Annotated in this window: 38 protein-coding genes; 20 read left to right on the forward strand and 18 right to left on the reverse strand. The window is 59.6% G+C overall.

Going from position 1 to position 42,039, the window contains the following annotated elements; genetic code table 11:
* Positions 1-118: 118 nt before the first annotated feature.
* Positions 119-553, reverse strand: coding sequence for a YqaA family protein (locus AC07XF_RS10165; protein ID WP_495026360.1), 435 nt, complete (start codon positions 551-553; stop codon positions 119-121).
* A complete protein-coding gene (locus AC07XF_RS10170; RefSeq protein ID WP_495026361.1) occupies positions 553-999 on the reverse strand; it encodes a DUF411 domain-containing protein in 447 nt (148 codons plus the stop codon). Before AC07XF_RS10170 ends, AC07XF_RS10165 begins: the two co-directional genes overlap by 1 nt.
* Before the next feature lie 384 nt (positions 1,000-1,383).
* On the opposite strand from AC07XF_RS10170, the gene AC07XF_RS10175 reads away from it, so the two are divergent.
* On the forward strand, positions 1,384-1,914 hold the full coding sequence (locus AC07XF_RS10175; RefSeq protein ID WP_495026362.1) for a hypothetical protein: 531 nt from the start codon (positions 1,384-1,386) through the stop codon (positions 1,912-1,914).
* Positions 1,915-1,961: 47 nt separating this feature from the next.
* Here AC07XF_RS10175 and AC07XF_RS10180 read toward each other — a convergent pair whose 3' ends face one another.
* Positions 1,962-2,957 (reverse strand): aldo/keto reductase, encoded by a 996-nt coding sequence (locus AC07XF_RS10180; protein WP_495026363.1) that lies wholly within the window; start codon positions 2,955-2,957, stop codon positions 1,962-1,964.
* 117 nt (positions 2,958-3,074) lie between these two features.
* On the opposite strand from AC07XF_RS10180, the gene AC07XF_RS10185 reads away from it, so the two are divergent.
* Positions 3,075-4,001 (forward strand): LysR family transcriptional regulator, encoded by a 927-nt coding sequence (locus AC07XF_RS10185; RefSeq protein WP_495026364.1) that lies wholly within the window; start codon positions 3,075-3,077, stop codon positions 3,999-4,001.
* 7 nt (positions 4,002-4,008) lie between these two features.
* Here AC07XF_RS10185 and AC07XF_RS10190 read toward each other — a convergent pair whose 3' ends face one another.
* Positions 4,009-4,146 (reverse strand): hypothetical protein, encoded by a 138-nt coding sequence (locus tag AC07XF_RS10190; RefSeq protein ID WP_007983577.1) that lies wholly within the window; start codon positions 4,144-4,146, stop codon positions 4,009-4,011.
* A 156-nt stretch (positions 4,147-4,302) separates the two neighbouring features.
* Here AC07XF_RS10190 and AC07XF_RS10195 point away from each other — a divergent pair, with 156 nt between their 5' ends.
* Positions 4,303-4,491 (forward strand): hypothetical protein, encoded by a 189-nt coding sequence (locus AC07XF_RS10195; RefSeq protein WP_007983579.1) that lies wholly within the window; start codon positions 4,303-4,305, stop codon positions 4,489-4,491.
* An 8-nt stretch (positions 4,492-4,499) separates the two neighbouring features.
* On the opposite strand, the gene AC07XF_RS10200 is transcribed toward AC07XF_RS10195, so the two are convergent.
* The gene (locus AC07XF_RS10200) at positions 4,500-4,871 is read right to left on the reverse strand and encodes a fe2+ zn2+ uptake regulation protein (protein WP_495026365.1); all 372 of its coding nucleotides are present in this window, start codon (positions 4,869-4,871) and stop codon (positions 4,500-4,502) included.
* A gap of 248 nt (positions 4,872-5,119) precedes the next feature.
* Here AC07XF_RS10200 and pvdQ point away from each other — a divergent pair, with 248 nt between their 5' ends.
* On the forward strand, positions 5,120-7,477 hold the full coding sequence (gene pvdQ, locus AC07XF_RS10205) for a bifunctional acylase PvdQ (RefSeq protein WP_495026366.1): 2,358 nt from the start codon (positions 5,120-5,122) through the stop codon (positions 7,475-7,477).
* A gap of 57 nt (positions 7,478-7,534) precedes the next feature.
* On the opposite strand, the gene AC07XF_RS10210 is transcribed toward pvdQ, so the two are convergent.
* Positions 7,535-8,536: a FecR family protein gene (locus tag AC07XF_RS10210; RefSeq protein ID WP_495026367.1), complete on the reverse strand. Its 1,002-nt coding sequence runs from the start codon at positions 8,534-8,536 to the stop codon at positions 7,535-7,537.
* Between the two features lie 215 nt (positions 8,537-8,751).
* Positions 8,752-13,593 carry a dermonecrotic toxin domain-containing protein gene (locus AC07XF_RS10215; RefSeq protein WP_495026368.1) on the reverse strand — a complete coding sequence of 1,614 codons (4,842 nt, stop codon included), beginning with the start codon at positions 13,591-13,593 and terminating at the stop codon, positions 8,752-8,754.
* 234 nt (positions 13,594-13,827) lie between these two features.
* On the opposite strand from AC07XF_RS10215, the gene AC07XF_RS10220 reads away from it, so the two are divergent.
* Complete coding sequence (locus AC07XF_RS10220; RefSeq protein ID WP_495026369.1) at positions 13,828-14,868, forward strand: Ldh family oxidoreductase; 1,041 nt, start codon at positions 13,828-13,830, stop codon at positions 14,866-14,868.
* 127 nt (positions 14,869-14,995) lie between these two features.
* Here AC07XF_RS10220 and AC07XF_RS10225 read toward each other — a convergent pair whose 3' ends face one another.
* The gene (locus tag AC07XF_RS10225; protein ID WP_495026370.1) at positions 14,996-15,301 is read right to left on the reverse strand and encodes an ElaB/YgaM/YqjD family protein; all 306 of its coding nucleotides are present in this window, start codon (positions 15,299-15,301) and stop codon (positions 14,996-14,998) included.
* Between the two features lie 164 nt (positions 15,302-15,465).
* On the opposite strand from AC07XF_RS10225, the gene AC07XF_RS10230 reads away from it, so the two are divergent.
* Entirely contained in the window at positions 15,466-15,717 is a 252-nt protein-coding gene (locus AC07XF_RS10230; protein ID WP_204928763.1) for a hypothetical protein, read from the forward strand.
* On the opposite strand, the gene AC07XF_RS10235 is transcribed toward AC07XF_RS10230, so the two are convergent.
* Positions 15,692-16,645, reverse strand: a complete 954-nt coding sequence (locus AC07XF_RS10235; RefSeq protein WP_495026371.1) for a LysR family transcriptional regulator — start codon at positions 16,643-16,645, stop codon at positions 15,692-15,694. The two genes, AC07XF_RS10230 and AC07XF_RS10235, sit on opposite strands and share 26 nt — an antisense overlap.
* 84 nt (positions 16,646-16,729) lie before the next feature.
* Between AC07XF_RS10235 and AC07XF_RS10240 the strand changes: the two genes are divergently transcribed.
* The 6 genes from AC07XF_RS10240 to AC07XF_RS10265 all read left to right on the forward strand — a co-directional run bounded on the left by AC07XF_RS10240 (position 16,730) and on the right by AC07XF_RS10265 (position 23,507).
* The gene (locus AC07XF_RS10240; RefSeq protein WP_495026372.1) at positions 16,730-17,653 is read left to right on the forward strand and encodes a carbon-nitrogen hydrolase family protein; all 924 of its coding nucleotides are present in this window, start codon (positions 16,730-16,732) and stop codon (positions 17,651-17,653) included.
* Between the two features lie 134 nt (positions 17,654-17,787).
* On the forward strand, positions 17,788-19,452 hold the full coding sequence (locus AC07XF_RS10245; protein WP_495026373.1) for an AMP-binding protein: 1,665 nt from the start codon (positions 17,788-17,790) through the stop codon (positions 19,450-19,452).
* 16 nt (positions 19,453-19,468) lie between these two features.
* Positions 19,469-20,230: an SDR family NAD(P)-dependent oxidoreductase gene (locus AC07XF_RS10250; RefSeq protein WP_495026374.1), complete on the forward strand. Its 762-nt coding sequence runs from the start codon at positions 19,469-19,471 to the stop codon at positions 20,228-20,230.
* Positions 20,231-20,242: 12 nt separating this feature from the next.
* Positions 20,243-21,436 carry an acetyl-CoA C-acyltransferase gene (locus AC07XF_RS10255; protein ID WP_495026375.1) on the forward strand — a complete coding sequence of 398 codons (1,194 nt, stop codon included), beginning with the start codon at positions 20,243-20,245 and terminating at the stop codon, positions 21,434-21,436.
* 141 nt (positions 21,437-21,577) lie between these two features.
* Positions 21,578-22,705 carry an acyl-CoA dehydrogenase gene (locus tag AC07XF_RS10260; protein ID WP_495026376.1) on the forward strand — a complete coding sequence of 376 codons (1,128 nt, stop codon included), beginning with the start codon at positions 21,578-21,580 and terminating at the stop codon, positions 22,703-22,705.
* A gap of 28 nt (positions 22,706-22,733) precedes the next feature.
* Positions 22,734-23,507 carry an enoyl-CoA hydratase gene (locus tag AC07XF_RS10265; protein ID WP_495026452.1) on the forward strand — a complete coding sequence of 258 codons (774 nt, stop codon included), beginning with the start codon at positions 22,734-22,736 and terminating at the stop codon, positions 23,505-23,507.
* 97 nt (positions 23,508-23,604) lie between these two features.
* On the opposite strand, the gene AC07XF_RS10270 is transcribed toward AC07XF_RS10265, so the two are convergent.
* The 3 genes from AC07XF_RS10270 to AC07XF_RS10280 all read right to left on the reverse strand — a co-directional run bounded on the left by AC07XF_RS10270 (position 23,605) and on the right by AC07XF_RS10280 (position 26,924).
* Positions 23,605-24,756, reverse strand: coding sequence for an acyl-CoA dehydrogenase family protein (locus AC07XF_RS10270; protein WP_495026377.1), 1,152 nt, complete (start codon positions 24,754-24,756; stop codon positions 23,605-23,607).
* 3 nt (positions 24,757-24,759) lie between these two features.
* Entirely contained in the window at positions 24,760-25,866 is a 1,107-nt protein-coding gene (locus AC07XF_RS10275) for an enoyl-CoA hydratase/isomerase family protein (protein WP_495026378.1), read from the reverse strand.
* 164 nt (positions 25,867-26,030) lie between these two features.
* Positions 26,031-26,924 (reverse strand): LysR family transcriptional regulator, encoded by an 894-nt coding sequence (locus AC07XF_RS10280; protein WP_495026379.1) that lies wholly within the window; start codon positions 26,922-26,924, stop codon positions 26,031-26,033.
* 101 nt (positions 26,925-27,025) lie between these two features.
* On the opposite strand from AC07XF_RS10280, the gene AC07XF_RS10285 reads away from it, so the two are divergent.
* Positions 27,026-28,117 carry a polyamine ABC transporter substrate-binding protein gene (locus tag AC07XF_RS10285; protein ID WP_495026380.1) on the forward strand — a complete coding sequence of 364 codons (1,092 nt, stop codon included), beginning with the start codon at positions 27,026-27,028 and terminating at the stop codon, positions 28,115-28,117.
* 16 nt (positions 28,118-28,133) lie between these two features.
* Positions 28,134-29,093: an agmatinase gene (speB, locus tag AC07XF_RS10290; RefSeq protein WP_057714722.1), complete on the forward strand. Its 960-nt coding sequence runs from the start codon at positions 28,134-28,136 to the stop codon at positions 29,091-29,093.
* Between the two features lie 115 nt (positions 29,094-29,208).
* Here speB and AC07XF_RS10295 read toward each other — a convergent pair whose 3' ends face one another.
* A complete protein-coding gene (locus AC07XF_RS10295) occupies positions 29,209-30,261 on the reverse strand; it encodes an aldo/keto reductase (protein WP_495026381.1) in 1,053 nt (350 codons plus the stop codon).
* Positions 30,262-30,421: 160 nt separating this feature from the next.
* Here AC07XF_RS10295 and zapE point away from each other — a divergent pair, with 160 nt between their 5' ends.
* From zapE to AC07XF_RS10310, 3 genes are all read left to right on the forward strand, one after another.
* Positions 30,422-31,540 (forward strand): cell division protein ZapE, encoded by a 1,119-nt coding sequence (gene zapE, locus AC07XF_RS10300; protein WP_495026382.1) that lies wholly within the window; start codon positions 30,422-30,424, stop codon positions 31,538-31,540.
* A 26-nt stretch (positions 31,541-31,566) separates the two neighbouring features.
* Complete coding sequence (locus tag AC07XF_RS10305; protein ID WP_495026383.1) at positions 31,567-32,148, forward strand: DinB family protein; 582 nt, start codon at positions 31,567-31,569, stop codon at positions 32,146-32,148.
* A gap of 117 nt (positions 32,149-32,265) precedes the next feature.
* Entirely contained in the window at positions 32,266-32,757 is a 492-nt protein-coding gene (locus AC07XF_RS10310; RefSeq protein WP_495026384.1) for a GNAT family N-acetyltransferase, read from the forward strand.
* Positions 32,758-33,001: 244 nt separating this feature from the next.
* On the opposite strand, the gene AC07XF_RS10315 is transcribed toward AC07XF_RS10310, so the two are convergent.
* Both AC07XF_RS10315 and AC07XF_RS10320 read right to left on the reverse strand, forming a co-directional pair.
* Complete coding sequence (locus AC07XF_RS10315; RefSeq protein WP_495026385.1) at positions 33,002-33,211, reverse strand: hypothetical protein; 210 nt, start codon at positions 33,209-33,211, stop codon at positions 33,002-33,004.
* 469 nt (positions 33,212-33,680) lie between these two features.
* A complete protein-coding gene (locus AC07XF_RS10320) occupies positions 33,681-33,863 on the reverse strand; it encodes a DUF6026 family protein (RefSeq protein ID WP_495026386.1) in 183 nt (60 codons plus the stop codon).
* Positions 33,864-34,112: 249 nt separating this feature from the next.
* On the opposite strand from AC07XF_RS10320, the gene gnd reads away from it, so the two are divergent.
* Positions 34,113-35,117, forward strand: a complete 1,005-nt coding sequence (gnd, locus tag AC07XF_RS10325) for a phosphogluconate dehydrogenase (NAD(+)-dependent, decarboxylating) (protein ID WP_495026453.1) — start codon at positions 34,113-34,115, stop codon at positions 35,115-35,117.
* Positions 35,114-36,637: a glucose-6-phosphate dehydrogenase gene (gene zwf / locus AC07XF_RS10330; RefSeq protein WP_495026387.1), complete on the forward strand. Its 1,524-nt coding sequence runs from the start codon at positions 35,114-35,116 to the stop codon at positions 36,635-36,637. The genes gnd and zwf overlap by 4 nt, the downstream gene beginning before the upstream one ends.
* 115 nt (positions 36,638-36,752) lie before the next feature.
* Here the strand turns inward: zwf and nhaB are convergent, their stop codons facing one another.
* From nhaB to AC07XF_RS10345, 3 genes are all read right to left on the reverse strand, one after another.
* The gene (nhaB, locus tag AC07XF_RS10335) at positions 36,753-38,255 is read right to left on the reverse strand and encodes a sodium/proton antiporter NhaB (RefSeq protein ID WP_495026388.1); all 1,503 of its coding nucleotides are present in this window, start codon (positions 38,253-38,255) and stop codon (positions 36,753-36,755) included.
* A gap of 77 nt (positions 38,256-38,332) precedes the next feature.
* The gene (locus tag AC07XF_RS10340) at positions 38,333-39,622 is read right to left on the reverse strand and encodes an NHL repeat-containing protein (RefSeq protein WP_495026389.1); all 1,290 of its coding nucleotides are present in this window, start codon (positions 39,620-39,622) and stop codon (positions 38,333-38,335) included.
* 285 nt (positions 39,623-39,907) lie between these two features.
* Complete coding sequence (locus AC07XF_RS10345; protein WP_277528823.1) at positions 39,908-40,174, reverse strand: hypothetical protein; 267 nt, start codon at positions 40,172-40,174, stop codon at positions 39,908-39,910.
* Positions 40,175-40,516: 342 nt separating this feature from the next.
* Here AC07XF_RS10345 and AC07XF_RS10350 point away from each other — a divergent pair, with 342 nt between their 5' ends.
* Positions 40,517-41,842, forward strand: a complete 1,326-nt coding sequence (locus AC07XF_RS10350) for a sigma-54 dependent transcriptional regulator (protein WP_495026390.1) — start codon at positions 40,517-40,519, stop codon at positions 41,840-41,842.
* Positions 41,843-42,039: the final 197 nt, after the last annotated feature.

A 42,039-nucleotide genomic window follows, 5' to 3' on the forward strand; every position in this document is an offset into this window, starting at 1 on the left:
GACGTAGCGCAATGACTGATTTTACGACTGCTTCGCAGCCGAACGCAGCCTCGCGGGCTCGGCAGCTGCTACAAAGGGTGTCGCGGCTGGAATTGCTTAACTGACTGCCCTCGATGGTTTAACTCATCCAGCCCAGTGTCGCCACGGCCAGCACCGCGTAGCGGGCGCCTTTGGCCAGGGTGACGATCAGCAGGAAGCGACCCAGCGGCTCACGCATGACACCGGCGACCAGCGTCAGCGGATCGCCGATCACCGGTAGCCAACTGAGCAGCAAAGACCAATGGCCAAAGCGTTGGTAATGAAGCCGGGCTTTTTCCAGATGTCGGGGGCTCACCGGAAACCAGCGCCGGTCGCGGAACCGCTCGATCCCGCGCCCCAGCCACCAGTTAAGCAGCGAACCCAGAACGTTGCCGAGTGTCGCCACCGCCAGCAGCGCCCACAGCCAGTACCGGTCGCTGAGCAGCAGTCCCACCAGCACCGCTTCGGATTGCAATGGCAGCAGCGTGGCGGCACCGAATGCAGCGAAAAACAGCCCGAAATACGCGCCGGACATCAATGGGCGGGATAGTCCGCGACCACCACGTCAGTGCCGTCTTTTTTCAGGCCGATGACCTGATATGCATCGCTCATGCCGTCCATTTCCATGCCGGGCGAACCCATGGGCATGCCGGGCGCAGCGACGCCCAGCAGATCGTCGCGCTTGCTCAAGGCCAGGACCTGGTCGGCCGGGACATGACCTTCGACGAATTTGCCATTGATCAACGCGGTGTGGCACGACGCCAGGCGCGGTGGCACGCCGTGCTGCTGCTTGAACTCACTCATGTTGGCTTCGACGTGGTCTTCGACCTTGAAGCCATTGGTCTCCAGATGAGTGATCCATTTTTTGCAGCAACCACAATTGGCGTCGCGATGAACCTCGATCGGGATGAGGTCGGCGGCCTGGGCCAGGGAGGAAATGAACAGGGCGCTCAGGGCGATCAGGCGCAGAGGGGTTCGCATGGGATTCGTCTCGGCTAACGGGCAAAAAAACGCATTCTGACCATTTTTTCCGGTCAGGCATTTAAGGAGTGTTTCGAAGTACTACTAAGATCGGCTGTTCGATGATGGTAGATCAGTGCTGTCAGGCAGATGAGGGGGATATTACAAAATCGTCAGGTTGAATGCCCGGAGTCGGTATCGGTATCGATACAAACCAGCTGATTGTCATGTAAGAAAAGCCTGTAAGACCATTCGTTAAAGTGTCATGGCCCAATAAGCAAGGCACTTTGCGGTGTGTGGCTGAAATGTACAAAATTTGTAAAAGAACTCAATAAACGTTAGGCGGCTCCCATGCTCCCGTTGATACTCGCGACCACTTAGCTTGGTCAAACAAGGAGTTTTTTCATGACTATCGGTTATACCGGCGCATGGACCCCGAAGGCGGGACTATTGGTTCGAGACACCAACAGCAGATCGAAGCCTGTTGCCCAGAATGACAAGGTCAGGCAGATGCTTGACCTGGTGGGCAGCAATCCGGTTGCGCTGGATACTGCCAAGATGGACAAGATGGAAATGCGCAAGCAGATGAAGGGGTTTGATCCCACTGATATTTCCGTCAAGTCCTTGGGCACTCTCAGTGTCTTTCTGAAAGAACGTGGCCTGATCAGTGATGTAACGGCAGTAACGCTGAGCAATGCCGGCGACAAGTTCGATCGGTTTGGCATCAAGGACCCTGACGCGAAGTTCAATGCGCTGGAATATTTCGCGATTCAACTGGACAACATCCAGAGCAACAACTTGAAGGGTAACAAGTACGCCAACTACTTGATTCCCGAGTTCAAAAAAGCGATCTACGTGCTGCAGAACCTGGAAACCTACGGTAAAAGCAACGGCCCGATGGAGAGGCCAGGCACGGGGCTGTCGGCCAAGGCCTGACGCGGTGTTGCCCGGCCCGCCCGGTTCATCGAACGGGCCGGCGACCCTTAGCGGTCGAGCAGTTTCATGACTTCCTCCGGATAACGCAGGCCAGCGGTGGCATTCGGCGCAAAGACCGACTCCAGCGCCTGCAGTTCATCAGCGTTCAGTCTCACCTGCAGAGCGGCCACGTTTTCTTCCAGGTATTTACGTTGCTTGGTGCCTGGAATCGGAATCAGGTAGTCACCCTGGGCCAGTACCCACGCCAGCGCCAGTTGGCCGGCCGTCACGCCTTTTTCTGCCGCCAGTGCCTGTACTTGCTGTACCAGCAGCAGGTTTTTCGCGAAGTTTTCGCCCTGGAAGCGCGGGCTGAAGCGACGGTAATCGTCCGCCGCAAAATCATCCGGACTTTTCAATGCTCCGGTCAGAAACCCTCGACCCAAAGGGCTGTAAGGCACAAAGGCGACGCCCAGGCGCTGGCAGGCAGCCAGGCAACCGTTTTCTTCCTGATCACGACTCCACAACGAATACTCACTTTGCAACGCGCTGATCGGATGAACCTTGTGCGCGCGTTCCAGCGTCGCTACCGAGGCTTCGCTCAATCCCAGGTAACGGACCTTGCCGGCACTGACCAGTTCGGCCATGGCGCCGACGGTTTCTTCGATGGCCACTTGCGGGTCGATACGGTGCTGGTAATACAGGTCCAGGGTGTCCACGCCGAGGCGTTTCAAGCTGCCGTCGATGGACTGGCGAATGTATTCCGGCCGACCGTTGACGCCCCGGGCGCCGGGGTTGGCCGGGTCGCGGACGATGCCGAATTTGCTGGCCAGAAACACCTGGTCGCGCTTGCCGGCAATGGCCTTGCCGATCAGTTCTTCATTGCTGTGCGGGCCGTACATATCGGCGGTATCGAGCAGGTTGACGCCCAACTCCAGGGCGCGATGCAAGGTGGCCGTGGCTTCGCGGGTATCCGTGCCGGTGGTGTAGAAATCGGTCATGCCCATGCAGCCCAAGCCGATGGCCGACACCTGCGGACCGTTTTTTCCCAATTGACGTGTGTGCATGAAATCAGCTCCCTGTGAAGTGAGTCGCCATTGTTCTCCTCGACAGAAACAAGATAAACCGGCTAAAACAGCTATCACTATTCGTTAAATCTAAACAATCAGTCGGTGGAGCCAGCAATGGACCGTTTCAACGCCATGCGCGTCTTTACCCGGATCGTCGAGCTCGGTGGCTTTGCCAGGGCTGCCGACAGCCTGCAATTGCCCCGGGCTTCGGTGACCATTCTGATCAAGCAACTGGAGGCGCATCTGGGGGTGCAACTGCTGCAACGCACCACGCGGCAGATCAGCCTGACGCTCGACGGTGCGGCTTATTACCCGCGTTGCGTGCAATTGCTGGCGGATCTGGAAGAAACCGAGGCGGTGTTCAGCGCAGCCCGCAACAATCCCAAGGGCTTGTTGCGCGTGGACATGCCGGCGGGAGTGGGGCGATTGGTCGTGATTCCGGCACTGCCGCAGTTTTCGGCCCGCTATCCGTTGATCGAGCTGGAAATCGGCTTGAATGACCGGCCGGTCGACCTGATTCGCGAAGGTGTCGATTGTGTGTTGCGCGGTGGCGAGCCGCTGGACGATTCGCTGGTGGCGCGGCCGCTGGTGATGATGGATCAGGTGACCTGTGCCAGTCCCGACTATCTGCAGCGGCATGGAACGCCAACGACCCTGGATGACCTGCGCGGGCATCAGGTGGTCGAGTATTTCTCCAGCAGCAGCGCAAAGCGTTATGGGTTGGAGTTTGTCGTGGATGGTCAGGTGCGCCCGGTCGACCTGCCCAAGCAGGTGGCGGTCAACAGTGCCGATGGCTATCTGGCGGCGTGCGAGGCGGGATATGGTCTGGTGCAGTCGCCGTACTATCACGTCGCCCGGCAACTGGAGGAGGGGCGTCTGTGTGAAGTGCTGAGGGAGGTGCCGCCACCGGGTATGCCGATGACGGCGCTTTATCCGCCGCACCGCCAGTTATCCCGGCGGGTGCGTGTGTTTGTCGATTGGCTGGTGGAGTTGTGTGCCCAGCCTGGCAATGACTTTTACAGAAAGGATTCAGGACGTTGAGCAGCTATCAACGATGTTGGTAGTAACCCGGTCCGCCATGGTTGCCATAGTGATCGTGATGCCAGCCCCCGTGGGGGAAAACAATGCAACCGCTCAGGGTCAGGATGGCAAGCAGGGGAATCAGCAGTGTGATTCGACGCAACATTTGAAAGTCCTCATGGTTATCGCCGCAATGAAGCTAAAACTCTTCATCGGCTGTAACATGAGACCCCGCTTGTAGCGGCTTATCCCAAAAACAGGGTAAGCGCTTGGCATGCGTACCGATACAAACCGGATACATTTTCAGATTCAGGAACCCGCAATGACACAGTCGCAACGTTTGAAATACTCGATTCTGATCTCCCTGGTGGTGCTGGGGATCATGTTTGGCCTTTCCTGGTTGCAGAACACCGGCGTCATCAGCGAAAAAATGTTCCAGTACATCGCTATCGGCGTGGCGGTGATTGTGGTGGTCGTCAATGGCGTGATGCGGCGCAAGGTCAAGCCCTGATCATTCGATCATTGGTTGCGCAGGATGGCGGCAGCCTGAGGATGCAGGCTGTAGCTTTTGTCGGGGTTGAGGACAATCACGCCTTCGCTGCACAAGCGCTTTAGCACTTCACGCACGCTGAGAAAGGACAGGGGAACATCCAGGTCCAGCAATTGGCTGTGGACGCCACGCACACCCAGGCTGCGGTCGCTTTCGGCGGCCGTCAGCAGGGCATCGATGACTTTCAGGCGGATCAGGCTGGTTCGCAGGCCAAAGCTTTTGAGCAGAATTCTGATCCGCTCGTTGCCGTGGCGATCGGTACGTGGCTCGAATACGTCGATTCCCATGGAAGTACCCTTTGGCGCATTGCTACCGTCCGTTGGCAGTTGCGAGTTGTACATTGCGAAACTCCTTTTCAGAGCCTGATCAGGAAAAGTGGGTGCTCTTACGTGACTAGACGTATGAGCAGCACAAATCATGAAGGCTCAAATGTAGAAAATTTGTCGCCGTCGTGTGATCAACCCGTGAGTCCTTGCACAGTCGTGCAGTAAAACCCTAAATTTTTGTGGTGAGCTTCGTCCCTTCAGGGAGGCACAGCGCGCGCAGGTATGCGCGCCTGTGGCCATCGTTTTTTCGATCAGGAGCGAGCGTGATTATTTCCAGCCAGTTAACCAGGTTGAGCCTGGCGGGTGTGACTCTGGGGCTGAGCCTGGGGCTGAGCCTTGCGGCGAGCGCGAGTGGTTCGCCCGCGCAAACGAGCGCCGACATCCGCCGAACCAGTTTCGGCGTGCCACACATCCGTGCCGACAACGAACGCGGGCTTGGCTACGGCATCGGTTATGCCTACGCACAGGACAACCTGTGCCTGCTGGCCAACGAAATCACGACGGTGAACGGCGAACGTTCGCGGTATTTCGCAGCGGATCAGTTCACCGTTGAAGCGCGTGAGAATCTGGTCAGCGATGTGTTTTTCAGCTGGTTGAACACCCCGCAGTCGGTTGCCGGTTTCTGGCAGGCCCAGACCCCGCAAGTGCGTGAGTTGGTTGAAGGCTATGTGGCGGGATATAACCGCTTCTTGAGCGAACGTCGCGCCCAGGGTTTGCCGCAGCAGTGCCAGGGCGATTGGGTGCGGGACATCACAGCAATGGATCTGGTCAAGCTGACCCGGCGGCTGTTGGTCGAAGGTGGCGTCGGCCAGTTTGCCGAAGCCCTGGCCGGTGCCACGCCACCCCAAGCCGTGGCCCGGGCGTCAGGTGCGCAGGCAGCGTTCCAGGTGGCCACCACGCGAATGCAGCGGTTTGCCCTGGAGCGGGGCAGCAACGCCATCGCGGTCGGTAGCGAGCGTTCTTTTAACGGACGCGGCATGTTGCTGGCCAATCCGCACTTTCCGTGGGTGGGCGGCATGCGGTTTTATCAGATGCACCTGAGCATTCCCGGCAAACTGGATGTGATGGGCGCGGCGTTGCCCGGCCTGCCGATGATCAACATCGGCTTCAATCAACATCTGGCCTGGACCCACACCGTGGACTCGTCCAGACATTTCACGCTGTATCGCCTGCAACTCGATCCCAAGGATTCGACCCGCTATCTGCTCGACGGCCAGTCCTTGCCGATGGACAAGCAGACTGTGACCGTCAACGTCAGGCAGGCGGACGGGCAGATCCAGGCGATTTCCCATGTGGTCTACAGCTCGAAATTCGGTCCGGTGGTGCAATGGCCGGGAAAACTGGATTGGGATCATCAGTACGCCTTTAGCCTGCGTGACGCCAATCTGGATAACGACCGCGTCCTGCAACAGTGGTACGCGATGAACCGCGCTGAAAACCTCAAGGACTTCCAGGCTTCGGTGCACACGATCCAGGGCATTCCGTGGGTCAACACGCTGGCGGCGGACGACCAGGGGCAGACGCTGTACATGAACCTCTCGGTGGTGCCCAACGTCAGCGTCGACAAGCTGGCGCAATGCAGCGACCCGCGAATGGGTTTGCAGATGATCATTCTCGACGGCTCCAACAGCGCCTGTGCCTGGGATATCGACCTGCAGTCGCCACAACAGGGCATCTATGCGTCCGACAAGTTGCCGCAATTGCTGCGCAAGGATTTTGTCCAGCACTCCAACGATTCGGCATGGATGGCCAACCCGGCGCAACCGCTGACCGGTTTTTCGCCGCTGATCAGTCAGGACAACCAGCCATTGGGGCTGCGTTCGCGTTATGCCCTGGACCGGCTGGGTACGCTGACCAGGGCCGGCACCATCGGGGCGACGGATCTGCAACAGATGGTGATGGACGACCAGGTGTATCTGGCGCCTCAAGTGATGACGGACCTGCTGCAATTCTGCGCGGCGGATCTCGGTGTCGATGCAAAAAACCTCACGCCAGTGTGCGCCAGCCTCAAGGCGTGGGACCGCAAGGCCAACCTCGACAGCGGCCTGGGCTTTGTGCACTTCCAGAATGTCATGGAGGCGTTGGAGTCCGTGCCGGACCTGTGGCGTGTCGCCTTCGATCCGCAGGATCCGCAACATACCCCGCGTGGACTCGCAGTCGATCACCCGGAGGTGGCAAAAGCACTGCGGGCCGCGATGCTGGCATCGGTTGAGCAAGTCAACGCTTCGGGACTGAAACCCGGCAGCCGTTGGGGTGATATCCAGGTGGTCAGCAGCGGCGGACAACAGACGCCGATCCACGGCGGGCCGGGCACGCTGGGGATCTATAACGCCATCCAGAGCGTGCCGCGCAGCGATGGCAAGCGCGAAGTGGTCAGCGGCACGAGTTACCTGCAAGTGGTGACCTTTGACGAAAACGGACCGCAGGCCAAAGGGCTTCTGGCGTTCTCATTGTCCAGTGACCCGGCCTCGAAATTTTCACGGGATCAGACGCAGGCCTTTTCGAAAAAACAATGGAGCGTGCTGCCCTTCACCGAGCAACAGATCCTGTCCGACCCGAACTATCAGGTGCAGACGATCCGCCAGCAGGATGCAAAGGCTGCCGAGGTGACTGCGCAGTAAGGTAGTTGAGTTTTGCATGAGCGCTGAAGGTCGCCTCCCGAAAGGGTGGCGGCCTTTTCAGCCTTTCGGGGATTTTTGCGGAATCGCGTTGACCACCAGATTGCCGTTCTGATTGCGGGTCAGGTAGACCGGCAGGACCCGCGGCAGGGACTTCACCAGGCCGTTGATCTCTTTGATGTTGTAGATACCGCCGATGTGGATCGAGCCGGTGCTGTTGTCAGCGACCATCAACGGTTTATCCAGGTAGCGATTGATCAGCGGCAGCGCATCGTTCAGTGCCAGATCGTCGAGCACCAGTTTGCCCTGGCGCCAGGCCAGCGAACTGTCATTGTCATAGGTCTGGCTGATGCGGGGGATGAAGTCGCCGTGGCGATAACTGGCCTGCATTGCCGGGTCAAGGCGCAAACCGTCGCCGGGCAGGTCGTCGTTGCTGCTGACCAGTACCGAACCCTCGATCAGGTTGACTTTGACCTGGTCTTCGTACATCCACACATTGAATTGGGTCCCGGTCACCCGAATCCGGCCTTCGGCGGCCTTGACCACAAACGGGTGACGGGTGTCATGGCTGACACTGAAGAAGGCTTCGCCTTTTTTCAGCGTGACTTGCCGCTGATCCTTGAAGTTGCTGTATGTCAACTCGCTGCCCAGGTTCAGTTCCACCTGGCTGCCGTCGTTCAACGTGACGGTTCGAACATTGTCGGTCGCTTCGAAATGCTGGTAAGCGTTCGGTACCCAGCCCAGGTGCCAGCCGCCATAACCGGCCAAAGGCAATGCCAGGGCACACACCGCCGCTGCAATACCCAGGCGCCGCCACGGGTTTTCGGGTTGGGGGCGAACCAGCGGCACGACTGGCTCGGGACGGGGCAAGTCGCCGGCGACATCCCAGATCTCCAGCATCGCCTCGTACTCGAAGGCGTGGAGCGGATGCGCATCACGCCATTGCTCGAACGCCTGGCGCTCTTGCTCGGTGCAGTCACTGGCGTGCAGACGCATGCACCAATGCGCAGCGGCATCGGTGACGGCGTCGTATTCGGCTTCCGAGAGCGTGTGGTCGGTCATTGGCTCATCCTGATTTCGTGCATTCTAACCTTGGGGGAAGTCTGCGAGAACATCAGTCATGGCATTTAACTATCAATGTGCAGTTCTTTTTCAACGCCTCGCCTCTGGAACACTGGTTGCCGGGTAGCAGTATCCACAGGGCGCGTGAAAAAAAGATCAAAATACGCACCGCTGTGCCGCGCAGATCCGGGGACCTGCGCGGTGTTACGTCGGGATCAGGTTTCAGGGGGCGAAGTGACGGGCACCGGGTCCAGTTGCCGGCCCATTTCGCAGATCAGAAACGCGATCGAGTCGGCATTGTGCAAAATGACATCGGTTCTGAAGTTCGGATTTTGCACGTTTAAAAAAGCTTCCCGTGCCTTATCCATGGTCTTGCTGCCCGTTAGTTTCAGGATGGCCTTGCCGACGTGATAAGAACCCGGAATCGAATCCAGGCTGATCCACGATTGCAGCCCACTGTTCCAGCGTGCGAACAGTTCCTCCTGCGGCGTTTCCATCGACAAGGCTTCTCGCTGGAAGTCCAGCTGGGACTGTTTCATGGCAGCGCCATAGGCGGTGATCGGCGCGACCAGATCGCTGAACGGGCGCCTGGCCTCAAGGGAGGCGATGTCCACGGCCTCGGAAAACAAATGGGCGAATTCGTGTATCAGCGTGGCGGCCTGACTGTGGCCGTCGACGTTGAAGGGCCGGGTTAAACAGGATTTGTACCAGTCGAGTTGCTGATCGAAGAATCTTTCCGTGAAGTGCACATTGCGCTGTTGATCCTTGTCCAGGACAAACGCGATGAGATTGTCATTCGGGTTCCGGCTAGAGCCCACGATAAAGCGTTGCGAGCTCATCCAGTCTTCATCGGGATCGACCAGCGCGTTGCAGATGGGAACGATGGCTTTCTTGATTTTTTCGATCAGCGCCAGGTTGACCTGGCTCACGCCAAAGAAACCCTTGAGGAACGTATCCAGTCGTGTACCCGGGAGAAGTTTGCGTAGCTGCACCATGTTGTGGAGGCTGTTGAACGCGTAATAGCGAGCCATGTCGATGGCCTGCACGATCATCCGGGCTTTTTCAGGATGTTTTGCGCGGATTTCTTCCATCCCCCGGGCCTCAATGTTCAGCACATCCCGGGCAATTTGGGCGTAGGCAAACTGATTGTGCATTTTCGAGAGGGCTTTGCCGAAGTGGACGGTGTGGGTATCCGGGTCGATCAGCAGTTGCTTGTCAGATGCTGCGCGTAACACGGGGCCTTCTTCCTCACCCTTGACCATTCGCCAAACCGCCCCGGTCTTGTTCACGCCGTACACTTTGCCGGCAATGGCGGCGAAAGTTTTCCGGCTGGTCGCTTCGAGGTAGGTGCCATCAGTGCGGCTTTTCGTCAGGCCCTTCAGTTCAATCGTGGTTTCGAATGGTTGCAGCCGCGTACGCAGCGCGGCGGTCGACCGGACCTGCGACCAGGGTTGCGCAATCACAGGGGCGGCAACCGGTTGAGCAACCGCCTCGCCGGTTGCCTGGGCGGTGTCGGCCCATCCATCAAGCGATAACCGGCCCAATGACACGAGTTGCGCGGCACCGGCAATAAACTCGCGCAATGCCGCCCCCCAGTGATGATCCTGCAGGCCTTCGGCCGAATTTCGGGCGTCCTTGAAGGCCTGCCAAAGAAATTGCCCATACGCGAGTTTGCCCGGCAGCAGGGCCGAAATGCGCTCAATGTCCGAGCTGAACAGGTGTTTGACCGGCTCCCAGTCCGCCTGACCGGTAGCGTGTGACTGGCTGCCGAGTAACCGCGCCAGCAGTTGGGTGTTGTCATGGAAAAAGCGGGTGAGCAGGTTGCCGTCGATGGGGTTGGACGCGAGGGTGATTTCGCTCGACTGGCCGACGGTGGACTCGAACAGGTTGCGAAACACCGTTTGCTCACTGTCCGGCAGGCGATGAATCAACATGTCCTGCAATGGCCCCGGCGTGTTGAGCGCCGCGACAACGCTGGCCTCATTGTCGAACTCGACAAACGGTGAGCCGCCGGGGTGGTAAGGGGCGTAGAGGATTTGCGGGCCTGTCTTGCCACTGCCGGGGCCAATCAGGTACAGCCCCAGTGCCTTGACGGCAGCGGCACCGGAGGTCTTGATCAGTTCCAGTGGCCGGGCAATCGCGTGTGCATCCTGCACGGCCGCCCGAGCGATGGCGTCCGGCATGTCCAGCACTTGTCGAAGCAAATCGAAAGCTCCGTCGGACAGCCGTTGCTGCAGCTTCAGTTGGTGGGCGTGTTGCAGCAGTTGCCAGGGCAGTTGCTTGACGAAACGCAACATTCGGCTTTCGCCGCCAGCCGCTTGATTCGACAAGCTGTCCGTGACCTGTTTGGCGTAGTTCCGCGCAATGCCCAGTGACAGTAACAGTTGACGGACCGCCGCCTGGTCCAACCCCGAGGGCAGGGCTTGAGGGGTTGCCGAGCTGACGTTGAACCCGGTGCCTTGCGCAATGTTGTCATGGTTCAGGGCGAACTCAGTGAGGCTCAGGGCGGGGCCAGCCAGGGTCAGGTCGGGGGTGATTTCGATGTCGTCGGGGTCCAGTGCTTTTGCGGGGAAGCGGCTGCCGAGCAACGACGTCAGCGTTTCATGCACATACGATTTAAGGGGTTTGATCCCGTGCAAGTAGTCTTTGTCCTCATCAACGTTGTTGCGGTATTGCTCCAGCAGTTCAAGGTGTAGTCGCTGGTCTTCCAGCGGTGCCATGCCAAGCCAGGCGGGCAGGGTCTGCTGCCGGCTGATCGCCCGGGAAATCGAGATGGCCCTTTGCAGGTTGGTATTGAACGGCATTGTGGTCAGGGCTTTCAGGGCCTTTTTCTGCTTCGTGTCGTTCAGTTCGAAGGTGCGCACGTGTTCGCAGTGAGCCAGGAAATGCTCGATGGACGATTGCGCGACTTGCTCCAATACAGACCCTTCAATCAGCCGCAGCGGACCCAGTGAGTAGCGTGGGTGAAAGATGCGCTGGGCCGGGGTGAGGTTTTCCAGCAGCGCCAGGCGATGTCGTGGGTCGAGCAGACGGCGGTTCAGTTCCAGCCGTGCACGAGTGATGGTGTCAAACACTTCCAGGCCCTCGGCGGGTGTCCACAGGATCGTCCGGCCGGAATGCGAGGGGTCGAGCCCGCCACGCTCGGTCAAGAGCAGGCAATGGGCCAGGGGCAGGACATCCCTCTGGCCGGAGCACTCCAGGGTTAATGAGTAGGCGTCGGGCCGGAAACCCTTGAGTGACTGACGATTTTGCCGGCTGCCCTGATCCGGGTTGAAAACCGTTTCGACAATGGCCCGGTCCGCGTCCCGCAATGTCGCGCCGAGCCCGCGAACACTGGCTTCGCCACGTATGCCGACGGAAAGCGCATGGGCCAGGCGGGGTTTCATGTTTTCCAGATAGATCCGCTGCAAGGCAAGAGAGGCGAGCGGTTGTGCTGCAAAGTCTGCGTTGATCAGTGTTTCGATATCGCTGAAGGTCTTGACGAAAGCTGCCGCCGTATCGGCCAGCACCATGGAAGGATGCTGATTGCCGGACAATACTGGCCGGGTGCTCCAGCGTCCGTCGGTATCCTGTGTCAGCAAGCGTTCGCCGATCATCGTGCGGATATCCATCGCCTTGTCGAACAGGGCGTGGATGTCCACGGCGCCGTCGCTGTGACGGAACACCTGCAGGGCATATTCAATGTTCTGCAGTTGCTTGGTGACGATCGCGTTGAAGAGCTTGTGGAATATCGCACCGGAAATCACTTCCCCGGTCACAGTCGGTCGATCAAAACCGATGAAGCGTTGGCGTTCGTCCAGGCTCAGCAGGCCATAAAGCTCATCCTCGTGACCGGCCGCGCTGAACTTGGCGAGCAAGGTATCGCGCAAGTCCTGATAGTCCATGAGTACCTGCAGGCCTTCGGTGGGTGTGTAGAGAAACGCATGGCTGGCGCTGATCATCAGGGAGCCGGCCAACTCGACATAGTTGGCCTGGTATTCCCACAGACGCACGGTTTCGACCGTCATTGATCGGTTCGTCCGGCTGGTCGGCGAGATCAACGCGTGCAAGTCCTGGCTTTGCTCCGGGCTGATGATTCCGGCTTCGCGCTTGAGTAGCAGTTGCAGCCGCACCTGATCGGCGATGGCGCGGCTGAAGAGCTCGCGACGTGATGCACCATTGGCACTCGCCGCCTCCCAGAAACCTTCGAGCTTCCCGACCAATAAACTGATCAGTGTGCGCGAGAGCGTCGTGACCGCGGCTTCCCAGCGTGGCTGGTCGGCGTTGGCCGGGGACTTTTTCGGATGGGAAAATTCATGGGACTGTCCGGACGGCCAACGCTGATGGCGATAGTGAAGGAGTACGGCGTCACTCAGGGACAACGAGTTGACCCAGCGCCGCGTCGGACGGCTTTCATCATCGTCCTCTTGCGTTGTTGCCAGATTTGCCAGATAGAAATTCACCCGGGTCTGGCGCTGATCCAGACCGGGGAAAGACGAAGCCAGATGTTCACCGAGCCATGCATCGAGCAGCGACTTCAGGGACGGTAGTGCTTTGAGTTCGTCGAGCAGGGCCTGGTCGTCGATCTGCTGTTGGGTGGAGAGGGTGTTGCGCTGATCCTCGAACACGTCACCGTCGATGGTCAGAAAGTCCAGCTCGATGTCGGCGGCGTCCACCACGGCCTTGCGCAAAGACAACGCCATGAAGGCCAGCAGATCGTCTTCTTCGCTGGCCGCCTTGAGTCGGGTCAAAAGGTGTCGGGTCAGGGCCGAACGGTCAGCGAACTTTTTTATTCCCGTGTAGGGAGTGTAGAGAATCAGGCCGTTGTCATCGGGCGTCGCGGTCAGCAAAAAACTGCCGGCCAGCACCACAGGTTGCAGTTTCGGGATCTTCAGCAGGATTTTTTTCGCGAGCATGGGCGGCGTCTGCCGATCGCGCAGTGCCTGGCTGGCCAGTTCGATATGGCTGAGCCATTCGAAGTCCTTTTGCGTCAGTCCGTGGGTTTTGCCCAGTTCTCTCCATAGGCCGCGCAACGTCAGCGCCTCAGGAAAAAACAGCGGAGTTACAGGTGTAGACATCGTCGAGTCTCGTTCAAGGTGCCTGGCAAAGACACCTGTGGATTGAGCATCGAGACTAAAAGCCGGCCGGACGACGCAGGTGGTAAATAGATAACGCACGGGACGTGCGCATTCGTGATACGGATAAACGTCACTGGCCCTTAGCGAAAGGTTGACAGGTCACTCGCCGCGAGTTGTTAATCGGCGGGTCTTTGTACGCTGTTGTTCCCTCCAATAATTAGTCTGGAGCTTCAGATGTCTGCGCCACACGATCACGCGTCTACTGCGGTCTCGTCACACCTGTCACTCGAAGCGCTGAGCGCTTTGCTAGAAAAAATTTTTCTGCGTCACGGCACATCGGCCGACGTTGCCCGGGTGCTGGCGCAAAACTGCGCCGGTGCCGAGCGAGACGGCGCGCACAGTCACGGGGTATTCCGGATTCCGGGTTATGTTTCGACGCTGCAAAGCGGCTGGGTCAATGGCCAGGCCGTTCCGGTGGTCGAAGATGTGGCCTCAGGGTTTGTGCGGGTCGATGCCGGTAACGGTTTTGCGCAACCGGCCCTGGCAGCGGCACGTGAACTACTGGTGCAGAAAGCCCGAAGCGCCGGCATTGCCGTGCTGGCGATCCGTAACTCGCACCATTTCGCTGCCTTGTGGCCCGACGTCGAACCCTTCGCTTATGAAGGCCTTGTGGCGTTGAGCGTGGTCAACAGCATGACCTGCGTAGTGCCCCACGGCGCCGACCGGCCGCTGTTCGGTACCAACCCGATTGCCTTTGCTGCCCCGCGGGCTGATGGTGAGCCGATTGTCTTCGACCTGGCGACCAGTGCCATTGCCCATGGCGATGTGCAAATTGCCGCCCGCCAGGGTGAACGCTTGCCGGCAGGGATGGGCGTGGACAGCCTCGGCCAGCCGACAACGGACCCGAAAGCGATTCTTGAGGGCGGAGCGTTGCTGCCTTTTGGCGGGCACAAAGGCTCGGCATTGTCGATGATGGTCGAGTTGCTCGCAGCAGCACTGACCGGCGGCAATTTTTCCTTCGAATTCGACTGGAAGAACCATCCTGGCGCCAAGACGCCGTGGACGGGTCAATTGCTCATCGTGATCGATCCGAGCAAAGCGGCAGGGCAAAGTTTTGCCGAACGCAGCCAGGAGCTGGTGCGGCAAATGCACGGTGTCGGCTTGAAGCGTTTGCCGGGTGACCGGCGTCACCATCAGCGCGCCAGGTCGCAGGCCAACGGCATTGAGCTGGATGCCCAGACGCTGGCGAACCTGCGGGAGTTGGCGGGGGACTGACACTGTATAGAACCTGTAGGAGCTGGCTTGCCGGCGAAAGCGGTGTGCCAGCAACGTGGATACCGGCTGATAGGACGCCTTCGCTGGCAAGCCAGCTCCTACAGTAGGGTTCAGTGTTTACCAGTGTTTAGCGACGCCCCAGCAGCAACCCCACCACCAGACCGAACCCGGCGGAAATCGCCACGGTTTGCCATGGATGCCCGCCAATGTAGGTTTCAGTGGCCTCGACTGCGGGCAGGGTGCGGTCGCGTACGCTGGTCACCGAATCCCTGGCCTGCTGGAGTTTCAGGGCGATTTGTCCGCGAAGGGTCTCCGCTTCTTCCCCGACCAGCGAGGCACTGCTTTTCAGCAGCTTTTCCGACTCTTCGATCAGCGATTTCAGTTCGCTGAACGCTTGATCCTTGATTTGATCTTCGGCGGTGTTGCGGGCCATTGAAGTACTCCTTGCAGGTAAGTGGACAGTGAATGATGGAGTCTGCCGTCGTCAGAAAAGTTGCAGCTATTTTGTCCGGGAAGGCCATCTTGCTGAAAAACCGGCGCAGGACATTTCGTCCTACAGTGTAAGATGTCGCCAATTTTACGCAGCAGGAAATTCCCATGAGCTTCAATCTGGCCGACAAATCCCTTGCCGAGCGCGCTGCGCTTGAAGACGAGAAATCCCGTCTGTTCGAACTCTGGCAAAACAACCTGGGCAAAGCCAAGGGCGAGGCCGCGCGGTTGTTCGGCGAACGGGCCAAACGCAAAGGCAAGTGGGCTGAATGGGTGCGCGCCGAGCTGGACGGCATGTCGCCCCCGGAATTCGCCAACATGGTGCGCAGTGAAGTCAATCGCCTGATGGCAGCCAAGTAGGAGCAGCTGGCGGCAGCCCCTGCGCGAAACACGCGACAATCGCCTCGCGCACTTTCAACACCACCGGGTCGAGCGGGTTGCTGGTGCGCCAGCCCAACTCGATCGGGTAGCGCGGCAACGCCAAGGGGCAGGGCAGCAGTGCCAGCCCACTGAGCGCCGCGATGCTTCGGGCGGCATGGGCCGGAATGGTCGCCACGGCCGGACTGCCCTTGAGCAAATGGGGCAACGCGGCAAAATGCGTGGTCGAAGCGCACACCCGCCGACTCAACCCCAGCGCCGCCAGCCCCTCGTCGGTAATCCCGATAAAACCGCCGGACGACACCAGTATGTGTTCGCGGACCACAAACTCCTCAAGACTGATGCTCTGCTGGCCCTCGACCAGGGTCGAAGGGTCCACCAGGCATAAATAGTCACCTTCTCCCAGTACCAGGCGACTGAGCAGCCGCTCGGCAAACCCGCCCGCGGTAATCGCCAGGTCGATGCTGCGTTCCATCAGCGCCTGAGCCACGATCTGGCTGTGGGTCTGGCGGAAAATCAGCCGCAGTTTCGGCGCGCAGCGGGCGATTTCTTCGATCAGCCGCCGGCCGTAGGCTATTTCGAAATCATCCGACATTCCCACCGTCACCGAGCGTCCTTCGTACTGCCGCGCGGCCGGATCGACCATCGCCAGGCTCTGCCGGCATTTGTTCAAGGCATCGCTGACCACCGGCTTGAGCTGATTGGCCTTGAGTGAGGGGGCCAGGCCTCGTCCGGTGCGCACGAACAACTGATCGCCATACACCTCGCGCAGCCGGCGCAAGGCTGCGCTGACCGCCGATTGGGTCACACCCAGACGCAATGCGGCACGGCTGGCGCTGGACTCTTCGTGCAGCGCTTCAAAGACTTTGAGCAGGTTGAGGTCGATGTCGGTGATATTCATTTGGCTCATATCATTCAGCAGTGAATCGGTCTTTATTGATGATTGCGTGGCGCCGGAGAATGAGCAACACCTGATGCGAATGGAGTCTGTGCAATGCCCAAATCAATCGTTGCTGCACTGCAGATCGGCGCCTTGCCCGGTGGCAAGGCTGAAACCCTGGAACAGATCCTGTCTTATGAAAACGCGATCATCGAATCCGGCGCCGCGTTGGTGGTGATGCCGGAAGCGCTGCTGGGTGGTTATCCCAAAGGCGAGGGCTTTGGCACGCAGCTTGGTTATCGGCTGCCGGAAGGGCGCGAAGCCTTTGCGCGCTATTTTGCCAATGCCATCGACGTCCCCGGCGCGGAAACCGAGGCGTTGGCGGCGCTATCTGCGCGCACCGGGGCCAATCTGGTGATCGGCGTGATCGAGCGGGCAGGCAGCACCTTGTACTGCACCGCGTTGTACTTTGATCCGCAATTCGGGCTGGTGGCCAAACACCGCAAGCTGATGCCCACTGGCACCGAGCGGCTGATCTGGGGCAAGGGCGATGGTTCGACGCTGCCCGTGATCGACAGCCAGGTCGGGCGCATCGGCGCAGTGGTGTGTTGGGAAAACATGATGCCGCTGCTGCGCACCGCAATGTACGCCAAAGGCGTGGAGGTGTGGTGCGCGCCGACCGTGGACGAGCGGGAAATGTGGCAAGTCAGCATGCGCCACATTGCCCATGAGGGGCGCTGCTTCGTGGTCAGCGCGTGTCAGGTCCAGGCATCGCCGCAGGCCTTTGGCCTGGACATTGCCAACTGGCCGGCGGATCGGCCGTTGATTGCTGGCGGCAGCGTGATTGTTGGTCCCATGGGTGACATTCTCGCCGGACCGTTGCGCGACAGCGCTGGCTTGCTTACTGCGTCAATCGACACTGACGACCTGGTGCGCGCCCGCTACGACTATGACGTGGTCGGTCACTACGCTCGCCCGGATGTGTTCGAGCTGACCGTGGACGAGCGCGCTAAACCGGGGGTGCGCTTCACTTCCTGATGCCTGAGGGCTTTGGCCAAAGCAGTCAGACAACTTGATAACTTTGACCATTGCCCGCCACCCCAAGCAGAGCGAGTATTTCCCTGTTGTTTACGGTTCCCCCAACCTAACAAAAACACAGAGGGATTCTGGCAATGCGCGATTACTTGTCTGCTACTTCTCAGTTCAATTATCAGCACACCGTCGATGCCGCACTCGCAGGCGATTTGACGGCCCTCAATGCCTGTGTCGAATGTTGTGACCGGCATGCCTTGCCGGGTCGCATCGCGCTGTTCTGGGAAGGCCGTGACGGCGCCAGTGCGACCTACACCTTCACGGATTTGCAGGACAAGGCCGCGCGTTTCGCCAATTTCCTGCTGGCCCAAGGCGTGAAGAAGGGCGACAAGGTCGCCGGCCTGTTGCCACGCAACATCGAATTGTTGATCACCGTGTTCGCCACCTGGCGCATCGGCGCGGTGTATCAACCGCTATTCACCGCATTCGGCCCCAAAGCCATCGAGCACCGCCTGAGCTGCTCGGGTGCCAAAGTAGTGGTCACCGATGCGGTGAACCGGCCGAAACTCGCTGAAGTCGCCGATTGCCCGACCACCGTTACCGTCACTGGTCCCAAAGGGCAGGGCCTCGTTCGTGGCGATTTCAGTTTCTGGGCCGAACTGGCCAATTTTTCCGCCGACTGCGAGCCAGTGCTGCTGACCGGCGAAGATCCGTTCCTGTTGATGTTCACCTCGGGCACCACCGGCCCGTCGAAAGCCCTGTCGGTGCCGCTCAAGGCCATCGTTGCGTTCCAGAGCTACACCCGCGACGCGGTGGATCTGCGCCCGGAAGACGCGTTCTGGAACGTCGCCGATCCGGGTTGGGCCTACGGCATCTATTTCGGTGTCACGGGGCCGATGTCCATGGGCCATCCGATCACCTTTTACGACGGCCCGTTCACCCTCGAAAGCACCTGCCGGGTGATCAACAAGTACGGGATTACCAACCTCACCGGTTCGCCGACGGCCTACCGTTTGTTGATTGCCGGTGGTGATGAATTCGCCAAATCCATCAAGGGCAAGTTGCGTATTGTCAGCAGCGCCGGCGAGCCGCTGAACCCGGAAGTGATCCGCTGGTTTGCCGACAACCTCGGCGTGGTCATTCACGACCATTACGGGCAGACCGAACTGGGCATGGTGCTGTGCAACCACCACGGCCTGGAACACCCGATCCACATGGGCGCCGCCGGTTTTGCCTCGCCGGGCCACCGCATCGTGGTGCTGGATGACGACTATAAGGAGCTCGATGTCGGCCAGCCCGGCATCCTGGCCATTGACCGCAGCCAATCGCCGATGTGCTGGTTCGCCGGGTACGAAGGCGGGCCGACCAAGGCTTTCGTCGGCAACTACTACCTGAGTGGCGACACCGTCGAGTGGAACCCGGACGGCAGCATCAGCTTCGTCGGTCGCAGTGATGACGTGATCACCACTTCAGGCTATCGGGTCGGTCCGTTCGACGTGGAAAGTGCGTTGATCGAACACCCGGCCGTGGTCGAGGCCGCCGTGGTCGGCAAGCCCGATCCCGAGCGCACCGAACTGGTCAAGGCCTTCGTCGTGCTCAGCCCGCAATACCGCGCGGAACCTGCGTTGGCCGAAGAGCTGCGTCAGCATGTGCGCAAACGACTGGCGGCGCACTCGTACCCCCGTGAAATCGAATTTGTCAGCGAATTGCCGAAAACCCCAAGCGGCAAATTGCAGCGCTTTATCTTGCGCAACCAGGAAATCGCCAAGGCTCAAGAGGCTGCGGCGAAGAATATTCCAGCTTGAATCCAGGGAAACAATGATGCAGATCGAGAACAAGATTTTTATCGTCACTGGCGGCGCTTCCGGCCTCGGTGCCGCCACCGCCGAGGTGCTGGTCGCCGCTGGCGCGAAAGTCATGCTGGTGGACATGAACGCCGAGGCCGTTGCGGCCCAGGCCCAGCGCCTTGGCGCGCAAAGCGTGGTGGCGGATATCAGCAACGAAGCGGCGGCCGAAGCGGCCGTTCAGGCGACGGTCAAGGCCTTCGGCGGCCTCAACGGTCTGGTCAACTGCGCCGGTATCGTGCGTGGCGAGAAGATTCTCGGCAAGAACGGTCCACACGCGCTGGCCAGTTTCAGCCAGGTGATCAACGTCAACCTGATTGGCAGCTTCAACATGCTGCGCCTTGCGGCAGCGGCGATTGCGGAAACCGAAGCGGATGCCGACGGCGAGCGCGGTGTGATCATCAACACCGCGTCTGCTGCGGCTTACGACGGCCAGATTGGACAGGCGGCTTACTCGGCGTCCAAAGGCGCGATTGTCAGCCTGACCTTGCCCGCTGCCCGCGAACTGGCACGCTTTGGCATCCGTGTCATGACGATCGCCCCCGGCATCTTTGAGACACCGATGATGGCGGGCATGACCCAGGAAGTCCGCGATTCCCTGGCGGCGGGTGTGCCATTTCCGCCGCGTCTGGGCAAACCAAGCGAGTACGCCGGGCTGGTCAGGCATATTATTGAAAACAGCATGCTCAATGGCGAGGTGATCCGTCTCGACGGTGCCTTGCGCATGGCCGCCAAGTAAGGAGGATTTGTCATGACTATGTCCAACGATCCAATCGTTATCGTCAGCGCCGTCCGTACCCCGATGGGCGGTTTCCAGGGCGATCTGAAAAGCCTGACCGCGCCGCAACTCGGTGCTGCTGCCATCAAGGCCGCGGTTGAACGCGCCGGCGTCGCCAGTGATAGCGTCGATGAAGTGTTGTTTGGTTGTGTACTGCCGGCTGGCCTTGGCCAGGCCCCGGCGCGTCAAGCGGCGCTGGGTGCCGGGCTGGATAAATCGACCCGCTGCACCACCCTGAACAAGATGTGCGGTTCCGGCATGGAAGCGACGATTCTGGCCCACGACATGTTGTTGGCTGGCAGTGCCGACGTTGTGGTCGCCGGTGGCATGGAAAGCATGTCCAACGCACCGTACCTGCTGGACCGCGCCCGTGCCGGCTACCGCATGGGCCATGGCAAGGTGCAGGACTCGATGTTCCTTGACGGCCTCGAAGACGCCTACGACAAGGGTCGCCTGATGGGCACCTTCGCCGAAGACTGCGCCGAAACCAACGGCTTCAGCCGTGAAGCCCAGGACGCCTTCGCCATCGCCTCGACCACTCGCGCGCAACAGGCGATCAAGGACGGCAGCTTCAAGGACGAAATCGTCCCGCTGACCGTGACGGTCGGCAAAGAGCAGGTTGTGATCAGCAATGACGAACAGCCGCCAAAAGCCAAACTGGACAAGATCACTTCGCTGAAGCCGGCGTTCCGCGAGGGTGGCACCGTGACGGCGGCCAACTCCAGTTCGATCTCCGACGGTGCGGCGGCACTGGTGCTGATGCGCCAGTCGCAAGCGCAGAAACAAGGCCTGAAACCGTTGGCGGTGATTCATGGTCACGCGGCGTTCGCCGACACCCCGGGCCTGTTCCCGGTGGCGCCGATTGGCGCAATCAGGAAATTGATGAAGAAAACCGGCTGGTCGCTCAATGACGTCGATCTGGTGGAAGTCAACGAAGCCTTCGCCGTGGTCGGCATGGCCGCGATGACTCATCTGGAAATTCCCCACGAGAAACTCAACGTGCACGGCGGTGCTTGCGCCCTCGGTCACCCCATTGGGGCGTCCGGCGCGCGGATTCTCGTCACCTTGCTCTCGGCCCTGCGCCAGAAAGGCTTGAAGCGTGGTGTTGCGGCGATTTGCATCGGCGGCGGTGAAGCGACGGCCATGGCCGTGGAATGCCTGTACTGAAACTGACGCCAATCCCATGCGGGAGCGGGCTTGCTCGCGAAGAGGCCGTGTCAGTCGACATCTTTGTTGAATGACACACCGCTTTCGCGAGCAAGCCCGCTCCCACAGGGACTCGCACTTAGCTTGATTCAAGGATTCACCATGATCCCCAATGACGAACAACAACAGATTCGCGATGTAGCCCGGGACTTTGCCCAGGAACGGCTGAAACCGTTCGCCGCCGAATGGGATCGCGAGCACCGCTTTCCTAAAGAAGCCATCGGCGAAATGGCCGGACTGGGTTTCTTCGGCATGCTGGTGCCGGAGCAGTGGGGCGGATGCGACACCGGTTACCTGGCCTACGCCATGGCGCTGGAAGAAATTGCCGCCGGCGATGGCGCCTGCTCGACCATCATGAGCGTGCACAACTCCGTGGGTTGTGTGCCGATCCTCAAATACGGCAACGACGATCAGAAAGAACGCTTCCTCAAGCCACTGGCCAGCGGCGCGATGCTCGGCGCCTTCGCACTGACCGAACCCCAGGCCGGTTCCGACGCCAGCGGCCTGAAAACCCGTGCCCGTCTGGAAGGCGATCACTACGTACTCAACGGCTGCAAGCAGTTCATCACCTCCGGGCAGAATGCCGGTGTGGTGATTGTGTTTGCGGTGACCGATCCGAACGCCGGCAAGCGTGGCATCAGCGCCTTTATCGTGCCGACTGATTCGCCGGGCTACACCGTTGCGCGAGTCGAGGACAAGCTCGGCCAGCATGCGTCCGACACCTGCCAGATCCTCTTCGAAGACGTGAAAGTCCCGGTGGTCAATCGTTTGGGCGAGGAGGGCGAAGGCTACAGAATTGCCCTGGCCAACCTTGAAGGCGGCCGCGTTGGCATCGCTTCGCAATCGGTGGGCATGGCCCGTGCCGCGTTTGAAGCGGCTCGCGACTATGCCCGTGAGCGCGAGAGCTTCGGCAAGCCGATCATCGAGCATCAGGCCGTGGCCTTCCGCCTGGCGGACATGGCCACCCAGATCGCCGTGGCGCGACAAATGGTGCACTACGCGGCGGCGCTGCGTGACAGCGGCAAACCGGCCCTGGTCGAAGCGTCGATGGCCAAGTTGTTCGCCTCGGAAATGGCCGAGAAGGTATGCTCCTCGGCGCTGCAAACCCTTGGCGGCTACGGTTACCTCAACGACTTCCCGCTGGAGCGGATCTACCGCGACGTGCGGGTCTGCCAGATCTACGAAGGCACCAGCGATATTCAGCGCATGGTCATTTCGCGCAATCTATAAGAAGGAGTCCCCTGTGAGCGACAAACAGCTGAGCTACGAAACGATTTTGTTGGAAATCCACGGCCGCGTGGGCCTGATCACCCTCAACCGTCCGCAAGCGCTGAACGCACTGAACGCGCAGATCGTCAGCGAATTGAACCATGCCCTCGATGGCCTGGAAGCCGATTCGAACATCGGCTGCATCGTCCTGACCGGGTCGAAAAAAGCTTTCGCCGCCGGTGCCGACATCAAGGAAATGGCGGAGCTGACCTATCCGCAGATTTATATCGACGACCTGTTCAGCGACAGCGACCGCGTGGCCAACCGTCGCAAGCCGATCATCGCGGCGGTCAACGGTTTTGCTTTGGGTGGCGGCTGTGAGCTGGCGCTGATGTGCGACTTCATTCTGGCCGGCGACAACGCCAAATTCGGCCAGCCGGAAATCAACCTCGGCGTGTTGCCGGGCATGGGCGGCACCCAGCGCCTGACCCGTGCGGTGGGCAAGGCCAAGGCCATGGAAATGTGCTTGAGCGGGCGTTTGATCGATGCCATGGAAGCGGAGCGTTGCGGCATCGTGGCGCGTATCGTGCCGAGCGACGAGCTGCTGGATGAAGCGCTGAAAGTCGCGGCGTTGATCGCCAAAAAATCGTTGCCGATTGCAATGATGGTCAAGGAAAGCGTCAACCGTGCCTTCGAAGTGAGCCTGGCTGAAGGCGTGCGCTTTGAGCGTCGGGTGTTCCATGCGGCGTTTGCGACGCAGGATCAGAAGGAAGGGATGGCGGCGTTCATTGCCAAGCGTGAGGCTGAATTCGTCGGGAAGTAAGACGGCGCTTTCATTGACGCTTTCGCTGGCAAGCCAGCTCCTACAAGAATTTGCATTTTCCTGTAGGAGCTGGCTTGCCAGCGAAGCTTTTTAACGATCACACCAAGTAATTTTTCAATTCCCGGGCAATCACCATTCGCTGAATCTCGCTCGAGCCTTCGTAGATCTGCGTGATCCGCGCATCCCGGTAATACTTCTCCACCGGATAATCTTCCAGATAGCCATAGCCGCCATGAATCTGAATCGCGGACGAACAGACCTTTTCCGCCATTTCCGAAGCAAACAGCTTGGCTTGTGATGCCTCCGACAGACAAGGCTTGCCGGCCGTGCGCAGGCGCGCGGCGTGCAGGATCAGCAACCGCGCTGCGTTCAGTTGCATGTGCATGTCGGCCAGCAGGTTGGCGATGCTCTGGTGTTCATTGATCGTTTTGCCAAACTGCACACGATCACGGGAGTAGGCCAGCGCCGCTTCAAACGCAGCGCGGGCGATGCCCAGCGCCTGGGCGGCGATGCCGATGCGGCCGCCTTCGAGGTTGGACAGGGCGATGGCCAGGCCTTTGCCGCGCTCGCCGAGCAGATTGGTTTCAGGGATGGTGCAGTTGTTCAGGGTGACCGCGCAGGTGTCGGAGGCGCGGATACCCATCTTGTGCTCGGTGCGATCAACGATAAAACCTGCAGTGTCGGTCGGAACCAGGAACGCCGAGATGCCACGCTTGCCCAGGTCCGGATCGGTCACCGCAAATACAATCGCCAGCTTGGCGCGCTTGCCGTTGCTGACGAATTGCTTGGCGCCATTGATCACCCACTGGCCGTCGCGCAGTTCGGCGCGGGTGCGCAGGTTGTGGGCCTCGGAACCGGCCTGGGGTTCGGTCAGGCAGAAGCAGCCGATGGCCTGGCCGCTGGCCAGGTCAGCCAGCCAGGTCTGTTTCTGTTCTTCGCTGCCGTAGTTGAGCACCGGCCCGCAGCCCACGGAGTTGTGGATGCTCATGAAGGCGCCGGTCGCACCGTCGCCGGCGGAAATCTCTTCTACCGCCAGGGCGTAGGCCACGTAGTCGACGTAGGTGCCGCCCCATTCCTCAGGCACCACCATGCCCAGCAAGCCCAGTTCGCCCATCTTCGCCACCAGGCTGTCGTCGATCCAGCCGGCCTTTTCCCAGGCCTGGGCATGGGGCGCGATTTCGCCGCGGGCAAAATCCCGGGCCATGTCGCGGATCATGACTTGCTCTTCGCTCAATTCGATATCGTGCATGGCTCAGCTCTCGCTCTGGTCAAACCCGCTGAAGAAGCTCGCCACGTGTTCGGCGTCCAGCGCCTTGAGGGTTGGCGGGTTCCAGCGTGGTGTTTTGTCTTTGTCGATCAGCAAGGCGCGCACGCCTTCGATCAGGTCGCCGCGCTCGAACCACTGGCGGTCCAGATGCAGCTCAAGGGCGAAACATTGTTCAAGTGGCAGCTCGCGTCCGCGACGCAGCATTTCCAGGGTGACGCCCATGGCCAGTGGCGAGCGGGTTTCCAGCAGGTTGGCGGTGCTGACGGCCCATTCATGGCTGTCGGCAACGGTTACCTGGCGCAGTTGCTCCACAATACTCGGCACATCGGCTTGGGCGAAGAAGTGGTCGATGGCCGGGCGCAGTGCACTCAGCGGAGCGTCGGGCAGTTGCTGGACGGCGAGTGTTGCCAGCAGGCCTTGCAGGTCCTTGAGCGGCGTGTCGTGCCATTCGAGCTGGTCGAGACTCTCGTCCAGGACGCCCAGTTTGTCGCTTTCCAGGTACCAGTCGGCCAGGCCGCAATACAGCGCATCGGCGGCGCGAATCTGTGCGCCGCTAACGCCGAGATAAATCCCCAGTTCACCGGGAATGCGCGACAGGAAGTAACTGCCGCCGACGTCGGGGAAATAACCGATGCCGACTTCGGGCATCGCCAGACGGCTTTTCTCGGTGACCACGCGCAAGTCTGCGCCTTGCACCAGACCCATGCCGCCGCCGAGGACAAAACCGTCCATCAGGGCCAGCACCGGTTTGCGGTAATGATGGATCGCGAGGTCGAGGGCGTATTCCTCGACGAAGAAATCTTCATGCAGGGTGTCGCCGCTTTTGAAGCTGTCATACAGCGAGCGAATGTCGCCGCCGGCGCAGAAGGCTTTTTCGCCGGCGCCGCGCAAGACCACCGCATGGACTTGCGAATCCTGGGCCCAGGCGTCGAGCTGGCGGTGCAGGTTGCGCACCATGTCCAGGGTCAGGGCATTGAGGCCGGCGGGGCGGTTGAGGGTCAGGTGACCAATGTGGTTGCGAACCTCGGCCAGCACTTCGTTTTGCATGGCATCCATGGACTGAGTCCCCGGAGTAGAAACCTGAGCAGTCATCACTAACTCCCTGCTTTTATTGTTCTTTATCGAGATGCTCGCGCGCGAGCGATGGCGGATCGTATCAGTGCAAATTTGCCTTGTACAACCCGGATAAGTGCAGGTTATCTGTGCATTTTTGCATGTCGATGACCGGCACGGTTTCAGCGTAGACCAAGGCGTATTCAGGCAAATGCCGCGAGCAGATCCTCTTCGAATGCCTTCTGCGCATCACCGGCCACCTGCGCCCGGTGTCGGGCCAGATGAAACGCGACATCGAAACTCATATCGCTGCGACGCACGGCCCTGAGCAAACCTTTTTCTTCCCAGCCACGGGCAAAGTGGCTGGGCAAATAACCGACATGCTTGCCGGAAAGGATGAAGGCGAGGGTGCCTTCGACCTGTTCCGAACGCGCCGAACACCGCTTGCCCTGAAAGGGTTCGTCACTGCGCAGGAAACGGTAGGGGTGATCGACCCGGTCGCAGGCCTGGAGATCCTGATCGTCCGGGTCAGCGTTGGTGAACAGTGGATGGCCGGGGGCGCAATACAGGTGCTGGGTTTCTATGAACAGTTGGCGGTAGTCAAACGCGCTTTGCACTTGCGAGAAATAGCCGATGGCCAGGTCCAGCCGCTGTTGCAGCAGCAGGCGCTCCATTTCGCCGGGCATGGCGCTGATCAGTTCGATACGCACCGACTCGTCCCGCTCACGGAAGCGCCGGATCGCTTCGGCCACTCGATGCAGCACCGATTGATCCAGGGCTTCGGACAGACCCAGGCGCACTTCGCCGATCAAGCGTCCGGCCACGCCGTTGGATTGATGGCGGAACGCTTCGATGGACTGGAACAGCCCGCGGGTGGCGCTGAGCAATTGCTCGCCCTTGGGGGTGATCTTGAATCCGCCCTTGCCGCGACTGCACAAGCGATAGCCGAGACGGGTTTCCAGTTTGGCCATTTGCTGGCTGATGCTCGACTGGCTCAACCCCAACTCGCCCTGGGCTGCGCTGAACCCGCCGCACTCCACCACGCTGACAAACAGACGCAACAATTGCAGGTCCAGATCATGCAGTTGGCCGAGCATCAAACATTACTCCGTCATAAAGTCAGGTTAATTAACTTGATATTTCACCAATGTATCCGACGACGCATCCTGCAACCACTTCCTCTGGTCAGGTGTTCGTCATGGCTCCCATGTTCAAGCTGTGTTTACCCGCGCTGTTCCTTGCCATGGCCGCATCGGCCCAGGCCGAAGACAACGTGGTCAATCTGTACAGTTGGGCTGATTACGTCGCCCCCGAAACCCTGCAACGGTTCGAGCAGGAAACCGGCATCCATGTGCGTTACGACACCTTTGATTCTTCGGAAGTGCTGGAGACCAAGTTGCTCACCGGCGGCAGCGGTTATGACGTGGTGGTGCCGTCCTCCAGCGTGCTGGCCCGGGGCCTTGCCGCCGGGGCGTTGAAACCGATCCCCCACGAAGGCCTCAAGGGGTACGCCAACCTCGATCCGGATTTGCTGGAAAAACTCGCCGCTGTCGATCCGGGCAACCGCTACGGCGTGCCTTACACCTGGGGTACGTTGGGATTGGGCATGAACGTTGAGGCGGTGAAGCAGCGCTTGCCGGATGTGCCACTCAACAGTCTGGATATGCTGTTCAAGCCCGAGTACGCGAGCAAGTTGAAGGACTGCGGCATCGCCATTCTCGACTCGCCTCAGGAAGTGATCGGACTGGCGCTGCATTACCTGGGTAAAGATCCCTACAGCACCGACAAGAACGATCTGTCAGCCGCAGAGGCGTTGCTGCATCAGTTGCAGCCGAATGTGCTGTACGTCGCCACCGGACGGCAGATCAGCGACCTGGCCAATGGCAGCGTTTGTCTGGCATTGACCTACAACGGTGACGCGAGCATGGCCGCCGATCAGGCGCGCAAAGCCAACAAACCCTATGAAATTGCCTACCGGATTCCCAAGGACGGCACCATCGTCTGGCAGGACAACCTGGCCATTCCCAAGGACGCGCCGCACCCCGAAGCCGCTCGCGCCTTTATCGAGTTCATGTTGCGCCCCGAGTCCGTGGCGGCACTGACTAATACGTTGTTTTTCGCCACTGCGAATCAGGCCGCCACGCCGCTGGTGGATGAAGCGGTGCGCACCGACCCGGACATCTATCCGCTGGCTGACGTGCGTGAGCGGTTGTATGCCGACCGCAGCATGAACCTCAAGGACATGCGTCAGCGCACCCGTCTGTGGACCACTTTCCGTAGCCGCCAATAATAACAAGGAGCCTTCAATGGACGTCCCGATGCAGAACGATCAAGCCCTTACCCGTGACAGCCTTTACGGCACGGCCGCCGAAAGTACCTACGCCGGCATTACCAGTTTCATGCGTCGCCGCTACAGCCGTGACCTGCGTGGTGTTGATGTGGCGGTCAGTGGCGTGCCGTTCGACACCGCCACCAGCAACCGCCCCGGCGCACGCTTCGGACCACGCGGCATTCGTGCCGCGTCTGCCGGGATTGCCTGGGAACGGCACTGGCCGTGGACGTTTGACCCGTTCGACCATCTGGCGGTGATCGATTATGGCGATTGCGATTTCGACTACGGCTCGCCCCAGTCGACGCCCGAAATGATTGAGGCCCACGCTGAGCACATCCTCAATGCCGGCACTGCGATGCTGACGTTCGGCGGCGATCACTTCATCACCTATCCGCTGCTCAAGGCCCATGCGCGCAAGCACGGGGCGTTGTCGCTGATCCACTTCGACGCCCACAGCGACACCTGGCCGGACGAAGAGGGCAAGCGCATCGATCACGGCACCATGTTCTGGCATGCGGCCAGGGAAGGGCTGGTCGACCCGTCGCGGTCGGTGCAAATCGGTTTGCGTACCACCAATGACGATCATCAGGGCTTTGAAGTGCTGGACGCGCGGCAAGTGCATCGCCGTGGTTGCGAAGCGATTGTCGAGGCGATTCGGGCGCGGGTCGGCGATAACCCGGTGTACCTGACGTTTGACATCGACTGCCTCGATCCGGCATTTGCGCCTGGCACGGGAACGCCAGTATGCGGCGGCTTGAGCACGGTGCAGGCACTGGAGATTCTCGGCGGATTACGCGGGATCAATCTGGTGGGCATGGACGTGGTGGAAGTGGCCCCGGCCTATGACAGTGCGGAAATCACGTCACTGGCGGCGGCGACGCTGGCGATGGAGATGCTGTGTCTGTATGCGGCCAGGCATAAGGTCGATAAGTAATACAAAACCTAATGTGGGAGCGGGCTTGCTCGCGAAAGCGGTGTGTCATTCAACAACAATGTTGACTGACTCGACGCCTTCGCGAGCAAGCCCGCTCCCACAATTGTGATTTGTGTCAGGCCACTGGAACGATTGGCAGGTCGAGGATCCGACCACCGCTGAAGCGTGCCAATGACCCGCTGATGGATTCGTGCGGCACGCCTTTGGCTACGTCACTGACGCCATCGAGTCGTGCCAATTGCTCAGCACTCAACTGCACATTCAGTGCCCCCAATGTCGCGTCCAGTTGCTCGCGGGTCCGGGAACCGAGGATCGGAATCAGCGCCGTGGTCGAGCGCCTGGCCTTTTCCCGCAGCCAGGCAATGGCCACATGGGTCGGGCTGGCGTCCAGTTCTGCGGCGACGCCGATCAAGGTGTCGAGCAGGGCGGTTTCGCGGGCACTTTTTTCGGTATGAATCAGCACGCCGAGCTTGTTCGCGCGATTGTCGCCTTCACTGTTGCGATACTTGCCGGTGAGGAAGCCGCCACCCAGCGGCGACCACAATGTCGCGGCCAGGCCCAGGGCTTCGGCCATCGGCAGTTGTTCGCGCTCAGCGGTGCGTTCGGCGAGGCTGTACTCGACCTGGATCGCAGCAATCGGTGCAAAACCGCGTACCTCGGCCAGCAGGTCGGCGCGGGCGATACGCCACGCGGGGAAATTCGACAGCCCGGCGTAATGAATCTTGCCGGCACTGACCAGATCGTCGAAGCCGCGCAAGATCTCTTCCATGGGCGTGACGCCGTCGCTCATATGGGCCCAGAACAGATCGATATGATCGGTCTTCAGGCGTTTCAGGCTTTCTTCGACGGCGCGCACCATGTTCTTGCGGCTGTTGCCAGTGTGGGAAATGCCGGCCGCCGGTGTAGTCCCGAGGGTGTATTTGGTGGCGATGACCAGGCTATCCCGTTCTGCGTTGATGAATTCGCTGAGCATGGCCTCGGACTGTCCGCCCTGATAGCCATTGGCGGTATCGATGAAGTTGCCACCGGCCTCCAGGTAGCCATCAAAAATGCGCCTGGCTTCGTCACGCTCGGCGCCATGGCCCCAACCGGTGCCGAAATTGCCGGCACCCAGTGCCAGTTCGGAAACCCGCAAACCGGTTTTTCTGCCGAAAACTTTGTAATGCATGGGATGACTCCAGAGGGATGACGTCGAGGTTTGTTTAAATGTTTGGCGACATGTATTAAATATGATGCTAGTAATTTAAGCCGTCAAGGCGCTTTTCCTGCCGACACAAAACTGCCGATCACTGGTCGCGACATCGACGCGCAATGGCATACTGCCGCCCATGACTATCGAATCCCCCTTAAGCGCCTGGCAGCACGCCATCGAACACAAGGGCTTCGTCCAGGACGAGGCCCAGGAACATGCCGTGTGGGCGCTGCAAAAATGCCACGAAGCACTGCACGAAGGCCGCTCGCGCATTTCCGGTGTATACCTGTGGGGACCGGTCGGGCGCGGCAAAACCTGGTTGATGGACCAGTTCCACCAAAGCCTGCGGGTACCGGCGCGGCGCCAGCACTTTCACCATTTCATGGGCTGGGTGCACCAGCGCTCGTTTCAACTGACCGGCACCGCCGATCCACTCAAGGCGTTGGCCCGTGAATTAGCCGAAGAAGTGCGCGTACTGTGTTTCGACGAGTTGTTCGTCAATGACATCGGTGACGCGATCATTCTCGGGCGGCTGTTCCAGGTGATGTTCGAACAGGGCGTGGTGGTGGTCTGCACGTCGAATCTGCCGCCGGACCAGTTGTACGCCGACGGATTCAATCGCGACCGTTTCATGCCCGCCATCGCGGCGATCAAGCAACACATGCAGGTGATTGCGATAGATGGCGGGGAAGACCATCGCCTGCATCCGGGGGCCGGTTTGCAACGCTATTGGGTGGCCGAACCCGGCCAGCCCAACGCACTCGCCGAGGTGTTCGCGGGGTTGACTGTGGATCAGGCGGTATCGAACGAGCCGGTCAAGGTCGGTTACCGCGCCCTCGAGGTGGTCAAGGCCAGCCCGACGGTGCTCTGGACCCGTTACACCGCGCTGTGCGAGCAACCCTTCGCGGCCATGGATTTCATCGCCCTGTGCGATACCTACAACGCTATTCTGTTGAGTGACGTGCCCAACCTCAGCGCGCAAAAACGCGCCGGGCGCATTGCCCGTGGTACCGAGGACGGTGTCGAACGGGTGGACGCGGGGGATCGCGAATTGCCGCAGTTGTCGGTGCATGACGACGGTGTGCGACGGTTCATTGCCCTGGTGGACGAGTGCTACGACCGCAAGGTGCCGCTGTACCTTGAAGCGCAAGTGCCAATGGCGTCGCTTTACACCGAGGGTTATCTGGAATTCCCGTTCCGCCGCACGCTCAGCCGGCTACAGGAAATGCAACTGCAACGGTTTGCCGAAGTTTGATCGGGATTTGATCGGGAGCAGCGAACATGAATCAGCCCCTGTCGCACCATTTGCTGACCATGGCCTATCAGAACGCCTGGGCCAATCACCGACTGGCCAAGGCCTGGCGGCAGTTGAGCCCACAGGAACTGACCGCGCCCCGGGTCAGCTTTTTCCCGACTATTCGCGCCACGCTCAATCACATCCTCACCTGTGACTGGTTTTATGTGGACGCCCTGGAGCGCGAATTGCGCGGCGACGATCCGCATCTCGATTGTTATAAGTTTTTCAAGGAAGACGAGCCCTGCCTTATGGCGACGGACCTCGTTGACGAACAGGCCCGTGTTGACCGCCGGCTGATCGCCTACTGTGAGCAGATGCGTGACGCCGACCTCGGCAAAATCGTGACCATCGCTCGCGACACCCCGCAACACGACAGCCGTTTGCGCCTGCTGTCCCATTTGTTTGAACACCAGATCCACCACCGCGGCCAGGTTCACGCCATGCTCAGCGGTACCTCGGTCAAACCACCGCAACTCGACGAGTTTTTCTGTGCCGGTGAGTCGCACTTGCGGGCCGAGGACTTTGCCGAACTGGGATGGACGGAAGCATTGATCTGGGGTGCTTGAGTGCCAAAGATTTCCTCGTTTGCGATTGTCGATTCCACGGTGCTCGCGCTATGGTCTGCGGGCACTTCAGCGTGAAACACATGCTGGGGGCTACTTCATGTGTGATCGAGGATGGAAATGGACTCCGCAGAAATTCTTGTGCTTCAGGCCAGTTACAGCAATCCGGTGCATGCCGAGGCTATTTGCCTGGTGCTGAACCACTACGCCGAGGACCCAATGGGGGGTGGCCAGCCGTTACCGGCCGATGTGCTTGAGCAACTCCCGGCGGAGCTTGCCAGGCGTCCCCACGCCTTCAGTGTGCTGGCCTTCGTCGGTGGCGAGCCGGCCGGGCTGGTCAATTGCTTCGAAGGGTTCTCCACCTTTGCCTGCCGGCCGTTGGTCAATGTGCACGATGTGTCGGTGGTGAAAAAATTTCGCGGCCTGGGCTTGAGCCAGAAGATGCTGCAAAAGGTCGAGGACATCGCCCGCCAGCGTGGCTGCTGCAAGCTCACCCTGGAAGTGCTGGAAGGCAATGCCGTGGCGCAGGGCTCTTATGAAAAAGCCGGTTTCGCCGCCGGCATGTTCGACCCGGCCCATGGACGGATGCTGTTCTGGACCAAGAACCTCTGACTCGACAAAGCCTTTTTTTTGGGGCTTCCACTCGTTTGAGCGTGGGCACGCCCCCTTGTAGGAGCCAGCTTGCTGGCGATGGTCGTTAACGATAACGCGGGTGAACTGGATAAACGCGGCGCACTTGAGTCCATCGCCAGCAAGCTGGCTCCTACAGTTTCCCGGGAATGCGTGAACCCAAAAAAAGGGCGTCCATCAGGACGCCCAAACGGTCTTCTGCAACTGTAGAGCTGCAATCAGAGGATCATTTCGGTCTGTAGGTTTCAGTCATTTGTGCAGTCTGATCGTCCGGAACCCGCAGCTCGGTGCTTTGGATGGGGTGGCCCAAGGCTTGTTGCTGGGCCAGTCGCAGACTTTCGTAGTAATAGCGCATGCGTTCTGCTCCGCCTTCGGCAAAAGCGCTGGTTGCGCCCAAGGCCATCAGGCCGGCGAGGATCAATGCGGTGCATTTCATGGTTTGCCTCCCACTACAGATGTCGGATGCCTTTCGTCCATGAATCAATGAATCAGTGTCGAAATGACATTATCCGCCGATTCGGCTAAATGGGAATTAACTTCACCACGGCGTTCATGACTGCAACGGGTGCATGAAAAAGGGGGGCGGAACTGGCCTAATGCCGACCAGTTAAGCCGAGACCCTGAACCTGTGGCGAGGGAGCTTGCTCCCGCTGGGCAGCGAAGCGGCCCCAAAAAATGGGCCTGCTGCGCAGTCCAGCGGGAGCAAGCTCCCTCGCCACAGGTTGATCAGCGCTGGTCGATCCCTTAACTGATCGGCATTAGTCGGAACTGGCCCCTGAAAGGAATACTGCCGAACGACCGCGAGTGCGAATAATTATTGTGAAAATTATCTGAGTTGCCGGGGAGTGGCAGGGCATGAGCGGTTGCGGAAGCAGTGCAGACTGCTCCCGCTTGAAGCGAGGGTGTCAGACGAGTGGGGCGCGTTGCGTCACAGCCAGGGGCTGCGTCTGACTGGCTTGCAGCAGCAGCCGCAACTGCGCCAGTTCCTGTTTCAATTGATCGCGTTCGTCTTTCAACTGACGCAATTCATCGCGACGGATAGTGACGTAAAGGGTTTGTGCTGGCAGTGCGGTGTGTACTGTGCCCATTGCTCACCTCGCAAATGGCGTGTCTCAACTGTAGGTCCGCCTCGAAATCAACGGCTGATCTACTATCGGCGCCAATTTTGATTTCTTTTGCCCCCGAAGGGAACTTTTTTATTTTTAATTGTCGTTGTGTCTTCGGCTTGATTACCGACGTTATCAATCAGGATCGGGCACAATGCCCGGAAACTTCATGCCAACGCTCTGGACTAACCTCATGAGTCGCGTTGGGCTATAACCTTTGACACACCTTTTATTTGTAGTAGGGAGCATCAGCACATGCAACTCGGGATTATTGGACTGGGCCGCATGGGCGGCAATATTGCGCGGCGCCTGATGCTCAACGGGCACACCACCGTTGTTTACGACCGCAATACCGCCTTTGTCGAAGCCTTGTCCGCTGAGGGCTCTACCGGCGTCACCGATCTGCCGGCCCTGGTCGCCGGTCTGGCCAAGCCACGTGCGATTTGGGTCATGCTGCCGGCAGGCGCACCGACCGAAGAAACCATCGACACCCTGAGCACCTTGCTCGAACCCGGCGACACCATCATCGACGGCGGCAACACCTTCTATAAGGACGATATCCGCCGGGCGAAAACCCTGTCGGAAAAAGGCCTGCATTACATCGACGTCGGCACGTCCGGCGGCGTCTGGGGCCTGGAGCGTGGTTACTGCATGATGATCGGCGGCGATGCCGGGACCGTTAAGCGCCTCGACCCGTTGTTCGCAACCCTGGCCCCCGGCCTGGGCGACATCCCGCGCACCAAGGACCGCAAGTCCGACGACGATCGTGCCGAGCGTGGTTATATCCATGCAGGCCCTGCGGGCGCCGGGCATTTCGTCAAGATGATCCACAACGGCATCGAATACGGAATGATGCAGGCGTTCGCCGAAGGCTTCGACATCCTGCAAACCAAAAACAGCGAGAACCTGCCGCAAGACCAGCGTTTCGACCTGAACGTGGCGGACATTGCCGAAGTCTGGCGTCGTGGCAGCGTGGTGTCGTCGTGGTTGCTCGACCTGACTGCCGACGCCCTGGCCAGCGATCCGAAACTCGACGGTTTCTCCGGCTCCGTGGCCGACAGCGGTGAAGGTCGCTGGACCATCGAAGCCGCCATGGAGCAAGCGGTGCCGGTGCCGGTGCTGTCGAACTCGCTGTTCTCCCGCTACCGTTCGCGTGGGCAAGGCACCTTTGGCGACAAGATCCTCTCGGCCCAGCGCTTTGGCTTCGGCGGCCACGTGGAGACTGCGAAGAAATGACCCACACGATCCGCAGAAAATCCAAGGCTGAACCCGCGCCGCCGACCACGCTGTTCCTGTTCGGCGCCCACGGCGATCTGGTCAAGCGCCTGCTGATGCCGGCGCTGTACAACCTCAGTCGCGACGGTTTACTCGGGGATGGACTGCGGATCATCGGCGTTGACCACAACGCCATCAGCGATGAAGGCTTCGCGAAAAAACTCGAAGACTTCATCCGCAATGAGGTGGCCACCAAGACCGGCAAGGGCGATCAGGCCCTTGATCCGGCGGTGTGGGCCAACCTCGCCAAAGGCATCAGCTACGTCCAGGGCGACTTCCTGGACGACAGCACTTATCAAGCGCTGGCGGCAAAAATCGCCGACAGCGGTACCGGCAACGCGGTGTTCTACCTGGCCACCGCGCCGCGATTCTTCAGTGAAGTGGTGCGCCGGCTCGGTTCGGCCGGTTTGCTGGAAGAAACCCCCGAGGCGTTCAGAAGGGTGGTGATCGAAAAGCCTTTCGGCTCCGACCTCCATACAGCCGAGGCTTTGAACGCTTGCCTGCTCAAGGTGATGACGGAAAAGCAGATCTATCGGATCGACCATTACCTGGGCAAGGAGACCGTGCAGAACATCCTGGTCAGCCGGTTCTCCAACAGCCTGTTCGAAGCGTTCTGGAACAATCACTACATCGACCACGTGCAGATCACCGCCGCCGAAACCGTCGGCGTGGAAACCCGTGGCAGTTTTTACGAGCACACCGGCGCGCTGCGGGACATGGTGCCCAATCACCTGTTCCAGTTGCTGGCGATGGTGGCGATGGAGCCACCCGCCGCGTTTGGCGCCGATGCGGTACGCGGCGAGAAAGCCAAGGTCGTCGGCGCGATCAGGCCCTGGACGGTCGAGGAGGCCCGCGCCAACTCGGTGCGTGGCCAATACGCCGCGGGTGAGATCGACGGCAAGGCACTGCCGGGCTATCGCCAGGAAAACAACGTGGCGCCCGACAGCAATACCGAAACCTATGTGGCCCTCAAAGTGATGATCGATAACTGGCGGTGGGTCGGCGTGCCGTTCTACCTGCGTACCGGCAAACGCATGAGTGTGCGTGACACCGAGATCGTCATCTGTTTCAAGCCGGCGCCCTATGCGCAGTTCCGCGATACGGAGGTCGATGAGTTGCAACCGACCTATCTGCGCATTCAGATCCAGCCCAACGAAGGCATGTGGTTCGACCTGTTGGCCAAGCGTCCCGGTCAGGCCCTGAAGATGGACAACATCGAGCTCGGGTTTGCCTACAAGGACTTCTTCGAGATGCAGCCGTCCACCGGTTACGAAACCCTGATCTACGATTGCCTGACCGGCGACCAGACGTTGTTCCAGCGTGCCGACAACATCGAAAACGGTTGGCGCGCCGTGCAGCCGTTCCTGGATGCCTGGCAGCAGGACTCCAGCGTGCAGAGCTATGCCGCCGGGGAGAACGGCCCCAAGGCCGGTGAAGAGTTGCTGACCCGCGATGGTCGTGTCTGGCACCGCCTCGGATAACACGGATCTCCTGCAGGAGCGAGCTTGCTCGCGATGGCGGTCCTTCAGTCAATATTGATGTCGACTGACCTGCCGCTTTCGCGAGCAAGCCCGCTCCCACATTGTGGTTGGTGAGTTACAGCCAGTAACTCACCGCATACCACCCGAGCAAGCCCATCACCACGGTGTACGGCAACGCCATCCAGACCATCCGCCCATAAGACAGGCGCACCAGCGGCGCAATCGCCGAGGTCAGCAAAAACAGGAACGCCGCCTGACCATTGGGTGTCGCCACGCTCGGCAGATTGGTGCCGGTATTGATCGCAATGGCCAGCGTTTCGAAATGCTCGCGAGTCATCTCACCCGCCATGAATGCACGCTTCACTTCGGTGATGTAAATGGTTGCCACGAACACGTTGTCGCTGATGGCGGACAACAGGCCGTTGGCAATGAACAGCATGCCCGGTTGTTGGTCCGCCGGCAGCGCCAGTACCCACTGGATCAACGGTGTGAACAGCTGCTGGTCGTGAATCACCGCGACCACGGCGAAAAACACCACCAGCAATGCGGTGAACGGCATGGCGTCCTTGAACGCGGTGCCGAGACGATGTTCGTCGGTGATGCCGGTAAAGGCCGTGATCAATACGATCACCATCAAACCGATCAAGCCCACTTCGGCAATGTGAAACGCCAGCCCGGCAATCAGGATCAATGCGGCAAAGGCTTGCACCAGGAGCGCTGCACGCTGGCGTGAGGTGCGCGCGGCGTTGTCTTCGGCGGCGTAGTTGGCCAGCACCGCTCGGACGTTATCCGGCAGCAACGTGCCGTATCCGAACCAGCGCAGCTTTTCCAGCAGCACGCATGTCACCAGTCCGGCAACCAGCACCGGCAAGGATACCGGTGCAACCTTGGAAAAAAACTCGGAGAAGTGCCAGCCCATTTCATGGCCGATCAGCAAGTTCTGCGGCTCGCCGACCAAGGTGCAAACGCCACCCAGCGCAGTGCCCACGGCACCATGCATCAGCAGGCTGCGCAGAAAGGCGCGGAATTGTTCGAGATCGCCTTGATGCAGGGTGGGCAGATGTTTGTCGTCGTTGAATTCGCTGTCCTGACGCGGATCGTTACCGGAGGCGACACGGTGATACACCGAGTAAAAACCAACGGCGGCACTGATGATCACGGCGGTCACGGTCAAGGCATCGAGAAACGCCGACAGAAAGGCCGACAAAAAACAGAACATCAGGGCCAGCAGGGCCTTGGAGCGAACCCCGAGCAACAAACGCGAGAACAGGTACAGCAACAAGTCCTTCATGAAGTAGATGCCGGCCACCATGAACATCAACAGCAGGATCACCGGGAAGTTGTGCAACAACTCGTCGTACAGCGCCTGGGGCGTGGTCATCTTCAGCAACAGGGCTTCAATCATCAGCAGGCCGCCGGGCATCAGCGGATAGCATTTGAGCGCCATGGCCAGGGTGAAGATGAACTCCAGCACCAGCAGCCAGCCGGCAGCCACCGGGCCTGCGGTCCACAGCGCCAAGGCATTGAGGATGAGGAAACCGACGATGCAGGCCTTATACCAACGGGGCGAGTGCCCGAGAAAGTTGTGCGCGAACGCTTGGGCCATTGAACCGGACATCGGCTGCTCCTTGTTTTAAGAAGCGCGCAACTTGCCGCAAGCGTGCGAGAAGATCAAGCACGGGAAAACACAGGTGTTTATCCCAGATAGCGTGTGATGACCGCCTTGTAATTACCGTGCAGCGAATAGCCTCCTGCAACGATGTTTCCATCGGCCTGCACGGCGACACATGTGGCGGTATCCAGGCTGGGGCCGAGGCGGGTACGCGTACAGCCGCAGCCTTTGCCAAACTGGCGATCGGGACGGCCGTTGGGCAGGTATCGCCCCAGAATGAAGTCGGCTTCAACACCGCCGATGGTGGCGCCCGCCGTCAGCACACGGCCATCGGGTTGTAACTGCGCAGCGTTCCACTGGCATCCGCTGTGACCGATTACCAGCCGCTGCGGTTGTCCGCCGTTGCAATGATTGTCGGGGCGGCCGTTGCTGTGCATTTTAAATGTCAGGCAGTGCATTGGCTCGCAACTGCTGCCAAAACACAGGATGTCGCCTTCGTTTTGCTGGACCACCTGACTGACCCGGGCAGCATGCCCTTGCGCCTTGAAGGTCATGAATCCATCCACGGCAAAATTGTCGTCGAGACACCCGTCAGGGTGATAGCGTGCCAGCAAGCCTTCTTCAGGGAAGTTGATCGATCCACCGACCAGAATCCGGCCATCACGTTGTAGCGTCAGGCTGCTGAGCCAGGTATTCAACAGCAGATGCCTGACCACGACAAAGCCGCGGCCATTGAACGAGTAGTCCAGCGAGCCTTCGACATCCAGCCGTATCAACATACCGGCGTGATCGGCCAGTTCGTAGTGATGGTTGGCCAAGATAAGGATTCGACCGTCTTGTTGTACGCCGACATCGCAGGCTTCGGCGCCGGGTACACCGGGGGGGAGCCAGGCATCGCGTATGCCCAGGGACAGACCGCCAGGCAATCGCACGACACGGCGGCCATTATCACCAAAGCGTCGAACCAGGCGACCCTCTTGATCCAGCAATGCCAGGGCCGGGAGCGTGCGGTGCGCGTTTTCGTATTGCAGACCGGCCAACAGGATATTGCCGTCGGGCATGACCAGGACTTTGGCGCCCATGGCTTCAAACCCCGGCTCGAATTGCCCGATGACACTGCCTTGATTGCCGAATGCGAGGTCTGCGGAACCATCCTCAAGCAAACGGGCCAGGCCAAAGCGGCTGCCATCGGCCATGGCGACTTTTGCTGCTACCAGCAAGCGACCCTGTGCATCGATCGCAACACCATTGGCCAGGCTTGCAAGGCTATCGGCGAAATACACCTGGGTTTTGCCGTTGGCGGCAAACGTCGTATCGAGGCTTCCGGCGTTCTTTCGGGTGACGGGGTTGGCAAAAGCCGACTGGATTGACATGGGTCGCATCTCCTTGCGAGTCGTCATGATCCAGAAGTTTGGCTGGCGACTAATAAGGAAAATATTCAATCCCTGAATGAAGGGATGCACAACTGTAAGAACTAACAGGCGGAAGGTCGTTATGTGCCACAACAGTGTCTTTTCGAACCAGTGGCAAGCCTGCAAAGTATCAGGCGTATGCAACGTTCGAATTAAACAGCGTCAAGTAGTGCGCATGGCCAAAAAAACCAGCGAACTAATGACAGGAGGAGGGCGCGGATTACCCCGGAGTAATCCGCAAAACAATTAGTTTGGCATCGACCACGATTGCAGTGTGTAGCCTTCCTGGCTCAACTCGGCGCGGGCCTGTTCCAGCAGCAGTTCGAGTTGTGCGGGATCGGAGTAAGCGCTGCTGGGGATCTGCTTGCGGCCAATGCTGGTGCTGGTGCGGTCGATAACGGTCAGGCTGAGTTCGCCATTACCGTCCTGTGGAGCCCAGGCCACGCATTTGAATGGTTTAAACGCGCGGTCGGCAATCAGAAGTGCTTCGTTGATACGGAGCGGGGCGTTCATGGGGGTCTTCCTCTGCATGCCCAATCAAGTGATGTGCCGGCGGTTGGGCTTACCGTTCGGCTGGTTACTTGTACTGATGCCCGCAACCGGGGTTGGGGTCACACACAATCAAAAGAAATTTCCACTTTATTTCATATGCTCAAGAATGAGCCTGGCATTGAAAGCTGAATGAAAGGAAAGAGTCGTTAGGTAACTAACAAAATCGCATCTTATAACTGGTTGTATCGCCCTCCTATAGTCAAACGGTACAAGAAGCTGTCAAATTCTTGCTAATGTTACAGTCAGGTCTGCCAAATGACTGTTTTTAATAAATTTTCATAAATTTGGCGCCAAGGAACAGTCATGAGCGATGCGCCTGCTTTACGACGTCTATTAGTGGTGGACCCTTGCGACGATTGTTATCGTCTGCTCCCAGGATTGCGCGCTATCGGTTGGGACGTTGACAGCTGCACGCTGGAGAACGCCGGTGACCGAACCTGTGACGTGGGCCTGTTGCGCTTGCAGCCCTTTCACTTTGAGCACCCGGAGGCTGTCAAAGAGTTGATCCGCCGCACCGGTACCGAGTGGATAGCCGTACTCAATCAGGACGTGCTGCGGCTGCAAAATGTCGGCGATTTTGTCTGTGAATGGTTTTTTGACTTTCATACCCTGCCATTCGATGTGTCCCGGGTTCAGGTAACGCTGGGCCGGGCGTTTGGCATGGCGCGGTTGCGCGGACAGGGCACGGTGCATGTCGACCAGCCCGAGCACGAGTTGCTGGGCGACAGCAAACCTATACGTGAACTGCGAAAACTGTTGAGCAAACTCGCTCCGACCGAATCTCCGGTGTTGATTCGGGGTGAAAGCGGCACTGGCAAAGAGCTGGTCGCACGAACCCTGCATCGTCTGTCCCAGCGTCACAACAAACCCTTTATCGCGATCAATTGTGGTGCGATTCCCGAACATTTGATCCAGTCCGAGTTGTTTGGCCATGAAAAAGGCGCGTTTACCGGCGCGCACCAACGCAAGGTCGGGCGGATAGAAGCCGCGAACGGCGGCACCCTGTTTCTCGACGAAATCGGTGACCTGCCACTGGAGTTGCAGGCCAACCTGTTGCGGTTCCTCCAGGAAAAACACATCGAGCGGGTGGGCGGCAGTCAGCCGATTCCGGTGGATGTGCGGGTGCTGGCGGCCACGCACGTCGACCTTGAAGCCGCCATCGAGAAGAAGCGTTTTCGCGAAGACTTGTATTACCGCCTGAACGTCCTGCAAGTGGTGACCGTTCCACTGCGCGAGCGCCATGGCGACCTGGCGACGCTGGCCAACCACTTCGCCCATTCCTACAGCCATGAAACCGGGCGCCGCCCACGCAGTTTCAGCGAGGACGCATTGATTGCCATGGGCAAGCACGACTGGCCAGGCAATGTACGCGAACTGGCCAACCGCGTTCGTCGCGGGCTGGTGTTGGCCGAAGGCCGGCAGATCGAGGCCCGCGATCTGGGGTTGATCAGTCAGCATATGATCGCCGCACCGATGGGCACCCTCGAAGAATATAAGGCCCGGGCCGAACGCCAGGCGTTGTGCGATGTATTGAACCGTCACAGCGATAACCTGAGTGTCGCCGCCAAAGTATTGGGTGTGTCGCGACCGACCTTCTACCGGTTGTTGCACAAGCACCAGATTCGTTGAATTCCTGTTTCAAACAAAAAGACCGTTGCAATGGAAATTGCGGGCGCGGCGCGCTTGAGTCCATCGCCAGCAAGCTGGCTCCTACAGATTCAGCGTGGGCACGTTCCCGTGTAGGCGCTGGCTTGCCAGCGATGGTCGTTAACGATTACGCGTGTGAACTGGATGAACGCGGCGTACTTGAGTCCATCGCCAGCACG

It is taken from the genome of Pseudomonas sp. GW821-FHT01C01 (assembly GCF_059422645.1).

Excerpts from the sequence above, each read along its gene's own strand:
- speB (WP_057714722.1), top strand. The coding sequence starts at position 28,134 with ATGGACGTCCCGATGCAGAACGATCAAGCCCTTACCCGTGACAGCCTT.
- nhaB (WP_495026388.1), bottom strand. The coding sequence starts at position 38,255 with ATGTCCGGTTCAATGGCCCAAGCGTTCGCGCACAACTTTCTCGGGCAC.
- AC07XF_RS10215 (WP_495026368.1), bottom strand. The coding sequence starts at position 13,593 with ATGTCTACACCTGTAACTCCGCTGTTTTTTCCTGAGGCGCTGACGTTG.
- AC07XF_RS10230 (WP_204928763.1), top strand. The coding sequence starts at position 15,466 with ATGAGCTTCAATCTGGCCGACAAATCCCTTGCCGAGCGCGCTGCGCTT.
- AC07XF_RS10195 (WP_007983579.1), top strand. The coding sequence starts at position 4,303 with ATGACACAGTCGCAACGTTTGAAATACTCGATTCTGATCTCCCTGGTG.
- AC07XF_RS10340 (WP_495026389.1), bottom strand. The coding sequence starts at position 39,622 with ATGTCAATCCAGTCGGCTTTTGCCAACCCCGTCACCCGAAAGAACGCC.
- AC07XF_RS10170 (WP_495026361.1), bottom strand. The coding sequence starts at position 999 with ATGCGAACCCCTCTGCGCCTGATCGCCCTGAGCGCCCTGTTCATTTCC.
- AC07XF_RS10305 (WP_495026383.1), top strand. The coding sequence starts at position 31,567 with ATGAATCAGCCCCTGTCGCACCATTTGCTGACCATGGCCTATCAGAAC.
- AC07XF_RS10185 (WP_495026364.1), top strand. The coding sequence starts at position 3,075 with ATGGACCGTTTCAACGCCATGCGCGTCTTTACCCGGATCGTCGAGCTC.
- AC07XF_RS10235 (WP_495026371.1), bottom strand. The coding sequence starts at position 16,645 with ATGAGCCAAATGAATATCACCGACATCGACCTCAACCTGCTCAAAGTC.
- AC07XF_RS10200 (WP_495026365.1), bottom strand. The coding sequence starts at position 4,871 with ATGTACAACTCGCAACTGCCAACGGACGGTAGCAATGCGCCAAAGGGT.
- AC07XF_RS10320 (WP_495026386.1), bottom strand. The coding sequence starts at position 33,863 with ATGGGCACAGTACACACCGCACTGCCAGCACAAACCCTTTACGTCACT.
- AC07XF_RS10315 (WP_495026385.1), bottom strand. The coding sequence starts at position 33,211 with ATGAAATGCACCGCATTGATCCTCGCCGGCCTGATGGCCTTGGGCGCA.
- AC07XF_RS10175 (WP_495026362.1), top strand. The coding sequence starts at position 1,384 with ATGACTATCGGTTATACCGGCGCATGGACCCCGAAGGCGGGACTATTG.
- AC07XF_RS10245 (WP_495026373.1), top strand. The coding sequence starts at position 17,788 with ATGCGCGATTACTTGTCTGCTACTTCTCAGTTCAATTATCAGCACACC.
- AC07XF_RS10240 (WP_495026372.1), top strand. The coding sequence starts at position 16,730 with ATGCCCAAATCAATCGTTGCTGCACTGCAGATCGGCGCCTTGCCCGGT.
- AC07XF_RS10220 (WP_495026369.1), top strand. The coding sequence starts at position 13,828 with ATGTCTGCGCCACACGATCACGCGTCTACTGCGGTCTCGTCACACCTG.
- AC07XF_RS10180 (WP_495026363.1), bottom strand. The coding sequence starts at position 2,957 with ATGCACACACGTCAATTGGGAAAAAACGGTCCGCAGGTGTCGGCCATC.
- AC07XF_RS10285 (WP_495026380.1), top strand. The coding sequence starts at position 27,026 with ATGGCTCCCATGTTCAAGCTGTGTTTACCCGCGCTGTTCCTTGCCATG.
- zwf (WP_495026387.1), top strand. The coding sequence starts at position 35,114 with ATGACCCACACGATCCGCAGAAAATCCAAGGCTGAACCCGCGCCGCCG.
- AC07XF_RS10255 (WP_495026375.1), top strand. The coding sequence starts at position 20,243 with ATGACTATGTCCAACGATCCAATCGTTATCGTCAGCGCCGTCCGTACC.
- AC07XF_RS10260 (WP_495026376.1), top strand. The coding sequence starts at position 21,578 with ATGATCCCCAATGACGAACAACAACAGATTCGCGATGTAGCCCGGGAC.
- AC07XF_RS10310 (WP_495026384.1), top strand. The coding sequence starts at position 32,266 with ATGGACTCCGCAGAAATTCTTGTGCTTCAGGCCAGTTACAGCAATCCG.
- AC07XF_RS10250 (WP_495026374.1), top strand. The coding sequence starts at position 19,469 with ATGCAGATCGAGAACAAGATTTTTATCGTCACTGGCGGCGCTTCCGGC.
- AC07XF_RS10190 (WP_007983577.1), bottom strand. The coding sequence starts at position 4,146 with ATGTTGCGTCGAATCACACTGCTGATTCCCCTGCTTGCCATCCTGACC.
- zapE (WP_495026382.1), top strand. The coding sequence starts at position 30,422 with ATGACTATCGAATCCCCCTTAAGCGCCTGGCAGCACGCCATCGAACAC.
- AC07XF_RS10165 (WP_495026360.1), bottom strand. The coding sequence starts at position 553 with ATGTCCGGCGCGTATTTCGGGCTGTTTTTCGCTGCATTCGGTGCCGCC.
- AC07XF_RS10295 (WP_495026381.1), bottom strand. The coding sequence starts at position 30,261 with ATGCATTACAAAGTTTTCGGCAGAAAAACCGGTTTGCGGGTTTCCGAA.
- AC07XF_RS10280 (WP_495026379.1), bottom strand. The coding sequence starts at position 26,924 with ATGCTCGGCCAACTGCATGATCTGGACCTGCAATTGTTGCGTCTGTTT.
- AC07XF_RS10350 (WP_495026390.1), top strand. The coding sequence starts at position 40,517 with ATGAGCGATGCGCCTGCTTTACGACGTCTATTAGTGGTGGACCCTTGC.
- AC07XF_RS10225 (WP_495026370.1), bottom strand. The coding sequence starts at position 15,301 with ATGGCCCGCAACACCGCCGAAGATCAAATCAAGGATCAAGCGTTCAGC.
- AC07XF_RS10345 (WP_277528823.1), bottom strand. The coding sequence starts at position 40,174 with ATGAACGCCCCGCTCCGTATCAACGAAGCACTTCTGATTGCCGACCGC.
- AC07XF_RS10270 (WP_495026377.1), bottom strand. The coding sequence starts at position 24,756 with ATGCACGATATCGAATTGAGCGAAGAGCAAGTCATGATCCGCGACATG.
- AC07XF_RS10210 (WP_495026367.1), bottom strand. The coding sequence starts at position 8,536 with ATGACCGACCACACGCTCTCGGAAGCCGAATACGACGCCGTCACCGAT.
- AC07XF_RS10275 (WP_495026378.1), bottom strand. The coding sequence starts at position 25,866 with ATGACTGCTCAGGTTTCTACTCCGGGGACTCAGTCCATGGATGCCATG.